The organism is Streptomyces sp. C36 (assembly GCF_040932295.1).
Taxonomy (GTDB): domain Bacteria; phylum Actinomycetota; class Actinomycetes; order Streptomycetales; family Streptomycetaceae; genus Streptomyces; species Streptomyces triculaminicus.
Genome location: NZ_JBFQGI010000014.1, coordinates 1 through 57,671 on the forward strand (window position 1 = coordinate 1; position 57,671 = coordinate 57,671).

At 72.5% G+C, this 57,671-nt stretch carries 46 protein-coding genes and 1 tRNA gene (1 of these 47 running past the window's edge); 31 read left to right on the forward strand and 16 right to left on the reverse strand.

Annotated elements, in window-relative coordinates; genetic code table 11:
* Positions 1-116: 116 nt before the first annotated feature.
* Entirely contained in the window at positions 117-830 is a 714-nt protein-coding gene (locus AB4K12_RS30330) for a DegT/DnrJ/EryC1/StrS family aminotransferase (RefSeq protein ID WP_368437927.1), read from the forward strand.
* A 47-nt stretch (positions 831-877) separates the two neighbouring features.
* Positions 878-953 (forward strand) — tRNA-Thr (locus tag AB4K12_RS30335).
* Between the two features lie 45 nt (positions 954-998).
* Here the strand turns inward: AB4K12_RS30335 and AB4K12_RS30340 are convergent.
* Positions 999-3,656: a SpoIIE family protein phosphatase gene (locus AB4K12_RS30340; protein ID WP_368437930.1), complete on the reverse strand. Its 2,658-nt coding sequence runs from the start codon at positions 3,654-3,656 to the stop codon at positions 999-1,001.
* 213 nt (positions 3,657-3,869) lie between these two features.
* Here AB4K12_RS30340 and AB4K12_RS30345 point away from each other — a divergent pair, with 213 nt between their 5' ends.
* From AB4K12_RS30345 to AB4K12_RS30395, 11 genes are all read left to right on the forward strand, one after another.
* On the forward strand, positions 3,870-9,350 hold the full coding sequence (locus AB4K12_RS30345; RefSeq protein WP_368437932.1) for a HAMP domain-containing protein: 5,481 nt from the start codon (positions 3,870-3,872) through the stop codon (positions 9,348-9,350).
* Between the two features lie 274 nt (positions 9,351-9,624).
* On the forward strand, positions 9,625-10,311 hold the full coding sequence (locus AB4K12_RS30350) for a two-component system response regulator (protein WP_086568132.1): 687 nt from the start codon (positions 9,625-9,627) through the stop codon (positions 10,309-10,311).
* Positions 10,312-10,433: 122 nt separating this feature from the next.
* Positions 10,434-13,160, forward strand: coding sequence for a DNA translocase FtsK (locus AB4K12_RS30355; protein WP_368437934.1), 2,727 nt, complete (start codon positions 10,434-10,436; stop codon positions 13,158-13,160).
* 172 nt (positions 13,161-13,332) lie between these two features.
* Positions 13,333-14,223: a helix-turn-helix domain-containing protein gene (locus tag AB4K12_RS30360; RefSeq protein WP_368437936.1), complete on the forward strand. Its 891-nt coding sequence runs from the start codon at positions 13,333-13,335 to the stop codon at positions 14,221-14,223.
* A gap of 114 nt (positions 14,224-14,337) precedes the next feature.
* Entirely contained in the window at positions 14,338-15,849 is a 1,512-nt protein-coding gene (rimO, locus tag AB4K12_RS30365; protein ID WP_086566434.1) for a 30S ribosomal protein S12 methylthiotransferase RimO, read from the forward strand.
* A complete protein-coding gene (gene pgsA, locus AB4K12_RS30370; protein WP_368437938.1) occupies positions 15,846-16,472 on the forward strand; it encodes a CDP-diacylglycerol--glycerol-3-phosphate 3-phosphatidyltransferase in 627 nt (208 codons plus the stop codon). Before rimO ends, pgsA begins: the two co-directional genes overlap by 4 nt.
* The gene (locus AB4K12_RS30375) at positions 16,469-16,993 is read left to right on the forward strand and encodes a CinA family protein (RefSeq protein WP_368437940.1); all 525 of its coding nucleotides are present in this window, start codon (positions 16,469-16,471) and stop codon (positions 16,991-16,993) included. Before pgsA ends, AB4K12_RS30375 begins: the two co-directional genes overlap by 4 nt.
* Before the next feature lie 109 nt (positions 16,994-17,102).
* Complete coding sequence (locus AB4K12_RS30380; RefSeq protein WP_086566431.1) at positions 17,103-17,486, forward strand: helix-turn-helix domain-containing protein; 384 nt, start codon at positions 17,103-17,105, stop codon at positions 17,484-17,486.
* 240 nt (positions 17,487-17,726) lie between these two features.
* Positions 17,727-18,197, forward strand: a complete 471-nt coding sequence (locus AB4K12_RS30385; protein WP_368437941.1) for a Dps family protein — start codon at positions 17,727-17,729, stop codon at positions 18,195-18,197.
* 11 nt (positions 18,198-18,208) lie between these two features.
* Positions 18,209-18,421 carry a hypothetical protein gene (locus tag AB4K12_RS30390; RefSeq protein ID WP_368437943.1) on the forward strand — a complete coding sequence of 71 codons (213 nt, stop codon included), beginning with the start codon at positions 18,209-18,211 and terminating at the stop codon, positions 18,419-18,421.
* Positions 18,422-18,443: 22 nt separating this feature from the next.
* Positions 18,444-18,689 carry a hypothetical protein gene (locus AB4K12_RS30395; RefSeq protein ID WP_368437944.1) on the forward strand — a complete coding sequence of 82 codons (246 nt, stop codon included), beginning with the start codon at positions 18,444-18,446 and terminating at the stop codon, positions 18,687-18,689.
* 78 nt (positions 18,690-18,767) lie between these two features.
* Here the strand turns inward: AB4K12_RS30395 and AB4K12_RS30400 are convergent, their stop codons facing one another.
* Genes AB4K12_RS30400 through AB4K12_RS30410 form a run of 3 tightly spaced genes read right to left on the reverse strand, consistent with a single transcriptional unit; the run spans position 18,768 to position 25,358 of the window.
* A complete protein-coding gene (locus AB4K12_RS30400; RefSeq protein WP_368437946.1) occupies positions 18,768-19,571 on the reverse strand; it encodes a DNA-formamidopyrimidine glycosylase family protein in 804 nt (267 codons plus the stop codon).
* 41 nt (positions 19,572-19,612) lie between these two features.
* A complete protein-coding gene (locus tag AB4K12_RS30405; RefSeq protein ID WP_368437947.1) occupies positions 19,613-24,370 on the reverse strand; it encodes an ATP-dependent helicase in 4,758 nt (1,585 codons plus the stop codon).
* Between the two features lie 55 nt (positions 24,371-24,425).
* The gene (locus AB4K12_RS30410; protein WP_368437948.1) at positions 24,426-25,358 is read right to left on the reverse strand and encodes a hypothetical protein; all 933 of its coding nucleotides are present in this window, start codon (positions 25,356-25,358) and stop codon (positions 24,426-24,428) included.
* Between the two features lie 81 nt (positions 25,359-25,439).
* Between AB4K12_RS30410 and AB4K12_RS30415 the strand changes: the two genes are divergently transcribed.
* From AB4K12_RS30415 to recX, 4 genes are all read left to right on the forward strand, one after another.
* Entirely contained in the window at positions 25,440-25,634 is a 195-nt protein-coding gene (locus tag AB4K12_RS30415) for a DUF3046 domain-containing protein (RefSeq protein WP_086566421.1), read from the forward strand.
* An 88-nt stretch (positions 25,635-25,722) separates the two neighbouring features.
* Complete coding sequence (locus AB4K12_RS30420; protein ID WP_368437950.1) at positions 25,723-26,913, forward strand: AI-2E family transporter; 1,191 nt, start codon at positions 25,723-25,725, stop codon at positions 26,911-26,913.
* Between the two features lie 207 nt (positions 26,914-27,120).
* Positions 27,121-28,242, forward strand: a complete 1,122-nt coding sequence (gene recA, locus AB4K12_RS30425) for a recombinase RecA (protein WP_362259825.1) — start codon at positions 27,121-27,123, stop codon at positions 28,240-28,242.
* 2 nt (positions 28,243-28,244) lie between these two features.
* On the forward strand, positions 28,245-28,853 hold the full coding sequence (gene recX / locus AB4K12_RS30430; protein WP_086566417.1) for a recombination regulator RecX: 609 nt from the start codon (positions 28,245-28,247) through the stop codon (positions 28,851-28,853).
* 64 nt (positions 28,854-28,917) lie between these two features.
* Here recX and AB4K12_RS30435 read toward each other — a convergent pair whose 3' ends face one another.
* The 8 genes from AB4K12_RS30435 to AB4K12_RS30470 all read right to left on the reverse strand — a co-directional run bounded on the left by AB4K12_RS30435 (position 28,918) and on the right by AB4K12_RS30470 (position 35,502).
* Positions 28,918-29,304 (reverse strand): rhodanese-like domain-containing protein, encoded by a 387-nt coding sequence (locus tag AB4K12_RS30435; protein WP_368437953.1) that lies wholly within the window; start codon positions 29,302-29,304, stop codon positions 28,918-28,920.
* Positions 29,301-29,840, reverse strand: coding sequence for a cysteine dioxygenase (locus AB4K12_RS30440; protein WP_368437955.1), 540 nt, complete (start codon positions 29,838-29,840; stop codon positions 29,301-29,303). The genes AB4K12_RS30435 and AB4K12_RS30440 overlap by 4 nt, the downstream gene beginning before the upstream one ends.
* 84 nt (positions 29,841-29,924) lie before the next feature.
* Complete coding sequence (locus AB4K12_RS30445) at positions 29,925-30,011, reverse strand: putative leader peptide (protein WP_362259970.1); 87 nt, start codon at positions 30,009-30,011, stop codon at positions 29,925-29,927.
* Between the two features lie 32 nt (positions 30,012-30,043).
* The gene (locus AB4K12_RS30450) at positions 30,044-31,828 is read right to left on the reverse strand and encodes an FAD-dependent oxidoreductase (protein WP_368437957.1); all 1,785 of its coding nucleotides are present in this window, start codon (positions 31,826-31,828) and stop codon (positions 30,044-30,046) included.
* Positions 31,829-32,089: 261 nt separating this feature from the next.
* Complete coding sequence (locus tag AB4K12_RS30455) at positions 32,090-32,959, reverse strand: amino acid ABC transporter permease (protein ID WP_362259835.1); 870 nt, start codon at positions 32,957-32,959, stop codon at positions 32,090-32,092.
* Positions 32,956-33,606 (reverse strand): amino acid ABC transporter permease, encoded by a 651-nt coding sequence (locus tag AB4K12_RS30460; RefSeq protein WP_086566408.1) that lies wholly within the window; start codon positions 33,604-33,606, stop codon positions 32,956-32,958. Before AB4K12_RS30460 ends, AB4K12_RS30455 begins: the two co-directional genes overlap by 4 nt.
* 49 nt (positions 33,607-33,655) lie before the next feature.
* Positions 33,656-34,576 (reverse strand): glutamate ABC transporter substrate-binding protein, encoded by a 921-nt coding sequence (locus AB4K12_RS30465; protein WP_368437959.1) that lies wholly within the window; start codon positions 34,574-34,576, stop codon positions 33,656-33,658.
* 149 nt (positions 34,577-34,725) lie between these two features.
* Positions 34,726-35,502 carry an amino acid ABC transporter ATP-binding protein gene (locus AB4K12_RS30470; RefSeq protein ID WP_368437961.1) on the reverse strand — a complete coding sequence of 259 codons (777 nt, stop codon included), beginning with the start codon at positions 35,500-35,502 and terminating at the stop codon, positions 34,726-34,728.
* A gap of 257 nt (positions 35,503-35,759) precedes the next feature.
* Between AB4K12_RS30470 and AB4K12_RS30475 the strand changes: the two genes are divergently transcribed.
* Positions 35,760-36,458, forward strand: coding sequence for a response regulator transcription factor (locus AB4K12_RS30475; protein ID WP_368437962.1), 699 nt, complete (start codon positions 35,760-35,762; stop codon positions 36,456-36,458).
* A gap of 13 nt (positions 36,459-36,471) precedes the next feature.
* A complete protein-coding gene (locus AB4K12_RS30480; RefSeq protein ID WP_368437963.1) occupies positions 36,472-37,881 on the forward strand; it encodes an ATP-binding protein in 1,410 nt (469 codons plus the stop codon).
* Positions 37,882-37,911: 30 nt separating this feature from the next.
* Here AB4K12_RS30480 and AB4K12_RS30485 read toward each other — a convergent pair whose 3' ends face one another.
* On the reverse strand, positions 37,912-38,913 hold the full coding sequence (locus AB4K12_RS30485; RefSeq protein ID WP_368437964.1) for a TAXI family TRAP transporter solute-binding subunit: 1,002 nt from the start codon (positions 38,911-38,913) through the stop codon (positions 37,912-37,914).
* Positions 38,914-38,991: 78 nt separating this feature from the next.
* On the opposite strand from AB4K12_RS30485, the gene miaB reads away from it, so the two are divergent.
* Positions 38,992-40,518, forward strand: coding sequence for a tRNA (N6-isopentenyl adenosine(37)-C2)-methylthiotransferase MiaB (miaB, locus tag AB4K12_RS30490; protein ID WP_368437965.1), 1,527 nt, complete (start codon positions 38,992-38,994; stop codon positions 40,516-40,518).
* A 62-nt stretch (positions 40,519-40,580) separates the two neighbouring features.
* Positions 40,581-41,300, forward strand: a complete 720-nt coding sequence (locus AB4K12_RS30495) for a class III extradiol dioxygenase subunit B-like domain-containing protein (protein WP_368437967.1) — start codon at positions 40,581-40,583, stop codon at positions 41,298-41,300.
* 111 nt (positions 41,301-41,411) lie between these two features.
* Here the strand turns inward: AB4K12_RS30495 and AB4K12_RS30500 are convergent, their stop codons facing one another.
* Together AB4K12_RS30500 and AB4K12_RS30505 are read right to left on the reverse strand one after the other, a co-directional pair.
* Positions 41,412-41,657 (reverse strand): antitoxin, encoded by a 246-nt coding sequence (locus AB4K12_RS30500; RefSeq protein WP_086566395.1) that lies wholly within the window; start codon positions 41,655-41,657, stop codon positions 41,412-41,414.
* A gap of 30 nt (positions 41,658-41,687) precedes the next feature.
* Positions 41,688-41,930, reverse strand: coding sequence for a hypothetical protein (locus tag AB4K12_RS30505; RefSeq protein WP_368437969.1), 243 nt, complete (start codon positions 41,928-41,930; stop codon positions 41,688-41,690).
* 183 nt (positions 41,931-42,113) lie between these two features.
* On the opposite strand from AB4K12_RS30505, the gene miaA reads away from it, so the two are divergent.
* From miaA to hflX, 6 genes are all read left to right on the forward strand, one after another.
* Entirely contained in the window at positions 42,114-43,052 is a 939-nt protein-coding gene (gene miaA, locus AB4K12_RS30510) for a tRNA (adenosine(37)-N6)-dimethylallyltransferase MiaA (protein ID WP_368437971.1), read from the forward strand.
* Positions 43,053-43,159: 107 nt separating this feature from the next.
* On the forward strand, positions 43,160-43,636 hold the full coding sequence (locus AB4K12_RS30515; protein WP_362259972.1) for a hypothetical protein: 477 nt from the start codon (positions 43,160-43,162) through the stop codon (positions 43,634-43,636).
* 55 nt (positions 43,637-43,691) lie between these two features.
* On the forward strand, positions 43,692-44,582 hold the full coding sequence (gene dapF / locus AB4K12_RS30520) for a diaminopimelate epimerase (protein ID WP_368437973.1): 891 nt from the start codon (positions 43,692-43,694) through the stop codon (positions 44,580-44,582).
* Positions 44,583-44,784: 202 nt separating this feature from the next.
* Positions 44,785-46,917 carry a bifunctional (p)ppGpp synthetase/guanosine-3',5'-bis(diphosphate) 3'-pyrophosphohydrolase gene (locus AB4K12_RS30525; RefSeq protein WP_368437975.1) on the forward strand — a complete coding sequence of 711 codons (2,133 nt, stop codon included), beginning with the start codon at positions 44,785-44,787 and terminating at the stop codon, positions 46,915-46,917.
* 151 nt (positions 46,918-47,068) lie between these two features.
* Positions 47,069-48,547 carry a M1 family metallopeptidase gene (locus AB4K12_RS30530; protein WP_368437976.1) on the forward strand — a complete coding sequence of 493 codons (1,479 nt, stop codon included), beginning with the start codon at positions 47,069-47,071 and terminating at the stop codon, positions 48,545-48,547.
* A gap of 137 nt (positions 48,548-48,684) precedes the next feature.
* Positions 48,685-50,178 carry a GTPase HflX gene (hflX, locus tag AB4K12_RS30535; RefSeq protein WP_368437977.1) on the forward strand — a complete coding sequence of 498 codons (1,494 nt, stop codon included), beginning with the start codon at positions 48,685-48,687 and terminating at the stop codon, positions 50,176-50,178.
* Positions 50,179-50,289: 111 nt separating this feature from the next.
* Here hflX and AB4K12_RS30540 read toward each other — a convergent pair whose 3' ends face one another.
* The gene (locus tag AB4K12_RS30540) at positions 50,290-51,495 is read right to left on the reverse strand and encodes a hypothetical protein (protein ID WP_362259862.1); all 1,206 of its coding nucleotides are present in this window, start codon (positions 51,493-51,495) and stop codon (positions 50,290-50,292) included.
* Positions 51,496-51,755: 260 nt separating this feature from the next.
* On the opposite strand from AB4K12_RS30540, the gene AB4K12_RS30545 reads away from it, so the two are divergent.
* The 4 genes from AB4K12_RS30545 to AB4K12_RS30560 form a co-directional block, all read left to right on the forward strand.
* Positions 51,756-53,339: a diaminobutyrate--2-oxoglutarate transaminase family protein gene (locus tag AB4K12_RS30545; protein ID WP_368437979.1), complete on the forward strand. Its 1,584-nt coding sequence runs from the start codon at positions 51,756-51,758 to the stop codon at positions 53,337-53,339.
* Positions 53,336-55,255 (forward strand): IucA/IucC family siderophore biosynthesis protein, encoded by a 1,920-nt coding sequence (locus tag AB4K12_RS30550; RefSeq protein ID WP_368437981.1) that lies wholly within the window; start codon positions 53,336-53,338, stop codon positions 55,253-55,255. The genes AB4K12_RS30545 and AB4K12_RS30550 overlap by 4 nt, the downstream gene beginning before the upstream one ends.
* 312 nt (positions 55,256-55,567) lie before the next feature.
* Positions 55,568-56,194, forward strand: a complete 627-nt coding sequence (locus AB4K12_RS30555; protein WP_368437994.1) for a GNAT family N-acetyltransferase — start codon at positions 55,568-55,570, stop codon at positions 56,192-56,194.
* Between the two features lie 133 nt (positions 56,195-56,327).
* A protein-coding gene (locus tag AB4K12_RS30560) for an ATP-dependent DNA helicase (RefSeq protein WP_368437983.1) crosses the window boundary here: on the forward strand, positions 56,328-57,671 show its 5' portion. Its footprint extends 633 nt past the window's final position; the window shows 1,344 of its 1,977 coding nt (coding positions 1-1,344); its start codon is at positions 56,328-56,330; the stop codon falls past the right edge of the window.

Here is a 57,671-nt window from a genome sequence, read left to right on the forward strand (position 1 = left end):
AATATTAAAAAAGCTCTGATGTGTGGACTTCGGTTCACACATCAGAGCTTTTTTGTTTTCACGATGAACTGTGCGGAGTCATGCGGCGTTAACGTCGCGCGGGCACCATCCGCGGCATGGGGACTGAAGAACGGCTGGCAGCCGCAGGGGTAGGGCCCGGAGATGACGTCGTCGTGCCGTCGTACGCGCCTGCCGCGGTCGCGGAGGCGGTCCGCGCACTCGGGGCGCAGCCCGTCTTCGCCGACATCGATCCGGCCAGCTACTGCCTCGACCCCGCCTCGGCGGCCGGCGCCATGACGCTTCGTACCGCCGCCGTCGTGGCCGTACACCTCTTCGGCCACCCTGCCGACCTGACGGCCCTGCGGCTCGTCGCCGCCGCCCACGACGCGCTTCTCGTCGAGCACATGGACACCCCATCTCCCACAGACCCCGCTGCTCTCACCCGTACGGAGGCGGAGACGTCCCGGCGTCGGGCCAACGCCGCGTATCTCAGCTCTCGTCTGACCGGCGTCCTCACGCCTGTCGTCGCCTCTGGGGTCGTGCATCGCTACGACTCCTACGTCGTACGCGTCCCCGGCAACGGCCGACCGGACCGGGATGCCTTCGCGCGTGCTCTTCGCGCTCGTGGCGTGCGGTGCCGGGTGCCCGTACGGACGCCCGTGTACCGCATGCCGCCGTTCCGCCGGGAGTTGTGGCTGCCGGAGGCCGAGCGGGCCGCCGGTGAATGCCTCGAGCTGCCCGTGGACGCGGAGCTGACGCGGCGGGACCTGCAGCGTCTGGTCTCGGCGTGCAACGCTCTGGGCGGTCTGGTTCCGCTTGCCGCGGCCTAGTGGTCAAAAGCCCGTGCGAGCATCGGGTATGCTTTATCTCGTTGCTGGCCCCAATAGCTCAGTCGGCAGAGCGTCTCCATGGTAAGGAGAAGGTCAACGGTTCGATTCCGTTTTGGGGCTCCATAGCAAGAAGGCCCCCGCCATTCGGCGGGGGCCTTCTTGCTGTCGTCACTCCTGCGGTTCGGGGACGCGCATCGCGAGGATGGCCATGTCGTCCGAGGCCGGTTCGGCGGCGAAACGTTCGACCGCGCGCAGGATCCGGGCGGCGACGGCGCCCGCCGTGAGACCCGTACACGTCGTCAGGACGTCGGTCAGGCCGTCGTCGCCCAGCATGCGGGTTCCCTCGCGGCGCTCGGTGACGCCGTCCGTGACGCAGAGCAGGACGTCGCCGGGGTCCAGAGTGACGGTCTGTTCGTACAGCTCGAGGTCCTCCATGACGCCCAGCAGCGGTTGCGGATCGGCGGCGGGCTCGACGGTGCCGTCCTGGCGCAGGCGCAGCGGGAGCGGGTGCCCGGCGCAGACCACCTTCAGGAGGGCGCTGCCGTCGGGCTGGGGCCACAGCTCGCCGTAGAGGAGCGTGAGGAAGCGGCTGCGGGCGCCCTCGTCGAGGATGGCCGCGTTCAGCCGCTGCAGCACCGCGGGGCCTCCGAAGCCCTCGCGGGCCAGCAGGCGCAGGGCGTGGCGGGCCAGGCCGGTGACGGCGGCGGCCTCCGGTCCGGTGCCGCAGACGTCGCCGATCGCGAAGCCGTACGCGCCGTCGCGGATGGGGAAGATGTCGTAGAAGTCGCCGCCGACCTCGTTGCCCTCGCCCGCCGCGCGGTAGATGACCTCGACCTCCACGCCGGGGACGTCCGGCAGTTCGGGCGGGAGGAGGCTGCGCTGGAGGCTCTGGCTGATGGCGGTGCGCTCGCTGTAGAGCCGGGCGTTGTCCAGCGCGAGCGCGGCCCGGCGGGAGAGGTCCTCGGCGAGTTCCAGGATCTCCTGGCGGAAGTGGTCGTCGGTGGGCTTGCCGAGGGTGAGCATGCCGATGACGCGGTTGCGGGCGACGAGCGGCAGGACGACCGTCTCGCCGCCGACGGCGGCCGCGGTGGCGAGCGAGGTGCCGGGGGCGGGCATGTTGCCCGTGGTGTCGGCGAGGCCGAGGCTGCGCAGGGAGGTGCGCAGGGCGGCGGAATGGGCGGCCTCGGTGGGGGCGGTCCAGACGCGGGCGCCGGGGGTGGGGACCGGTTCGGGCGGGGCGACCTTGACCAGCAGGGCCTTGAGGCCGTCGATGCGGTCCTCGTCCTCGTGCAGGACGTAGGAGAGCTCCGGCTCCGAGGACTGGTCGGCGATGGTGTAGACGGCGCACCAGGCGGCGAGGGTGGGGACGGTCATCTGGGCCATGAGGGCCAGCGTCTGGTCCCGGTCGAGGGTGCCGGCGAGCAGGTCGGAGGCCTCGACGAGGAAGGAGAGCGAGCCGCGGCGGAGGCGTTCCAGCTCGCCGAGGCGGGCGGATTCGACGGCCAGGGCGATGCGGTCGGCGGCGAACTGCAGGCGCAGGGCTTCTTCGTTGCCGTAGCGCCGGGGCGACTCGGCGGCGACGCCGAGCGAGCCGGTGAGGCGGCCCTCGACCTTGAGGGGAACGGTGACGACCGAGCGCATGCCGGTGTCGTTGAGGAGGGGCACGGCGCCGGGGACGGCGGCGAGGTCGTCGTGGACGGCCGGCATCCGCGCGGAGCCGTAGCGTCCGGTGCCGGCTTCGACGGGGACGCGGGCGAAGCGCTGGCGGGTGGAGGGCAGGCCGGTGGAGGCGCGGACCTCCAGCTCCGTCTCGTCGTCGGTGGCGAGCAGCAGGTAGGCGGAGTCGCCGTCGAGCATGTCGCGCGCCCGTTCGACGGTGCGCTGGAGCAGTCCGTCGAGGTCGTCGGGGGCGGGGGAGCCGATGAAGACCTCGAAGGGGTCGGCGGAGGTGCCGCGCTCGCCGGTGCCCGAATCGCCGGCGGGGGAGCGGGGCGGGCTCTGCAGGACAGCGCGCTCCTCGTCCCGGACGAGCAGGCAGACGGTCGAGGGGGCGCCGGAGGTGTCGCGGACGCGCAGGTGGGAGGCGTAGACGGGGAGGACGCGGCCGTCCGCGCCCCTTATGCCGTAGGAGCCTTCCCAGCGGGAGAGGCGCAAGGCCTCGGCGATGCCGGTGGAGGTGCCGGGGGTGTGGGGCCAGGCGGCGAGGTCGGTCAGCGGCTTGCCGAGGATCTGGTCCGGTGGGAAGCCGAAGAGTTCGTGGGCGTCCTCGTTCCAGGCGGTGATGGCGCCCGCGCGGTCGATCTGGACGACGGCGACGCGGACGCGGGTGTCGGCGAGCGGGAGCGCCTCGGCGGGGAGCGCGGGGCCGGCGGAGCGGGTGCCGGCCGGGCGGTCGGGCAGGTCGAGGCGGAACCACACGGTCTTCGCGGTGGCGGTGTACTCGACGCCCCAGCGGGAGGCGATGGCCGCGCACAGGAGCAGGCCGCGGCCGCCCTCGCGGTCCACGCTACCGAACTGGCGTCCGGGTTCCTGCAGCGGAACTTCGCGTTCGGGGTAACGGTCCGCAACCTCCACCCGCACACCGGTGTTCATACGTACGCAGAGCACGTCCGCATGAGTGCCTGCGTGGACGACGGCATTGGTGACGAGTTCGCTGGTCAGGACGACGGCGTCGTCGATGATGTCGGGGAAGCCCCAGCCCTGGAGGGTGTCCCGGACGAAGGCCCGGGCGGCGGCGACCGAGCGTCCGACCGGCTCGAAGGTGGCGGCTGCCCGCGCGGTGATCACAGGTCTCCTCGTGTACGTCTCGGCGATCTGCTCACCCATGTGCAGCGCCCCTCCATTGCCCTGGCCGGATGCCAGGTTACTTACCTCCGCCGGGTGCGCGGATGGCGGTGCACAGGGATTCCACCTTGCGGGGTGCGGGCGGACCGTGTGCGATGCTGCCGACTGTTATGGCCTGGTAGGGCCGGGGTGAAACACTGGGAAAGCTTGAAGCGGAAGCCCGGCGAGAATGATCGACCCAGCGGGAGGGACACGGTGGAGTCTGGCGCAGCGGCGCGGGGCGCAAGCACGCGCGCGAAGGGCGGACGGTCCCGGCCCAATGGAACCACGGAGGTGGACGCCGCAGCGCTGAACCGGTTGCTGTCGGCGCTCGAGGCGATGCGGGACGGGAACTTCCGCAAGCGCCTGACGGTCTCCGGCGACGGCGTGATGGCCGAGATCGCCGCCGTGTTCAACGAGGTGGCGGACCGTAATCTCCAGCTGACCGGTGAGCTGGCCCGGGTGCGGCGGGTGGTCGGTCGTGAGGGAAAGCTCACCGAGCGCCTGGAGGTCGGGGCCTGCGAGGGCGCCTGGGCGGCGGCGATCGACGCGTCCAACGCCCTGGTGGACGATCTGGTGCGGCCGGTGTCCGAGGTGGGCCGGGTGCTGTCGGCGGTGGCCGAGGGCGACCTGGAGCAGCGGATGGACCTGCGCTCCCAGGGCGCGGACGGCGCGGCGCATCCGCTGCGGGGCGAGTTCCTGAAGGTCGGGCGTACGGTCAACGGCCTGGTGGACCAGCTCTCGGCGTTCACCGACGAGGTGACCCGGGTGGCCAGCGAGGTGGGTACCGAGGGCAAGCTCGGCGGCCAGGCCAGGGTTCGCGGAATGTCCGGCTCGTGGAAGGACCTCACGGACTCCGTCAACACGATGGCGTCCCGGCTGACCGCCCAGGTGCGTGACATCGCGCTGGTGACGACCGCGGTCGCCAAGGGCGATCTCTCCCGCAAGGTCACGGTCCATGTGGCCGGAGAGATGCTGGAGCTGAAGAACACCGTCAACACGATGGTCGACCAGCTGTCCTCCTTCGCCTCCGAGGTCACGCGCGTGGCCCGGGAGGTGGGCACGGAGGGCGAGCTGGGCGGCCAGGCGCAGGTGCCGGGGGTCGCCGGGGTCTGGAAGGACCTCACCGACTCGGTCAACCTCATGGCGGGCAACCTCACCGCCCAGGTGCGCGGCATCGCGCAGGTGACGACGGCCGTCGCGAACGGCGACCTGTCGCAGAAGGTCACGGTGACGGCGCGCGGCGAGGTCGCGCAACTGGCCGAGACGATCAACCAGATGACGGAGACGCTGCGCACCTTCGCCGACGAGGTCACCCGGGTGGCCAACGAGGTGGGTGCCGAGGGCCGGCTGGGCGGTCAGGCGGCGGTGCCGGGTGCGGCGGGTACGTGGAAGGACCTCACCGATTCGGTGAACACCGCCTTCCGTAACCTCACCGGTCAGGTGCGGGACATCGCGCAGGTGACCACGGCGGTGGCCAACGGAGATCTGGGCCAGAAGGTGACCGTCGACGTCTCCGGCGAGATGCTGGAGCTGAAGAACACCGTCAACGGCATGGTGGACCAGCTCCAGTCCTTCGGCGCCGAAGTGACGCGTGTGGCGCGGGAGATCGGTGTCGAGGGCGAGCTCGGCGGTCAGGCGGCGGTGCCGGGTGCGGCGGGTACGTGGAAGGACCTCACCGATTCGGTGAACACCGCCTTCCGTAACCTCACCGGCCAGGTCCGCAACATCGCCCAGGTGACCACGGCCGTCGCGAACGGCGACCTGTCGCAGAAGGTCACCGTCGATGTCTCCGGCGAGATGCTGCAGTTGAAGAACACCGTCAACACGATGGTGGACCAGCTCTCGTCCTTCGCCGACCAGGTCACCAGGATGGCGCGGGACGTGGGCACGGAGGGCCGGCTCGGCGGCCAGGCCCGCGTGGACGGCGTCAGCGGCACCTGGAAGGAGCTGACCGACTCCGTCAACTTCATGGCGGGCAACCTCACTTCCCAGGTGCGGCAGATCGCCCAGGTGACCACGGCGGTGGCGCGCGGTGATCTGTCGCAGAAGATCGATGTGGACGCCCGGGGCGAGATCCTGGAGCTGAAGAGCACCATCAACACCATGGTCGACCAGCTCTCCGCCTTCGCCGAGCAGGTCACGCGGGTGGCCCGCGAGGTCGGCACCGACGGCCGGCTCGGCGGGCAGGCGCAGGTCCCGGGCGTGGCGGGCGTATGGCGTGACCTGACGGACTCGGTCAACGGCATGGCGGGCAACCTGACAGCCCAGGTCCGCAACATCGCCCAGGTCGCCACGGCGGTGGCGCGTGGTGATCTGTCGCAGAAGATCGATGTGGACGCCCGGGGCGAGATCCTGGAGCTGAAGAACACCATCAACACGATGGTCGACCAGCTGTCGTCCTTCGCCGACCAGGTCACGCGGGTGGCCCGGGAGGTGGGCACCGAGGGCATCCTGGGCGGCCAGGCGGAGGTCCAGGGGGTCTCCGGCACCTGGAAGGACCTCACGCAGTCGGTCAACTTCATGGCCAACAACCTGACATCGCAGGTCCGCAACATCGCCGAGGTCACCACGGCGGTCGCCAAGGGCGACCTGTCGAAGAAGATCACCGTCGACGCCAAGGGCGAGATCCTCGAGCTGGTCACCACCGTGAACACCATGGTCGACCAGCTGTCGGACTTCGCCGAGCAGGTCACCCGGGTCGCCCGCGAGGTGGGCACCGAGGGCCAGCTGGGCGGTCAGGCGCGGGTGCGCGACGTCACCGGCATCTGGAAGGACCTCAGCGACAACGTCAACCTGATGGCCAACAACCTGACCAGCCAGGTGCGCAACATCTCGCAGGTCGCCGGCGCGGTCGCCAACGGCGACCTCACCAAGAAGGTCACCGTCGAGGCGCGCGGCGAGGTCGCCCAGCTCGCCGACACCGTCAACACGATGGTCACCACCCTGTCGTCCTTCGCCGACGAGGTCACGCGCGTGGCCCGCGAGGTGGGCACCGACGGCATCCTCGGCGGCCAGGCGCGGGTGCCCGGCGTGAGCGGCACCTGGAAGGACCTCACCGAGTCGGTGAACTCGATGGCGTCCAACCTGACCGGCCAGGTCCGCAACATCGCCATGGTGACCACCGCCATCGCGCAGGGCGATCTCACCAAGAAGATCGACATCGACGCGCGGGGGGAGATCCTCCAGCTGAAGACGACCATCAACACGATGGTCGACCAGCTGTCCTCCTTCGCCGACCAGGTCACCCGCGTCGCCCGCGAGGTGGGCACCGAGGGGCAGCTCGGCGGCCAGGCCCGGGTGCGCGACGTCGACGGCACCTGGCGCGACCTGACGGAGTCGGTCAACGAGATGGCGGGCAACCTCACCCGCCAGGTGCGGGCCATCGCCGAGGTCGCCACGGCCGTGACCCGCGGCGACCTCAACCTCAAGATCGACGTCGATGCGGCCGGCGAGATCCTGGAGCTCCAGGACAACATCAACACGATGATCGCCAACCTCCGCGAGACCACGCTGGCCAACAAGGAGCAGGACTGGCTCAAGGGCAACCTCGCCCGGATCTCGGGCCTCATGCAGGGCCGCCGCGACCTGCAGGACGTGGCGGGGCTCATCATGAGCGAGCTCACCCCGGTCGTCTCCGCGCAGCACGGCGCGTTCTTCCTGGCGATGCCCACGGACCCGCAGGAGGCCGAGCGGGACGAGGACGCCTACGAGCTGCGCATGCTCGGCTCGTACGGCTACTCGATGGGCGCCATGCCCACCTCCTTCCGGCCGGGCGAGTCGCTCATCGGAACGGCGGCCAAGGAGAAGCGGACGATCCTGGTGGAGAACGTCCCGCCGGGCTATCTGAAGATCGCCTCCGGGCTGGGCGAGGCGCCGCCGGCCCATGTGATCGTGCTGCCGGTGCTGTTCGAGGGCCAGGTGCTGGGCGTGATCGAGCTGGCGTCCTTCTATCCGTTCGCCCAGATCCAGAAGGACTTCCTGAGCCAGATCGCCGAGATGATCGGCACCAGCGTCAACACCATCAGCGTGAACACCAAGACCGAGGTGCTGCTCAAGCAGTCGCAGGAGCTGACCGAGCAACTGCGCGAGCGGTCGGCCGAGCTGGAGAACCGGCAGAAGGCCCTGGAGATCTCCAACGCCGAGCTGGAGGAGAAGTCCGAGCGGCTGGCCCGGCAGAACCGCGACATCGAGGTCAAGAACACCGAGATCGAGGAGGCCCGGCAGGTGCTGGAGGAGCGCGCCGAGCAGCTCGCGGTCTCCATGCGCTACAAGTCCGAGTTCCTGGCCAATATGTCGCACGAGCTGCGCACCCCGCTCAACTCGCTGCTGATCCTGGCCAAGCTGCTCGCCGACAACGCCGAGGGCAACCTCTCCCCGAAGCAGGTCGAGTTCGCCGACACCATCCACGGCGCGGGCTCGGACCTGCTGCAGCTGATCAACGACATCCTGGACCTGTCCAAGGTCGAGGCGGGCAAGATGGACGTCAGCCCGAGCAGGATCGCGCTGGTCCAGCTCGTGGACTATGTGGAGGCGACGTTCCGGCCGCTGACGGCGGAGAAGGGCCTGGACTTCTCGGTACGGGTCTCGCCGGAGCTCCCGGCCACGCTCCACACCGACGAGCAGCGGCTGCTGCAGGTGCTGCGCAACCTGCTCTCGAACGCGGTGAAGTTCACCGACACGGGCGCCGTCGAGCTGGTCATCCGCCCGGCCGGCGCGGACGTGCCGGACAGCATCCGGGAACAGCTGCTGGAGGCCGGTTCGCTGCGCGACGCGGACGGCGAGATGATCGCCTTCTCCGTCACCGACACCGGCATCGGCATCGCGGCCAGCAAGATGCGGGTCATCTTCGAGGCGTTCAAGCAGGCGGACGGCACCACCAGCCGCAAGTACGGCGGCACGGGCCTGGGGCTGTCCATCAGCCGGGAGATCGCGCGGCTGCTGGGCGGTGAGATCGACGCGGCCAGCGAGCCGGGCCGGGGCTCGACGTTCACGCTCTACCTGCCGCTCAACCCCGGCGAGCTGCCGCCGCACGCGTACCCGCAGCCGGAGTCCGGCGGTGCCGTCGCCGGCCTGGCGGCGGCGGGCGGGGGCGAGATGGAGAGCTCGCCCGCGCGGCAGGCCGCGGGGCTCGTCCTGCGTCGCCGCCGGGCCGCGCAGGCGGCCGGGCAGGCCCAGGCGCTGTCCGGGGCCGCCCCCGGCGAGAGCCCGGTCCCGGGCGCGCGGACGTCCCGTACGGCCCCCGCGCCGCACGAGCCGTGGCTGACCGGCGCGCTCACCGGCATGGGCCAGCCCGCGGAGACCGGTTTCGGCGGCACGTTCCACGGCGAGAAGGTGCTGATCGTCGACGACGACATCCGCAACGTCTTCGCCCTCACCAGCGTGCTGGAACAGCACGGGCTGTCGGTGCTCTACGCGGAGAACGGCCGTGAGGGGATCGAGGTGCTGGAGCAGCACGACGACGTCGTGGTGGTCCTGATGGACATCATGATGCCGGAGATGGACGGCTACGCCACGACGGCCGCGATTCGCAGGATGCCGCAGTTCGCGGGGCTGCCGATCATCGCGCTGACGGCGAAGGCGATGAAGGGGGACCGGGAGAAGAGCATCGATGCCGGTGCGTCCGACTATGTCACGAAACCGGTCGATACAGATCATCTTCTGACGGTGATGGAGCAGTGGATGCGCGCAGAGTGACGGAATCTTGTTCACCGTTTGACGATCTGCTGACGGAGTGTGGCCGAGCACGTGTGGGGCGGCGGCATTCGGGGAACCTTCTGGTCTCCCGCCGCGTTTCCGCTACGTGCACAGTGACATCGCGGTGACAGGGTGTGGTGACGGCCGGGGTGCGGCTACCATGACCGGCACAAGGACGGGCGGCGCAAGGGAGTCGTCCCCTGGGGCGGCGCCCGGTACTTCCCCCGGCTCATCGAGCTGGGGAGACCCCAAGCCGGGACGAGGAGGACGGGGCATGGTGCAGAAGGCCAAGATCCTCCTGGTCGATGACCGGCCGGAAAATCTGCTGGCGCTGGAGGCCATCCTCTCGGCGCTCGATCAGACACTGGTGCGGGCATCGTCAGGGGAGGAAGCGCTCAAGGCGCTGCTGACGGACGACTTCGCGGTGATCCTGCTGGACGTTCAGATGCCCGGCATGGACGGCTTCGAGACCGCCGCGCACATCAAGCGGCGGGAGCGGACCCGGGACATCCCGATCATCTTCCTCACCGCCATCAACCACGGGCCCCACCACACCTTCCGCGGCTACGCCGCCGGCGCGGTGGACTACATCTCCAAGCCCTTCGACCCGTGGGTACTGCGCGCCAAGGTCTCGGTCTTCGTCGAGCTGTACATGAAGAACTGCCAGCTGCGCGAGCAGGCCTCCCTGCTGCGCCTGCAGCTGGAGAGCGGCCAGTCCGGCCGCGCCGGGGCGATAGAACCGCAGGAGCCGGCCGGCCTGCTCGCGGAGCTCTCCGCGCGGCTCGCCGCCGTCGAGGAGCAGGCCGAGGCGCTCTCCAAACAGCTGGACGAGTCCGCCGACGCCGCCGCGGTCGCCACCGCCGCCCATCTGGAGCGCAAGCTCACCGGGCTGCGGCGGGCCCTCGACGCCCTGGAGCCCGGCACCGGCAGCGGCGCGAGCCCGCTCCCCGCGCCGAACTGATGACGCCCCGCCACCCTGCTCCTTGACGCCGTGTCACCCTTGTCACCACAGCACCACGACACGAACGGGTGAACGCCCGGCCGCACGTGTACCGCGCGACCGACACCGGTAATCTCGGCACCATGGCCTCACGTACGTCCGGCAAGGGTTCCCAGAGCACCGCGGGCAACTCCAAGCAGCGCGCCGGACGTCCCGGGGGCGCCGCCAAGAAGGCGCCCGCCAAGGCGCCCGCGAAGAAGGCGCCCGCCAAGTCGGCGGGCCGTCCGCCGGCGCGCAAGGCGACCACCAGGAAGCCCGCCGCCAAGGCGGCGCCCAAGCCACCCGGCGGCGCCCGCCGCGTCGGGGCCGGGCTGGCGCACGGCGCCGGCGCGCTGTTCCGCGGCGTCGGCCGCGGCGCCAAGGGACTGGACCCGGCCCACCGCAAGGACGGGCTCGCCCTGCTCCTGCTCGGCGCGGCGCTCGTCGTCGCCGCCGGCACCTGGTCGACGCTCGACGGCCCCGTGGGCGACCTCATAAGACTGCTCGTCACCGGCGCGTTCGGCCGCCTCGACCTGGTCGTGCCCGTACTCCTCGGCATCATCGCCGTCCGGCTCTTCCGCCATCCCGAGCGGCCCGAGGCCAACGGACGGATCGTCATCGGCCTGTCCGCGCTGGTCGTCGGCGTCCTCGGACAGGTCCACGTGGCCTGCGGGTCGCCCGGCCGCGGCGACGGCTCACAGGCCCTGCAGGACGCCGGCGGCCTGATCGGCTGGGCCGCCTCCAAGCCCCTGCTCTACTCGGTCGGCGAGGTCCTGGCCGTACCCCTGCTGGCCCTGCTCACGATCTTCGGGCTGCTGGTGGTCACCGCGACACCCGTCAACGCCATCCCGCGACGGCTGCGGCAGCTCGGCGTGCGCCTGGGCGTCATCGAACCCGGACCGGGCGAGTACGACGCGCGCGCCGAGGAGGCCTACGCCGAGTACGACGACGAGTGGCGCGACGCCGCGCCCGCCCGCCGCCCCCGCCGCGCGCCCGCCGCCGGCCCCGAGGCCGCCGAGGCGCAGGAGCTCGGCAAGCGCCGCACTCCGCGCCGCACGCCCGTCGCGCCCCCGGCGGGCCGCGAGCCCGACGCGGTGGACCTCGCCGCTGCGGCCGCGGCGGCGCTGGACGGAGCCGTCCTGCACGGCGTCCAGCCCTCCCCACTGGTGGCCGACCTCAGCAGCGGGATCTCGCCGGACGGCGGCCGGACCGGCGCCCCCGCGCCCGCCCGCGGCGCCGGACGCGCGGGACGGGCCGCCCCCGAGCAGACCCCCGCCGCCGTACCCGACCTCACCAAGCCCGCGCCCGAACCCACCGGCGGGCTGCCCGCGCGGGCCGAGCAGCTCCAGCTCGCCGGGGACATCACCTACTCCCTGCCCTCGCTCGACCTGCTGGAGCGCGGCGGCCCGGGCAAATCCCGCAGCGCCGCCAACGACGCCATAGTGGCCGCGCTGACCAACGTCTTCGCGGAATTCAAGGTCGACGCGGCCGTCACCGGCTTCACCCGGGGCCCGACGGTCACGCGCTACGAGGTCGAGCTGGGCCCGGCCGTCAAGGTCGAGCGGATCACCGCGCTCACCAAGAACATCGCCTACGCCGTCGCCAGCCCCGACGTACGGATCATCAGCCCCATCCCCGGCAAGTCGGCCGTCGGCATCGAGATCCCCAACACCGACCGCGAAATGGTCAACCTCGGCGACGTGCTGCGCCTGGCGGCCGCGGCCGAGGACGACCACCCGATGCTCGTCGCGCTCGGCAAGAACGTCGAGGGCGGCTACGAGATGGCCAACCTGGCGAAGATGCCGCACATCCTGGTGGCCGGCGCCACCGGCTCCGGCAAGTCGTCCTGCATCAACTGCCTGATCACCTCGCTGATGGTGCGCGCCACCCCCGAGGACGTACGGATGGTGCTCGTCGACCCCAAGCGCGTCGAGCTGACCGCCTACGAGGGCATCCCGCACCTGATCACGCCGATCATCACCAACCCCAAGCGCGCCGCCGAGGCCCTGCAGTGGGTCGTACGCGAGATGGACCTGCGCTACGACGACCTGGCCGCCTACGGCTTCCGGCACATCGACGACTTCAACGCGGCCGTGCGCGCCGGAAAGGTCAAGCCGCCGGAGGGCAGCGGGCGGGAGCTGACGCCGTATCCCTATCTGCTGGTCATCGTCGACGAGCTGGCGGACCTGATGATGGTGGCCCCGCGCGACGTCGAGGACTCCATCGTCCGCATCACCCAGCTGGCGCGCGCCGCCGGCATCCACCTGGTGCTCGCCACCCAGCGGCCGTCCGTCGACGTCGTCACCGGTCTGATCAAGGCGAACGTCCCCTCCCGGCTCGCCTTCGCCACCTCCTCGCTCGCCGACAGCCGGGTCATCCTCGACCAGCCGGGCGCCGAGAAGCTGATCGGCAAGGGCGACGGGCTCTTCCTGCCCATGGGGGCCAACAAGCCGGTCCGTATGCAGGGCGCGTTCGTGACCGAGGCCGAGGTCGCCGCCGTCGTCCAGCACTGCAAGGACCAGATGACGCCCGTCTTCCGCGACGACGTCACCGTGGGCACGGCGAAGAAGAAGGAGATCGACGAGGACATCGGCGACGACCTCGATCTGCTGTGCCAGGCCGCCGAGCTGGTCGTCTCCACCCAGTTCGGCTCGACCTCGATGTTGCAGCGGAAATTGCGTGTGGGATTCGCCAAGGCGGGCAGACTGATGGATCTGATGGAGTCACGCGGCATCGTGGGGCCCAGCGAGGGCTCCAAGGCGCGTGATGTGCTCGTCAAACCGGACGACCTGGACGGGGTCCTGGCGGTCATCCGCGGGGACGTCTCCTAGCCGTCGCAAAAGATCCCTGACCAACCGTTGCTCTCGAGCATGAGCGGAGTTGAGCGAGGGGGGAGGGGCGATGTGCCACCACCGTTACGCCAGAGCATTCTGATGGCCTACAAAGTCCGGCTTCCCGCTTGCCCGACCGTTTTGTATCCCCCCTAGACTGAATCTCCAGCAGGTGGCTGCACGCTCGAAAGGCGCCCACGTGTCCCTCGGCAACTCTCCAGAAGAGGATGACCGGCCCTCCGTCGAGGACGACCGGACCCCCGTAGAGGATGACCGGCCCTCCGTCGGACGATCCCTCCAGCAAGCTCGTGTCAACGCCGGACTGACCGTGGACGAGGTCAGTTCGAACACTCGTGTACGCGTTCCGATCATTCACGCGATCGAGCAGGATGACTTCACCCGCTGTGGCGGGCGCGTCTACGCCCGAGGACACATCCGCACCCTGGCGCGGGCCGCCGGCGTCGACCCCGCCCCGCTCGTCGCGCAGTACGACGCCGAGCACGGCGGGCGCCCCGCGCCCACCCCCGCGGCGCCGCTCTTCGACGCCGAGCGCATCCGCCCCGAGCCCCGGCGGCCCAACTGGACGGCCGCCATGGTGGCCGCCATCGTCGCCGTCGTCGGTTTCGTGGGGTTCACGCTCTTCAACGGCGGAGCGGAGAGCGGCCCGGTCTCGGCCGACCCGGCCTCGAGCAAGCCGTCCGCGGCGCCCAGCCACAAGAAGAACTCCGGAAAGGTCTCCGATCCCAAGGTCGCCGACCCCAAGGCCGAGGCGTCCGCCAGCGCCATCGCCGGCGTCCCGGCCAACAAGGTCACCGTCAAGCTGACCGCCGAGAACGGCCAGACGTGGATGTCGGCCAAGGACCACAACGGCAAGCTGCTGGAGGAGGGCGTGCTCAAGCGCGGCGCGTCCAAGACCTTCACCGACAGCAAGCGGATCGACCTGGTGCTGGGCAACGCCGGGGCCGTGCAACTGTTCGTGAACGGCAAAGAGGTCAAGAACCTCGGCGACAACGGCCAGGTCCAGCGGCTGAGCTACACCCGGGGCGACCCCTCGGCGGGCTGACCGGGGCCCGGGCGGACGACGCCGGGCGCGGAGGGCCGGTGGGTGACCAGGCTCTCCGCGCCCGTCGGCCACTCGGCAGCGGATGCGGCGCCGGGACAAAGTAGGCTGAGCCCTATGCCCGAACGCCGTACCGTCGCTCTTGTCACACTTGGCTGCGCCCGTAACGAGGTGGACTCGGAGGAGCTGGCAGGCCGCTTGGCGGCGGATGGCTGGGACCTCGTCGAGGACGCCGCCGACGCCGATGTGGCCGTCGTCAACACCTGTGGCTTCGTCGAAGCCGCCAAAAAGGACTCCGTCGACGCCCTGCTCGAGGCCAACGATCTCAAGGATCATGGCCGTACCCAGGCCGTCGTGGCCGTCGGCTGCATGGCCGAGCGCTACGGCAAGGAGCTCGCCGAGGCGCTCCCCGAGGCGGACGGCGTGCTCGGCTTCGACGACTACGCCAACATCTCCGACCGCCTCCAGACCATCCTCTCCGGCGGCGTCCACGCCTCCCACACCCCGCGCGACCGGCGCAAGCTGCTGCCGATCAGCCCCTCCGAGCGGCAGGGCGCGGGCGAGGCCGGAAAGATCGCCCTGCCCGGTCACGCGCAGGCCGAGGCCCTGCCGCCGGCCGAGGAGGCCCCGGCCGACCTGCCGGAAGGCGTTGCTCCGGCCTCCGGGCCCCGGGCGCCGCTGCGCCGCAGGCTCGAGTCCAGCCCCGTCGCCTCCGTGAAGCTCGCCTCCGGCTGCGACCGGCGCTGCTCGTTCTGCGCCATCCCCTCCTTCCGCGGCTCCTTCATCTCCCGCCGCCCCTCCGACGTGCTGGGCGAGACGCGCTGGCTCGCCGAGCAGGGCGTGAAGGAGATCATGCTGGTCTCCGAGAACAACACCTCGTACGGCAAGGACCTCGGCGACATCCGCCTGCTGGAGACGCTGCTGCCGGAGCTGGCGGCGGTCGACGGCCTGGAGCGCATCCGCGTCAGCTACCTGCAGCCCGCCGAGATGCGGCCCGGCCTCATCGACGTGCTGACCTCCACGGACAAGGTCGCGCCCTACTTCGACCTGTCCTTCCAGCACTCCGCGCCCGGCGTGCTGCGCGCGATGCGGCGCTTCGGCGACACCGACCGGTTCCTGGAGCTCCTCGAGACGATCCGCGGCAAGGCGCCCCAGGCGGGCGCCCGGTCCAACTTCATCGTCGGCTTCCCCGGCGAGACCGAGGAAGACCTGGCGGAGCTGGAGCGTTTTCTGGTAGGGGCGCGCCTGGACGCCATCGGCGTCTTCGGCTACTCCGACGAGGACGGCACCGAGGCCGCCACCTACGACGGCAAGCTCGCCCCCGAGGTCGTCGCCGAGCGGCTGGCGCACATCTCGCGGCTGGCCGAGGAGCTCACCGCGCAGCGCGCGGAGGAGCGCGTCGGTGAGACGATCGAAGTACTCGTCGACCGTGTGGACGACGAGGACGGCGTCATCGGCCGCGCGGCCCACCAGGCGCCCGAGACCGACGGCCAGGTGCTGCTCACCATGGACGACGAGCCCGCGCCCGGCCGGATGGTCGTGGCCAAGGTGGTGGCGAGCGAGGGCGTCGACCTCATCGCCGAGCCGCTCGGAATCGAGGGCGGGTGTACCGAGGAGGCGGGCAGATGAGCGGACTCCCGGCCTCCGCCGCAGGAGGTCCGGCTCCGGCGACGGGCGTGAGCCCGGCCCGGTTGTGGAACATCGCCAACATCCTCACCATGGTGCGGCTGCTGCTGGTGCCGGGGTTCGTCCTGCTGATGATGCACGACGGCGGCTACGACCCGGCCTGGCGCTCCTTCGCCTGGGCGGCGTTCGCCATCGCCATGATCACCGACCTGTTCGACGGTCATCTGGCGCGGGCGTACAACCTGGTCACCGACTTCGGCAAGATCGCCGACCCGATCGCCGACAAGGCGATCATGGGCGCGGCGCTGATCTGCCTGTCCGTCCTGGACGACCTGCCCTGGTGGGTCACGGGCGTGATCCTGCTCCGCGAGATCGGCATCACGCTGATGCGGTTCTGGGTCATCCGGCATGGCGTCATTCCGGCCAGCCGGGGCGGCAAGATGAAGACGCTCTTCCAGGGTGTGGCCGTGGGCATGTACATCCTCGCGCTCACCGGGCCGCTGGCCACCCTGCGCTTCTGGGTGATGGCGGTCGCCGTCGCGTTGACCGTCGTGAGCGGTCTCGACTACGTCAAGCAGGCCCTGGCCCTGCGCCGGGCCGGGCGCTCCGGGAAGCCGGCGCGGTGAGCACGACGGGGGGCGGCGCCGCCGCGGACGTCCTGAGGGCCCTGCTGTCGCGTGGACAGACGGTGGCCGCCGCGGAGTCGCTCACGGGCGGCCTGGTCGCTGCCGAGCTGACCGCCGCACCGGGCGCCTCCCGCACGGTGCGCGGCTCGGTCACCGCGTACGCCACCGACGTCAAGCACGATGTACTGGGCGTGGACGGGGCGCTGCTGGCCGAGCGCGGAGCCGTGGACGGCGACGTGGCCCGCCGGATGGCCGAGGGCGTACGCACGTTGCTGGGCGCCGACTGGGGGGTCTCGACGACCGGGGTCGCCGGCCCGGATCCCCAGGACGGCAAGGACGTCGGCACGGTGTTCGTCGCGGTCGCCGGGCCCGGCGGAGCGGGTGCCGTACGACGGTTGTCGCTGGACGGCGGGCGCGCGGAGATCCGCGCCGAGAGCGTACGGGCGGTCCTCGCGCTGCTTATGCGCGAACTCACGGGGAACGCGAGGGCAAAGGATACGGAACACAACGGGGGGAATTGATGTTTGCAGCCCTGAGTGAACACGACATAGCTCCCCGCACGGCCGCACCCCGAGGCGGTACGGTGGGGCGTGAAGGAACCGGATTCGCGGTCCAAGGAGGGAGCCACCGATGATTCTGCTCCGTCGCCTGCTGGGTGACGTGCTGCGTCGGCAGCGCCAACGCCAGGGCCGCACTCTGCGCGAGGTCTCCTCGTCCGCCCGGGTCTCGCTCGGATATCTCTCCGAGGTCGAGCGCGGTCAGAAAGAGGCGTCCTCCGAGCTTCTCTCCGCAATCTGCGACGCTCTGGACGTACGGATGTCCGAGGTCATGCGCGAGGTGAGTGACGAGCTGTCGCTCGCCGAGCTGGCGCAGTCGGCGGCGGCGAGCGAGCCGGTACCCGCGCCGATGCGGCCGATGTTCAATTCGGTGTCCGTGACGTCCGTGACGGGCGTTCCGGGGGAGCGCGTGACCATCAAGGCCCCCGCGGAGGCCGTGGACGTGGTCGCGGCCTGATCCGGGCCGACAAAGCCTGGACGGCATCTGTTTCACGTGCGAGACCCCGGCCGGATCTTCCGGCCGGGGTCTTCGCGTACCCCGGCCCTGGTGTGTCCCGGTCTTCTTGTGTCCCGGCCTTCGTGTGCGGCGGTTTTCGTGCCCCGTGGCCGGTTCGGCTTCCTCCGGCTGATTCGGTTTGCCTGTGCCATGGTGGGAAATGCGGGCCATAGTGACGCAACGGGGCGAAGGAGGAAGCGGATGTCTGTTGTGAAGAGCCCTCTGTCCGAGCAGGACCGCAAGATCGTCGGCGATGCCCTGCAGGGCGCGCTCGTCGACCTCATCGATCTCTCACTCGTGGCCAAGCAGGTCCACTGGAACGTCGTCGGCCCGCGCTTCCGCTCGGTGCACCTGCAGCTCGACGACGTCGTCGCGAGCGCGCGGACCCATGGGGACACCGTCGCCGAGCGGGCCTCGGCGCTCGGCATCACCCCGGACGGGCGGGCCGAGACGGTCGCCAAGACCAGCGGCATCGACGGCGTCGGAGGCGGCTGGATCAAGGACGCCGATGCCGTACGGACCCTGGTGGACGCGCTCGGCGCCGTGATCACGCGCATGCGCGACCGCGTCGAGGCGACGGCCGAACCGGACCCCGTCACCCAGGACATCCTCATCGGCCTCACCGGCGATCTCGAGAAACACCACTGGATGTTCCAGGCCGAGAACGCCTGAACGGAGCGCCCATGTGCGAGCACCCGGTGATCCGCTTCACGGATGAGCTGACGCTGGTCTCGGACCTCGACCAGGAGGAGGCGGGCGTCTTCGTGCGGGCCGTCTACCAGGAGGGCGTGCGGGAGGGCGAACAACGCGTGGTCGTCGAGCTGCACCGGCGCGACCGTGAGATCGACGCGCTGGAGCGTGAGCTGGCCCGGCTGCGCGGCGAGCCGGCCGACTGAGCCCCGGCTTGAGGAGGCGCGCATGGTCCGGCGGAACGCCCGGGGCCACCGGAAGCCCCCGGGGCCCGGCCTCAGGGTGCTCGCGTTCGTGGCGGGCGGCCTGTGGTGCTGGGCCGTCCTCCGGCTGCTGCTCCAGCCGGGCCGGACCGGGCTCGCGGAGGGGCTGATCGCGACCGGCGGATGGGGGCTGAGCCTGCTGCCGGTGCACTGCGCCCCCCGCCGGGAACGCCGCCGGACGCGAGCCCCGGAAAGCCGTGGGAAACCGTGAACGGACACGGGCGTGCGGTCCGGGCGGCCCGGTCGTACGGGCCGGGATCACCCGGCCGGACCAGCGGAGCCGGACCGGTCAGCCGGCGGGCGGCGCGGGGCCCGTCTGGCAGTGGGGGCACCAGTAGGTGGAGCGCTCCTGGCCGGCCGGGCCCTGCCCGGCGGCGAGGACCGGAGTGCCGCAGCGGCGGCAGGGACGCTCGGCCCGGCCGTACACCCACAGCCGGCGGTCGGGGCGGACGTCGGCCGTGGTGATCCGGGCGGTGCGCTCCTTGTTGGCCTCGAGCAGCTTCCTGGCGAGCGCGACCAGGCGGGCAGGGTCGGGGAGGGTGCCCACCGGCAGCCAGGGGGTGACGCGCAGCAGGAAGCACAGCTCGGACTTGTAGACATTGCCGATGCCGGCGAGGTTGCGCTGGTCGAGGACGGCCTCGCCGACGGTCCGGCCGGGATCGGCGAGCAGGCGGCGGACGGCCTCCTCGGCGTCCCAGTCCGGGCCCAGCGGATCGGGGCCCAGATGGCCCACGACGGTGGACTCGTCGGTGGTGCGCAGCAGGTCCAGGGCCAGCAGGCGATAGCCGACGGCGGTGTGGCCGGAGTTGGCGAGGACGGCCCGGATCTGGTGGTACGGGCCGCCGCGCGGGCGCTCACCGGAGGCGTGGATCCGCCAGGAGCCGTCCATGCCCAGGTGGGAGTGGAGGGTGAGACCCCCCTCGACGCGGGTGAGCAGGTGCTTGCCGCGCGGGACGACCTCGGTCACGGCCCGGCCGGTGAGGTCGGCGGTGGCGAGCCTGGGCACACGCAGGTCGCAGCGGAGCAGCGGCTCACCGGCCAGGGCGTGGTGCAGGTCCCGCGCGGTGCGCCAGACGGTGTCTCCTTCGGGCATGGGACGTCTCCTTCGGGCCTGAGCCCATGATGTCGCCTCGCTCAGCCGGCGCGCAGTCGCAGCCCCCGCGGTGTGGCGTGGAAGCCGGCCGACTCCAGCAGGGCGCCCAGCGGGGACGTCAGGGCGGCCGTGCCGTTGACGCGTTCGACCGTGACGGTGCCCAGGGCGCCCGCGCGGGCCGCCTCGGCCAGCGCGGCGGCCGCCTCCCGCAGGCCCGGGTCCTCCGCGCTCGCCGCGCCGTCGCCCTCCTGCTGGGGCCAGGCCAGGAGGGTCTTGCCGCCGCGCTCCACGTAGAGCGCCAGCGCGCCGTCGAGGAGGACGACCAGCGAACCCGCCTTGCGCCCCGGTTTGTGGCTCGCGCCGGAGGGCGGCTCGGGCCAGGACAGCGCCGCGCCGTAGGCGTTGGCCGGGTCGGCCGCGGCCAGCACGACCGCCCGGCTGCGGGCGGGCCGGTCGGAGGGCGGCCGGACGTCCCAAGGAGCCTCGAGGGCGCCGCCGGAGCGCTCGCGGGCCGTGCCGGCGGCCCGCAGCCGGTCGATGGCGCCGTCCATCGCGAACTGGGCGGCGCCCAGGCCCTCGACGACGTACCCGCGGCGGGCCTGGCCGCTCTCCTCGAAGGCCGCCAGGACGCGGTAGGCGGCGGAGAAGCCGCCCTCCACGCCCTCGGCGGCCACCGCGCCCCGGGTCACCACGCCGTGCCGGTCCAGGAGCGTACGGGCCAGGGCGTGCGCCCGGTGCGTGGCGTCCGGCTCGCGCTCGGGGAGCAGCGACCACCGTCCCGCGACCGTCGGGGGGCCGCCGCGGGATGCGGTGGGCCTGCCGGTCGGGGCGGGGGCGCCCGTACGGCCGAGGAGGGCGCCGTAGCGGCCGCGCGGGACCGCGCGCTTGGCGCGGTGGGCCGTGGAGCCGGCCGTACGGCCGGAGCCCAGGAGGGAACGCAGCGGCGCGAGGGTGTCATTGGTGAGGCGGCCGGTCCAGGCCAGATCCCAGACGGCCTCGGCGATCCGGGCGTCCGTGCCGGCGGCGTCGCCGAAGTCCGGGGCCGCCGCGCGGACCCGGTCGGCGATCTGACGGAAGAACAGGCCGTAGCCGCCGGACAGCGCCTCCAGGACCGCCTGGTGCACCGGCGAGAGCTCCAGCGGGTGCGGTGCGGGAAGCAGCAGAGGAGCCGCGTCGGCGAGCAGCAGGGAGACCCAGCCGTCCTTGCCGGCGAGCGCGCCCGCACCGGCCCAGACGATCTCGCCGGCCGCCGTGAGCTCGTCGAGCATGGCCGGGGAGTAGTCCCTCACCCGGGCGGGCAGGACGAGCTTCTCCAGAGCGGAGGCCGGCACCGGCGCGCCCTGCAACTGCTCGACGGCGCGCACCAGTCCGTCGACCCCGCGCAGACCGTGCGAACCGATGTGCTGCCACTGGGGGAGGAACGCGGCGAGCGTGGTGGGCGGCACGGGCTCGAGCTCATGCCGCAGGGCGGCCAGCGAGCGGCGGCGCAGCCTGCGCAGGACGGCCGCGTCGCACCACTCCTGGCCGATGCCGGAGGGATGGAACTCGCCCTGGACGATCCGGCCGGCCGCCGCCAGGCGGTGCAGAGCCCCGTCGGTGACGGCCGTGCCGAGGCCGAAGCGGCCGGCCGCCCGGGCCGAGGTGAACGGGCCGTGGGTGCGGGCGAAGCGGGCCAGGAGGTCGCCGAGGGGGTCCTTGACGGGCTCGGTGAAGGCCTCGGGCACGCCCACGGGGAGCGCCGTGCCCAGGGCGTCGCGGAGCCGGCCGGCGTCCTCGATCGCGGCCCAGTGCTCCCGGCCTGCGATCCGCACGCGCAGGGCGCGGCGGGCGTCCGACAACTCCTCGGCCCACCGCGGCTCGGCGCCGCGCTCGGTCAGCTCGGCGTCGGTGAGGGGCCCGAGGAGGCGCAGCAGGTCGGCCACGCTCTCGCGGTCCTTGGCACGGCGGTCCTCGGTCAGCCACTGCAGCTCCCGCTCGAGCTCGGCGAGCACCTCGGGGTCGAGCAGCTCGCGCAGCTCGGCCTGGCCGAGCAGCTCGGACAGCAGCCGGGAGTCCAGGGAGAGGGCGGCCGCCCGGCGCTCGGCGAGGGGGGAGTCGCCCTCGTAGAGGAACTGGGCGACGTAGCCGAAGAGCAGCGACCGGGCGAACGGCGAGGGCTCGGTGGTGGTCACCTCGACCAGCCGGACCCGGCGGGACTCGATGTCGCCCATCAGCTCGGTCAGGCCGGGGACGTCGAAGACGTCCTGAAGGCATTCGCGGACGGCTTCCAGGATGATCGGGAACGAGCCGAACTCACTCGCCACCTGCAGCAGCTGGGAGGCGCGCTGGCGCTGCTGCCACAGCGGAGTGCGCTTGCCGGGGTTGCGGCGCGGCAGCAGCAGGGCGCGGGCGGCGCACTCGCGGAAGCGGGAGGCGAACAGGGCGGAGGAGCCGACCTGGTCGGTGACGATCCGCTCGACCTCGCCCTTGTCGAACGTGACGTCCGCGGCACCCACGGGGGACTGCTCGCCGTCGTACTCGGCGCCCTGCCGGGCGGGGTCGGCGTCCAGCAGGTCCAGGCCCATCACATCGGCGTCGGGCAGCCGCAGCACGATGCCGTCGTCGGCGTGCATCACCTGGGCGTCCATGCCGTAGCGCTCGGCGAGCCGGGCGCCGAGGGCCAGCGCCCAGGGGGCGTGGACCTGGGCGCCGAAGGGGGAGTGGACGACCACCCGCCAGTCGCCCAGCTCGTCACGGAACCGTTCGACGACGATCGTCCGGTCGTCGGGCACATGCCCGCACGCGCCGCGCTGCTCGTCCAGATAGGACAGGACGTTGTCCGCCGCCCACCGGTCGAGGCCGGCGGCGGTGAGCCGCTCGCGGGCAGCGTCGGGCGCGAGACCCCCGATCTCCCGCAGGAAGGCGCCCAGCGCGCGGCCCAGCTCGAGCGGGCGGCCCAGCTGGTCGCCCTTCCAGAACGGCAGCCGGCCGGGCGTGCCGGGGGCGGGCGTGACCAGAACGCGGTCGCGGGTGATGTCCTCGATCCGCCAGGACGTGGTGCCGAGGGTGAACACGTCGCCCACGCGCGACTCGTAGACCATCTCCTCGTCCAGCTCACCGACCCGGCCGCCGCCCTTCTTGGGGTCCGCGCCCGCCAGAAAGACCCCGAAGAGCCCGCGGTCGGGAATGGTGCCGCCGGAGGTGACGGCCAGGCGCTGCGCCCCCGGGCGGCCCGTGACCGTGCCGGCCACGCGGTCCCAGACCAGGCGGGGCCGCAACTCCGCGAAGGCGTCGGAGGGATAGCGCCCGGCGAGCATGTCGAGCACCCCGGAGTAGGCGGACTCCGGCAGCGAGGCGAAGGGGGCCGCGCGCCGCACCAGGGCCAGCAGCTCCTCCACGTCCCAGGTGTCCATGGAGGTCATGGCGACGATCTGCTGGGCGAGCACGTCCAGAGGGTTGGAGGGCACGCGCAGCGATTCGATGGCCCCCTGCCGCATCCGCTCCGTCACCACGGCCGCCTGTACCAGGTCGCCGCGGTACTTCGGGAAGACCACGCCCGTGGAGACCGCGCCGACCTGATGCCCGGCGCGGCCGACGCGCTGCAGCCCGGAGGCGACCGAGGGCGGCGACTCCACCTGCACGACGAGGTCGACCGCGCCCATGTCGATGCCCAGCTCCAGGCTGGAGGTGGCCACGACGGCGGGCAGCCGGCCCGCCTTGAGGTCCTCCTCGACCAGGGCGCGCTGCTCCTTGGAGACCGAGCCGTGGTGCGCGCGGGCGAGGAGGGCGGGGGCGCCCTTGGCCGCCCCGGACTCGGCCATCAGCTCGGCGGGGGAGTGGTGCTCGGGCAGGGGCTCGCCGGTGGCGCGCTCGTAGGCGATCTCGTTGAGCCTGTTGCACAGGCGCTCCGCCAGGCGGCGGGAGTTGGCGAAGACGATCGTGGAGCGGTGGGCCTGCACGAGATCGGCGATGCGCTCCTCCACATGCGGCCAGATCGACGGCTTCTCCTTGCCGTCGCCGCCCTCCTGCACGGGGGAGCCGCCCAGCTCGGCGAGATCCTCCACCGGCACGACCACGGACAGGTCGAACTCCTTGCCGGACGGCGGCTGCACGATCTCCACCTTGCGGCGTGGCGAGAGATAGCGCGCCACCTCGTCCACCGGCCGTACGGTCGCGGACAGGCCGATGCGCCGGGCGGGGCGGGCGAGCAGCCGGTCCAGGCGCTCCAGGGACAGCGCCAGATGGGCGCCGCGCTTGGTCCCGGCGACGGCGTGCACCTCGTCGAGGATGACCGTCTCCACGCCCGTGAGCGCTTCCCGGGCGGCGGAGGTGAGCATCAGGAACAGCGACTCGGGCGTGGTGATCAGGATGTCCGGCGGTCGCGTGACCAGCGCGCGGCGCTCCGGGGCGGGGGTGTCGCCCGAGCGGATACCGACCCGGATGTCGGGCTCGGTCAGCCCCAGCCGTACCGACTCCTGGCGGATGCCGGTGAGCGGGCTGCGCAGGTTGCGCTCGACGTCCACGGCGAGGGCTTTGAGCGGGGAGACGTACAGCACCCGGCAGCGCTTCTCGCGCTCGGCGGGCGGCGGAGTGCTCGCCAGCCGGTCGAGGGAGGCGAGGAAGGCCGCCAGGGTCTTGCCCGAACCCGTCGGCGCGACGACCAGGACGTCCGAACCCTCCCCGATCGCCCGCCAGGCCCCCGCCTGGGCGGCCGTGGGCGCGGTGAAGGCCCCCGCGAACCAGGCGCGGGTCGCGGGAGAGAACCCGTCGAGGGCCGCGGCCGGGTCGTCCGCCGGAACGCGCGCCGTGTCGTCTGCCATGCCCCCCATCGTGCACCGCACCACTGACAATGCCCGTCGGCGCAGGTCACGGGCGCTAGGACACCCCCTGGAGCGGGCGTCCGTACGCCCGTAGCGTCAGCAGCGCGTCGATGGTCACCATCGGCCGGCACTCCAGGAGCGTGCCCGGCGCCCAGGCCCGCCACAGCACCGGCCAGCCGCCGTCCGGCTCCTGGGCGGCGGCGAGGAAGTCCAGCGACCGTGCCAGCTCGGCGTCGGTGAACCAGGGGCGGGCCAGTGAGGCCGGCGTCCGCGCGAAGTCGTGCGGGAAGTGATGCTCGCCCGGCGCGTACCCCTCCGGCACGGGGTGGTCGTCCGCGTGCTCGGGGTCCAGGACCGCCAGCCGTTGCTCCCGTACGGCCCGGCCGAGCCGTACGGCCGCCGCCTCCGCCCGGGCCCGGTCGGGCACCCCGTCGAGGAAGGCGAGCGCCGCCTTGACCTCGTACGGATGGGTCCGTGCCCCCTTGCCCAGGGCGTCGACGGCGGCCCAGCAGAAGTCGGTGGCCCGGAACAGCCACGCGTGCCAGACCTCGTTGCCGTGCAGCAGCCCCACGACGGGGCCGGTGGCGAGCAGGTCGCTCGGCGGGTCGTCCACCACCGGGATCCAGGGGGCCGCCGGATAGCCGCGCAGCGAGGGGTGCAGGGCCGGCAGCGCGCCGTCCTGGGTGGAGACCGCCGTCAGGTAGCGGCACACCCGCTCCACCCGCCGGTCCCTGCAGTGCCCGATCTCGTCCAGCACCCGCAGGGCGTGCGCGGTGTGCAGGGGCTGGCTCACCGGCCCGCGCAGATCGGGCTCCAGAGCGAACCCGAAGCCCCCGTCGTCGCCCTCGTACGCGGCCAGGGCCGCCTCGACGGCGTCGGGGCCGCCGCCCAGGAAGTGGAACGCGAATCTGCGCTGCTCCAGGACGCGGGCGGTGAGCCAGATGAAGTGTTCGGCACGGGCTACGGCGGATGCTCCGGATGGGGCCATGCACAAGACCGTAGGGCGGCCCGGTGCCCCCGGTCACCGGCTCGTGCACGGCTGCACTCTCAGGGGCGGGATACTTGGCCCATGCGGTTGACGGTCTTCTGGCAGCGAATGGCTGACTACTTCGGCGCGGCGTACGCCGACTCCTTCGCGCGCGATCACGTGATGTCCGAGCTCGGCGGCAGGACGGTGCACCAGGCGCTGGACGCCGGATGGAACGCCAAGGACGTCTGGCGCGCCGTGTGCAGGGCACTGGAGATCCCCGAGGACAGGCGCTGACCCCTGCCCTGGTCCGCCCGGATGCCTCGAGGGTGCGTCCGGGGCGTGAAGCCGCAGTTCATTTCGTCCGATAGTCCACACTTGCCGCGTGGCAGCGACAGACGACAACGCCCCGGACGACCCCCGACCGCCCCGGACCGCCGCCGACGACGCGCACATGCCGCGCTGGCTGCCCCGAGCGGTCGTGGTGACCCTCGCGCTGTTCGCCTGCTTCCAGCTCGCGAGCTGGGCCTTCCACCAGCTCATCGGCCTCTTCGCGAACATCCTGATCGCGTTCTTCCTGGCGCTGGCCATAGAGCCGGCCGTCGACCGGATGTCCGCGCGCGGCGTGCGCCGCGGACTGGCCACGGGCCTGGTCTTCCTCGGGGTGACCGTCTTCGTCGTGGGCTTCTTCACGCTCCTGGGCTCGATGCTCGCCGGGCAGATCCAGACCATGGTGGAGAACTTCCCCTCCTACCTGGACTCGGTCATCCGGTGGATCAACCGGACCTTCCACACCCGTCTGTCGCGGCCGGAGATCCAGCAGAGCGTGCTGCACTCGGACTGGCTGCAGAAGTACGTGCGCAACAGCGCCGGCGGGGTGCTGGAGGTCTCCGCCACCGTCCTGGGCGGGCTCTTCCAGCTGCTGACCGTCCTGCTCTTCTCGTTCTACTTCGCGGCCGACGGTCCCCGGCTGCGCCGCGCGCTGTGCTCGGTGCTGCCGCCGCAGCGGCAGGCCGAGGTCCTGCGCGCCTGGGAGCTCGCGCTCGCCAAGACCGGCGGCTACATCTACTCGCGCGCCCTGATGGCCCTGATCTCCGGCATCGCGCACTACGTCCTGCTGGAAGTGCTGGGCGTGCCCTACGCCCCGGCGCTCGCCGTGTGGGTGGGGCTGGTGTCGCAGTTCATCCCGACCATCGGCACCTATCTGGCCGGGGCGCTGCCGGTGCTGCTGGCCTTCACGGTCGACCCCTGGTACGCGGTGTGGGTGCTGTGCTTCGTCGTGGTCTATCAGCAGTTCGAGAACTACGTGCTGCAGCCGCGCATCACCGCCAGGACCGTGGACATCCACCCGGCCGTGGCCTTCGGCTCGGTGGTCGCGGGCGCCGCTCTGCTCGGCGCGGTGGGCGCGCTGATCGCCATTCCGGCGACGGCAACGCTGCAGGCGTTTCTCGGAACGTACGTCAAACGTTATGAGGTCACGGCGACGGCGGACACGGACCGCGGGCGCCGGCGGGGGCGGCGGGGGGAGCGCCCCGCATGGCTGGAGCGGTTGCGCAGGGCGCTGCGCCGGCGCTGATCCGGGGCGTCAGCGGGCCGGAGTGGCGCGCTTGACAGCAAAATCGAACATCCATTCTCATGGGGTTCCCGGCCCGGTCCGGCCCCGCGGAGGCGCGAAATCCGCCGGGTTATCCACAGGCCGGGGCGACGCCCGGGCGCATTGTCAGTGGCAGGCGTTAGCGTCGTGGACGTGAAGCGATCGACTCAAGCAAACCGGGTGGAACCCATGGCAGGCACCGACCGCGAGAAGGCGCTGGACGCCGCGCTCGCACAGATTGAACGGCAATTCGGCAAGGGCGCCGTGATGCGCCTGGGCGACCGGGCGAACGAGCCGATCGAGGTCATCCCGACCGGCTCGACCGCTCTCGACGTCGCCCTCGGCGTCGGCGGGCTGCCTCGCGGCCGTGTGGTGGAGATCTACGGACCGGAGTCCTCCGGTAAGACCACCCTCACCCTGCACGCCGTGGCCAACGCCCAGAAGGCGGGCGGCACGGTCGCCTTCGTCGACGCCGAGCACGCCCTGGACCCCGAGTACGCCCGGGCCCTGGGCGTCGACACGGACAACCTCATCCTCTCCCAGCCGGACACCGGCGAGCAGGCGCTGGAGATCGTGGACATGCTGGTCCGCTCCGGTGCCCTCGACCTGATCGTCATCGACTCCGTCGCCGCCCTGGTGCCGCGCGCGGAGATCGAGGGCGAGATGGGCGACTCGCACGTGGGTCTGCAGGCCCGTCTGATGAGCCAGGCGCTGCGCAAGATCACCAGCGCGCTCAACCAGTCCAAGACCACCGCGATCTTCATCAACCAGCTCCGTGAGAAGATCGGCGTCATGTTCGGCTCCCCGGAGACGACGACCGGTGGCCGGGCCCTGAAGTTCTACGCCTCGGTGCGTCTGGACATCCGCCGCATCGAGACCCTCAAGGACGGCACGGAGGCGGTCGGCAACCGCACCCGCGTCAAGGTCGTCAAGAACAAGGTCGCGCCGCCCTTCAAGCAGGCGGAGTTCGACATCCTCTACGGCCAGGGCATCAGCCGCGAGGGCGGCCTGATCGACATGGGCGTCGAGCACGGCTTCATCCGCAAGGCCGGCGCCTGGTACACGTACGAGGGCGACCAGCTCGGCCAGGGCAAGGAGAACGCCCGCAACTTCCTCAAGGACAACCCCGACCTCGCCAACGAGATCGAGAAGAAGATCAAGGAGAAGCTGGGCGTGGGCGTCAGGCCCGAGACCCCGGCGGCCGAGCCCGGCGCGGACGCCGCGGCCTCCGCGGGTGAGCCGGCCAAGTCCGTGCCCGCCCCGGCCGCCAAGTCCACCGGGAAGGCCGCCAAGGCCGCGACCAAGAGCTAGCGGTGACACAGCGAAGCGAGTGGCCCGAGCCACGCGAGCCTCGCGCGGACGCCCGTACGGGCGGTGGTGCCCCTTCTCCGTCGAGGGCCGGGGGCGGAGCGCCACCGTCGCCGGAGGAGCAGGCGCGGGCGATCTGCCTGCGCCTGCTCACCGGATCGCCGCGCACCCGTAAGCAGCTCGCGGACGCGCTGGCCAAGCGCGGCATACCTCCCGAGACGGCGGAGGAGGTGCTGTCCCGGTTCGCGGACGTGGGCCTGATCGACGACGCCGCCTTCGCCGACGCCTGGGTGGAGTCCCGGCACCGCGGCCGGGGCCTGGCCCGCCGAGCCCTGGCGCGCGAGCTGCGCACCAAGGGCGTGGACTCCGCACTGATCGACGAGGCCGTCGGCCAGTTGGACGCCGAGCAGGAGGAGCGCACGGCCCGCGAGCTGGTCGAGCGCAAGCTGCGCTCGACCCGCGGCCTGGACCGGGAGAAGCGGCTGCGCCGCCTCGCCGGGATGCTGGCCCGCAAGGGCTATTCCGAAGGCCTCGCCCTGCGCGTCGTGCGCCGGGCCCTGGAGGAAGAGGGCGACGACTCCGAGCTGCTCGACGCCTACCTGCCTTCGGACTGACGCCCGTCCCCGGTCCGGTCCGGGGGCCGGGCAGGGCGGGTCCGTCCGGGGCCCGGGAAGCGGCTCACGGCGCGGGGCGGTGCGCGACGGGCAGCCCCGCCGCCCGCCAGGCCTGGAAGCCGCCGGCCAGATCCGTGGCCCGGTGCAGCCCCAGCCTGCGCAGCGAGACGGCCGCCAGCGACGACGCGTAGCCCTCGTCGCAGACCACGACCACCCGCAGATCGTGCCCGGTGGCCCGGTCCGAGCGGTGGTCGCAGAGCGGGTCGAGCCGCCACTCCAGTTCGTTGCGCTCCACCACGAGCGCGCCCGGGATCGTCCCGTCCCGCTCCCGCAGCGCCGCGTAGCGGATGTCGACCAGCAGGCCCCCGTCGGCCTGGACGGCGGCGGCCTCGGCGGGGCCGAGGCGGTCCAGCTCCTCGCGCGCGGCGGCCAGCAGTTCCTCGACCCTCATCGCCACTCCTCCGCCCACTCCACCTGCTCGAGCCTGAGCACCTGACCGGTGCGGCTGTACCGCCGCATCATCGGCAGCGGCGGGTAATAGGCGTGCACCGACACCGCGTGGGCGTCCGCGGAGGCATTGAACACCTGATGCACGTGGTGCGGGCCGAAGGCCCGGCCCTTCCCGTCCTCGAGCTGCCGTTCGCGGTCGACGCCGTCCGCCAGCTCCAGCAGCGTCCAGCCCTCGGTGGGCAGCTGGGCGGCCAGCGACTGCTCGGTCAGCCGCCCGGCCGCCGTCGCGAAGGCTCCGTGCGAGCCGCCGTGGTCGTGCCAGCCGGTTCCGGTACCCGGCGGCCAGCCGATGAGCCAGGCCTCGCAGCCGCCCGGCCCCTCCAACCGGATCCAGGTACGCCCCTCGGGGTCGAGGGGCAGCGAGGCCACGAGCGGGGCGTCGGCCGCCGTCCGGCGGGCGAAGTCGAGGAGTTCGGCCTCGGTGGGCCGGCCCGGCCGGGCGGAAACGGGCAAGGAGGCGCTGACAGGGGAAGACACAGGGAACCGTCCTGAGCGATCGCGAAGGAACGCGCATCGCCGACGCCTCTGGGAGGGCGCGGCAGCGCGAGGTGAGAAGGCGGATCAACAGGACGGACGACAGACACAGCCCGCGTAGCGGACCAGGTCCAGATGGACCCTCCGCCAGAAACGCGCGCCGTCTTCAGTCACGCTCCGGAGTCAACCATGGCGGTCCGGGCCGGTCAACGATTGGCCGTAGCCTCACTGGTGGCTTCGTCGGGCGACCCCTCGCCCTCGCCCGGAGGCCGCCCGGCCTCCCTCGCGCCGCCGCGCGCCGCGTCGGCGCACGCGTACAGCTCCGCGGGCCGGACCCCCTCCAGCGCGGCCACCAGATGACCGTCCGGCCGCACCACCAGGACCGTGTGCGCGGCCGCCCCCGGATAGCCCTCGGTGACCAGCAGCTCCGCCCGCATCGGCAGCGCCGAGACGGCGGCCGCCAGGACGGGCATCAGGCCGGCGCCCAGCCAGTGCCGCCGCTCCCACACTCCGGTGCCCGGCGCCACGAGCACCACCAGCAGATCCCCGCCCAGCCGGTCCCGCAGCCACACGTCAGAGCCGTCCGGCGCGGTCACCGGCACATCGTCGACCGGCGCCCCCACGTCCGTACCCACCAGCACCGAGCCGGCCGGCGGGGCGGCGGGAAGCAGGGGCGTACGGGCGTACACCGGAGGCGCGGCCTGCGTTCCGCGCCCCAAGTGGCCATCGGTCAGCAGCGTGTCATGACCGCGCACGGCGCCCGGCATGACCGTGCGCCGTACCGCGCGCCATCCGCCCTCGTCGCGCACCGCGGGCAGCGCGCGGTCGGCGGCGCGCAGCCGCTCCGCCACCGCTCCCCGGCGCTCGGCCTGGTAGCTGTCGAGCAGCGCCTCCGAGGCGCCGTGGTGCCAGGCCAGCGCCAGCTTCCAGGCGAGGTTCTCGGCGTCCCGCAGCCCCTCGTCGAGCCCCTGGGCGCCCAGCGCCCCCAGCAGGTGCGCGGCGTCCCCGGCCAGGAAGGCGCGCCCGCTGCGCCAGCGGCGCGCCAGGCGGTGGTGCACGGCGTGCACACCGGTGTCCAGCAGGTCGTACGCCGGTACCTCCCCGCACCACACCGACAGCGCGTCACGGACATGCTCGAGCAGCGCGTCGGGGGTGACCAGGGCGCCGTCCGGCGGCAGCAGCCAGTCCAGCCGCCATACGCCGTCCGGCAGCGGACGGGCCGTCACCTCGCGGCCGCGTGGCGGGGAGCGGTGCAGCACGGCCTCGCCCGGCCACGGCAGCTCGGCCCGGAGCGCGGCGACCGCGTGCCGCTCGACGGCCGTACGACCCGGGAAGCGCGCGCCCAGCAGCTTGCGCACGACGGAGCGGGCGCCGTCGCAGCCGATCACATAGCTGGCCCGCCAGACGGTGCCGTTGTCGCCCCGGGTGTGCACGGTGACACCGGAGGAGTCCTGCTTCAGGATGGTCAGCCGACTGTCGTGCACGATCCGCACGTCGGCCTCCTTGGCCAGCGCGGCGCACAGCTCCCTCGTCAGCGCGTGCTGGGGCAGATGCAGCGGAGACGGTTCTGCTGCGCCTCCCGTGGCGGCCTCGTCCTCCGGCGCCCCTGCGGTCCCGTCCCCGCCCGGAACCTCGAGCATCTCGAGTTCCCCAGGGTCCTCGGAGTTCGCGGGCTCCTCAGGACCACCGAGCCCACCGGGGTTCACCGCGTCACCAGGGGCCGCGAACGGCACCCGCGTCACCACCGACCGCCGGCGCATCGTGCGCCACGCCGACCAGCGGGCGCCCTCCGCCGTGGCGCACCCCAGCCGGTCCAGCAGCGCGGCGGTCTCCGGCCGCAGCACGGCGGTCCGGGCCAGGCGCCGGTCCTCCTGGCCCAGGGCCTCGGCGGGCGACTCGTCCAGCACCGTGACGGGCACCTCGTAGCGGGCCAGGGACAGGGCCAGCGTGAGCCCGACGGGCCCGGCCCCGACGACGATCACCGGGTCCACGGCACAGCTCCCCGAGCCCTGGTACGGACGGTGACCTGACCGTGTGTGTGGTGCGTACGGGACGTACGGGGACTGGCAGGGGGAAATCGGTGCGCGATCACAGAACGTATGCAACCCATTGCCGCTGCCTGCGTCAAGCGATCAGAGGCCTCGCCACGGCGCGCCGGACGCGTGCGCCCCGCCGGCCCGGGTGGGCCGACGGGGCATCAGCCGCGCGTTCCGCTCCGGGAGTCGGCTCCGGCGCGCCGGAGCCGACCGGGGTCACCCGTGGACGCCGTCGCCCGTGAGCGCCGGGTCGTCGGCGGGCATCGCCGGCGGCGCGCCCTTGCGGGAGCGCTGTGTGCGCCGTTCGACCCAGGTGGCGAGGGACGACAGCGCCAGGCACAGCAGGATGTAGATCGAGCCGAAGACGATCACCATCGGGATGAAGGCGTAGACGCCGTTCACGGGCGGGGTCTGCTGCGCGAAGGCGCGGCCGACGAACAGCAGCTCCTCGTACAGGATGATGAAGCCGAGCGAGGTGTCCTTGAGGGTCACCACCAGCTGGCTGATGATCGACGGCAGCATCGAGCGGACGGCCTGCGGGACGAGGACGCTCGCCATCACCTGCGTCTTGCGCAGCCCGATCGCGTAGGCGGCCTCGCTCTGGCCCTTGGGCACGGCGTTGATGCCGGACCGGAAGATCTCCGCCTGCACCGAGCCGTTGTAGAGCACCAGCCCGATGACCAGGGCCCACATCGGGTCCGCCGTGAACACCGCCGCGTACAGCAGGAAGATCATGATGAGCAGGGGCATCGCCCGGAAGAACTCCACGACCACCGTGGCCGCCCAGCGGACGGGCTTGTGGTCGGACAGCCGCGCGGTGGCCAGCAGCGCGCCCAGCGCCAGCGAGAGCGCCGCGGCGATCGCGAAGACCTTGAGCGTGGTCAGCAGGCCGTCGACGATGCGCTGCTGGGTCTCGGCGTACTCGTAGTCGTCCCACAGCCCGGCCTGGAACTGCCCCGTGTCGTCCAGCCGGTAGAGGATGAAGCCGATCAGGGCGACGAGGGCGACCGTGGCCAGAGCGCCGTAGAGGCGGTTGCGGGCCCGGGCCCTGGGGCCCGGGACGTCGTACAGGACGCTGCCGCTCATCGGGCCACCGCCAGCCGGTTCTCCAGCAGCCGGAAGATGCCGCTGATCGTGAATGTGATGATGATGTAGCAGATCGCGATCCACAGGAAGATCACGTAAATGTTGTAGCCCGACGCCGCGTTGAGCGTCTTCTGCACCGAGCCGAGCTCGGTGACGTTGAAGCCCGAGGCGATCGCCGTGTTCTTGGCGAGGGCGATCAGCAGGCTGCCGATGGGCGGGATCGCCGTCCGGGCGGCCTGCGGCAGCACGATCTGGCCGAGCGTCTGGCTGAAGGTCATCCCGATCGAACGGGCGGCCTCCGCCTGGCCCACCGGCACCGTGTTGATGCCGGACCTGATGGCCTCGCATATGAACGCCGAGGTGTAGCACCCCAGGGCCATCACCGCGAGCCAGAAGGAGTCCCAGCCCTTCAGGCCGAGCGCGGGCAGCCCCAGGGTGACCGCGAGGAAGAGCAGCACCAGCGGGGTGTTGCGCAGCAGCGTCACCCACGCGGTGCCGAATATGCGCAGCGCGGGCACCGGAGAGACGCGGAACGCCGCGACCAGGGTGCCCAGCACCAGGGCGAGCAGTGCGCTGAGCGCCGTCAGCTCGACGGTGCCGACGAAACCTTCGCGGAACATCGCGAAGTTGTCCGACAGAACGTTCACGTCACTTCTCCGGGTATCGCGTGGCGGTCATCCGGCACCGATCGCCGGGTCAGTAGCGCTCGACGGCGGGCGGGTTGGGAGCGGCCGCTCCGGACTTGCCCAGGGTGGCGTCGTACGCCTTCTTCCAGTCGCCGTTCTTCACATGGGCCTCGAGCGCCTTGTTGACCGCCTCGCGCAGCGCCGTGTCGTCCTTCTTCAGGCCGACGCCGTACGGCTCCTTGGAGAAGGTGTTGCCGACGACCTTCAGAGCGCCCTTGTTCTCGGCCGCGTAGCCCTTGAGGATCGAGTCGTCCGTGGTGACCGCGTCGATGGAGCCGTTGACCAGGTCCTGCACACAGAGCTGGTAGCCCTGCTGCGCCTTGGCCTCGGCGACGCCGTACTTCTCCTCCTTGATCCGCTTGAGCGGGGTGGAGCCGGTCGCCGAGCAGACCTTCTTGCCCTTGAGGTCGTCGGGGCCCTTGATGGAGCTGTCGGCCTTGACCAGCAGGTCCTGGCCGGCGATGTAGTAGGGGCCGGCGAAGCCGACCTGCTTCTTGCGCTCGTCGTTGATGGTGTACGTGCCGACGTACAGGTCCACGCCGCCGCTGGCGATCTGCGTCTCGCGCGCCTCGGTGGGGACCGTCACGAACTTGATGTGGCCCTCGTCGAAGCCGAGGTCCGCCGCGATCATGCGGGCGATCTCGATGTCGAAGCCGGCACGCTTCTTGGTGCCGGGGTTCTCGTAGCCGAGGCCGGGCTGGTCCGCCTTGGTACCGATCGTGATCGTCTTGCCCTTGACCTTCGCGAAGACGGAGGAGTCCTTGACGTCGGCCGAGGTGTTGATCTTGTACGTCAGCCCCGACGGAGCGGAGGCGCCGTCGGAGGACTTGTCGCCGTTGTCGTCGGGGCTGCCCGACTTGCCGCAGGCGGTCGCGGTCGCGGCGAGCGCCAGCACCACGGCGGCCGCTGCGGCGGTGTTGCGGAGCTTCATGAAGAACATCCTTTGCGTCTGCGGGGCGTTGGCGTCGGTTGCCGGTACGAAAACGGCGGGGGAGAGGTGTGAAGGGAACCCGCCCGTGAACGGTGCGCGGTTCGCGGCGACGGCCGGACGCGGCGGTGCGCCGGTGGGGGAGCGACGGTTCAGTGATGCAGGATCTTCGACAGGAAGTCCTTGGCCCGGTCGCTGCGGGGGTTGCTGAAGAACTGGTCCGGCCGCGCCTCCTCGACGATGCGGCCGTCCGCCATGAAGACCACGCGGTTGGCGGCGGAGCGGGCGAAGCCCATCTCATGGGTGACGACGATCATCGTCATGCCGTCCCGGGCGAGCTGCTGCATGACCTCCAGCACCTCGTTGATCATCTCCGGGTCCAGTGCCGAGGTCGGCTCGTCGAAGAGCATCACCTTCGGGTCCATCGCCAGCGCCCGGGCGATCGCCACCCGCTGCTGCTGACCACCGGACAACTGCGCCGGGTACTTGTCCGCCTGAGCGCCCACCCCGACCCGGTCGAGCAGCGTACGGGCCTTCTCCTCGGCCTCCTTGCGGCCGGTCCTACGGACCTTGATCTGTCCCAGCGTCACGTTCTCCAGCACGGTCTTGTGCGCGAAGAGGTTGAACGACTGGAAGACCATGCCGACGTCCGAACGCAGCCGCGCCAGCTCCTTGCCCTCCTGGGGCAGCGGCTTGCCGTCGATGGTGATCGAGCCGGAGTCCGTGGTCTCCAGCCGGTTGATCGTGCGGCACAGCGTGGATTTGCCGGACCCCGACGGTCCGATGACGACCACGACCTCGCCACGCGCGATGGTCAGGTCGATGTCCTGGAGCACATGCAGCGCGCCGAAGTGCTTGTTGACCTTGCTCAGGACGACCAGTGCGTCCGCGGCGGGCGCCGCGTCCTTGGTCACCGATATCTCGCTCATCGGCGTTCCTCGCTCCGTCCTCCTCGGTTGGGGTGGACCCTAATGAGCGGTGACGACCAGCGTCATTACATCTGAGCTGAAATTGAGCATAACGATCCGGCCTCAAACGGACACCGAGCGTCAACAGGACACCGGGGGCGTACGGGCGTACCGGCTGCATAACAGAAGCCCCCGTGGGGGCAGGAACCCCTTGACGCGGCGGCCGCCCATCGGCGTGGATGCGGTGTTGCCTCACCACAGCCGCCCGGAGGAGGCCCATGAGACTGCTGCTCGTGGAGGACGACGACCACGTCGCCGCCGCCCTGTCCGCCGTACTGGCCCGGCACGGCTTCGAGGTGACCCACGTACGCAGCGGTGAGGAGGCCCTGCAGGCGCTCCTGCCGAGCGGCGCCGTGCCCTTCGGCGTCGTCCTGCTCGACCTCGGACTGCCCGACCAGGACGGGTTCGAGGTCTGCGGCAAGATCCGCAAGCGCACCGCCACGCCCGTGATCATGGTGACCGCCCGCTCCGACACCCGCTCGAAGATCCACGGGCTGAACCTCGGCGCCGACGACTACGTGGTCAAGCCGTACGACACCGGCGAGCTGCTCGCCCGCATCCACGCCGTCGCCCGGCGCACCCCGGCCGCCGAAGCCGGCCGACCGGCCGAGCCCGGCGCCCCGGAGGCCCTGAGACTGGGCCCCCTGATCATCGAACTCCCCAACCGCCGCGTCTTCGTCGACGGCGCCGCCGTCCCGCTGACCCGCAAGGAGTTCGACCTGCTGGCACTGCTCGCCCAGCGTCCCGGGGTCGTCTTCCGCCGTGAGCAGATCATCAGCGAGGTCTGGCGCACCAGCTGGGAGGGGACCGGGCGCACCCTCGAGGTGCACGTCGCCTCGCTCCGCTCGAAGCTGCGGATGCCCGCCCTCATCGAGACGGTCCGGGGCGTCGGCTACAAGATCGTCGTTCCGGCGTAGGGCGCGGCGAGCCGTGCGCACCCGACTTCTGCCGCTGCTCATCGTCCTCATGGCGGGCGTGCTGCTGGCCCTCGGTTTCCCGCTCGCCGCCGGCCTGGCCGCCGTGCAGCAGCAGAGGGTGGTCATGGACCGCATCGACGACACCGCCCGCTTCGCCTCGCTCGCCCAGTACGTCCTGGCCACCCCCTCGCCCGGGCCGGCCGAGGCCCTGGACGAACGACTCATCGCGCTCGACTCGGAACTGGGCCGCTACGAGGAGCTGTACGGCATCCAGGCCGGGGTCTTCCACCGCACCGGAGCGCCCCTGGCCATCGCGCCCTCGGAGTGGGCCCTGCCGCTCGCGGGCGAGGTCCGCCAGGCCTTCCAGGAGGCGCTCGCGGGCCGGCGCAGCAGCGACCCCGGGCAGATCTGGCCCTGGCGGCACAACAAGCTCACCGTCGCCTCGCCCGTCATCCGCGACGGAGACGTCGTCGCGGTGGTCGTCACCCACTCGCCCACCGGGGAGCTGCGCTCGAGGATCCTGCACGACTGGCTGCTGCTCGGGGCCGGGGAGACGGCGGCGATGCTGGTGGCCGTGGCGGCCGCGTTCCGGCTCACCGGATGGGTGCTCAAGCCCGTACGCACCCTCGACGCCGCCGCCCACGGCATCGCCACCGGACGCATGAACTCCCGGGTGGCGGCCGACAACGGCCCGCCGGAACTGCGCCGCCTGGCCCGCTCGTTCAACGAGATGGCCGACAACGTCGAGGAGGTCCTGGAGCAGCAGCGCGCCTTCGTCGCCGACGCCTCGCACCAGCTGCGCAACCCTCTCTCGGCCCTGTTGCTGCGCATCGACCTGATGGCCCTGGACCTCCCCGACGGGCACGAGGAGATCCTCTCCGTGCGCGCGGAGGGCAAGCGGCTGGCCCGCGTCCTGGACGACCTGCTGGACCTGGCGCTGGCCGAGCACGCCGCGAACGACACCCAGCTCACCGACATCGCCGAGATCGTCACCGACCGGGTGGGCGCCTGGTCCCCGGTCGCGAGCCGTGAACGGGTCGCCCTGGCCTACAGCGGCCCCTCCGCCGTGACCGGCTGGGCGGACCCGATCGCCCTCTCCAGCGCCCTCGACGCCGTCGTGGACAACGCCCTGAAGTTCACGCCCGCCGGAGCCCGGGTCGACGTCGGCGTCGCCGTGGCCGGCGACCGCGTCCAGATCACGGTCGCGGACCGCGGGCCAGGCCTCACCGAGGAGGAGCTCACCCGCATCGGCGACCGCTTCTGGCGCAGCGGCCGCCACCAGAACGTCTCCGGGTCCGGCCTCGGCCTGTCCATATCCCGTGCCCTCCTGGCCGCGGGCGGCGCCACGCTCTCCTACGCGCCGAACGAGCCGAACGGACTGCGTGCGACGATCGCGGTGCCCCGCCACGGCCAGGGCCATTGAAACCCTCCGGCCCGTGACGGGGAACACGTTTCACGGCTTGACCGAGACGTAATAGCGACGGGCCCCCTCGTGCAGCGCCAGCGGGTCCGTGAAGATCGCCGTGCGGAGGTCCACCTTCTGCGCGGCGTGCACCTTGGTGCCGATGCGGTCCCGGCTCCTTATGACCGTGCGCGTGATGTTCTCGGTGAGCTCGGGGTCGGTGTCGGCCGTCGTGACGAGCAGATTGGCCACCGCGATCGTCTTCACGGCGTCCGTCACGGCGCCGAACTCCGGATAGGCGTCCGCGGGCATCATCGCCGCCCGGTAGAAGCGCGTCTGCCGCCCCTGCGCGAGCAGCGGCCCGATGAGGTCGCCGAGCTGGACCAGCCGCAGCGGCACCCGCTCGCCGAGGGCCTGGATCGCGTTGGTCGGTAGCCCGCCCGACCAGAAGAACGCGTCCAGCTCGCCCTTCTCCAGCAGCCCCGGCATCCGGTCGATGCCGACCCGTACCGGGGTGATGTCCCGGTCGAAGTCGAGACCGGCCGCCTTCAGCAGCCGCCGGGTGATCAGCTGGACCCCCGACGCGTCCGCGCCCACCCCCACCCGCATGCCCCTGAGGTTCCGCGTGGAGCGCACCGGCGAGTCCTTGCGCACCACGAGCTGCATGTAGTCGTCGTACAGCCGGGCGCAGGCCCGCAGCCGCTCCGCGCCCGGCTGCCGCTCGTCCATGTAGGTGCCCACCGCGTCGGCGGTGGCCAGGGTGAAATCGGCCTTGCCGCTCGTCAGCTGCCGCAGGTTGTCCACCGAGCCCTCGCTGGGCCTCAGCCGCACCTCCAGGGCCGGCAGGTCCCGCGCCAGGTCCTCCTTCAGCAGATCGCCGTACTTGGCGTAGACGCCGGTGGGCACGCCGGTCGCCACCGAGATCCGGCCGCTCGGCGTGGGGGTCGTGTCCGGCGGCAGCAGCCACCACATGAGCAGCGCGAGCACGGCGGCGGCCACCACGCCCGTCTGGACGGCGCGGCGCCTTCCCGGCAGTGCGAGTCGTGGGGCCATGCGCGGATACTGCCAGGCCGTCCCCCCGCGATCCAGGCTTCGGGAGGAGCTCCGCCGGGCACCGCCTACCCTTGTTCCATGACCAGCAGCGACCGGAGCCAGGTAGTGGACGTTAAGGGAACATACGAGGTACGCACTTACGGGTGCCAGATGAACGTCCACGACTCCGAGAGGCTCTCCGGCCTGCTGGAGGACGCGGGCTACGTCCGCGCCCCCGAGGGCACCGCCGAGGGCGACGCGGACGTCGTCGTCTTCAACACCTGCGCGGTGCGCGAGAACGCCGACAACAAGCTCTACGGCAACCTCGGCCGGCTCGCCCCGATGAAGACCAAGCGGCCCGGCATGCAGATCGCCGTCGGCGGCTGTCTCGCCCAGAAGGACCGCGAGACCATCGTCAAGCGCGCCCCCTGGGTCGACGTCGTCTTCGGCACGCACAACATCGGCAAGCTGCCCGTGCTGCTCGAGCGCGCCCGCGTCCAGGAGGAGGCGCAGGTCGAGATCGCCGAGTCGCTCGAGGCGTTCCCCTCGACGCTGCCCACGCGCCGCGAGAGCGCGTACGCCGCCTGGGTCTCCATCTCCGTCGGCTGCAACAACACCTGTACGTTCTGCATCGTCCCCGCCCTGCGCGGCAAGGAGGAGGACCGCCGTCCCGGCGACATCCTCGCCGAGGTCGAGGCGCTCGTCGCCGAGGGCGTCAGCGAGATCACCCTGCTCGGCCAGAACGTCAACGCGTACGGTTCGGACCTCGGCGACCGCGAGGCGTTCTCCAAGCTGCTGCGCGCCTGCGGCGAGATCGAGGGCCTGGAGCGGGTCCGCTTCACCTCCCCGCACCCGCGCGACTTCACCGACGACGTCATCGCCGCCATGGCCGAGACGCCGAACGTGATGCACCAGCTGCACATGCCGCTGCAGTCCGGCTCGGACACCGTGCTGAAGGCGATGCGCCGCTCGTACCGCCAGGAGCGCTTCCTCGGCATCATCGAGAAGGTCCGCGCCGCCATGCCGGACGCCGCCATCTCCACCGACATCATCGTGGGCTTCCCCGGCGAGACCGAGGAGGACTTCGAGCAGACCATGCACGTCGTGCGCGAGGCCCGCTTCGCGAACGCCTTCACGTTCCAGTACTCCAAGCGCCCCGGCACCCCCGCGGCCACCATGGAGGGCCAGATCCCCAAGGAGGTCGTGCAGGCGCGCTACGAGCGCCTCGTCGCCCTCCAGGAGGAGATCTCCTGGGACGAGAACAAGAAGCAGGTCGGCCGCACCCTGGAGGTCATGGTCGCCGAAGGCGAGGGCCGCAAGGACGACGCCACGCACCGCCTCTCCGGCCGCGCGCCCGACAACCGCCTCGTGCACTTCACCAAGCCCGACGAGCCGGTCCGCCCGGGCGACGTGGTGACCGTCGAGATCACCTACGCCGCCCCGCACCACCTGCTCGCCGAGGGCCCCTCCAAGGCCGTGCGCCGCACGCGCGCGGGCGACGCGTGGGAGAAGCGCACCGCCGCTGCCGCCGCCAAGCCGGCCGGCGTGATGCTGGGCATCCCGACCATCGGCGCGCCCGCGCCGACGCCGGCCCCCGCCACCTCGGGCTGCGGCTTCACCGGCTGATTCCGCGCGCCGCCCCGGGTCCGCGCCGACGGCGGGCCCGGGGTGGGGCGTATCGTTCCGGCATGCTCGTCGCCGCTGCCGTATGCCCCTGCCCGCCGCTGCTCGTCCCGGAAGTGGCCGCCGGTGCCGCCTCCGAACTGGACGCCCTGCGGGCCGCCTGCCTCGACGCCGTGGCCGTGCTGGCGGCCGCCCGCCCGGACCGCCTGGTCGTCGTCGGACCCGACGACGACCAGGGGCGCGGAACGTACTCCGAGGGCGCCACCGGCTCCTTCCAGGGCCTGGGCGTGGACCTCGGCGTGCGGCTGGGGCGGGACGACGCCGAGGACGGGCCGCAGGAGGGCAGGGAGCTGCCGCAGTCCCTGGCCGTGGCCGCCTGGCTGCTGGAGCGCACCCGCTGGGCGACGCCCGTCGCGGGACTGGGCGTCGGCGAACGGCTGGAGACCGGGCGCTGTCTGGAGGCGGGCCGGGAGCTGGCGGACGGGGCCGGGCGCGTCGCGCTGCTGGTGATGGGCGACGGCAGCGCCTGCCGGACCGTGAAGGCGCCCGGCTATCTGGACGAGCGGGCCGAACCCTTCGACGCGGAGGTGGCGCGGGCGCTGGGCGCCGCCGACACCGCCGCGCTGGCCGCGCTGGAGGCGGAGCGGGCCCACGAGCTCAAGGCCGCGGGACGGGCTCCCTGGCAGGTCCTGGCGGGCGCCGCGGAGGGCGCCGGGCTGAGCGGCCAGCTGCTCTACGACGAGGCGCCGTACGGCGTCGGGTACTTCGTGGCGAGCTGGTCCTAGGGCCGGCGCCGACTCATCGGCCACGCCCTGGGCGGCCGAGCCCGGGCCCGGGGCACGGCGACGGCCGCGGAGCGCGCTCCACGGCCGGCCGCCGACGAGGTGTGCGGAAGGTCAGGAGGGCCGGGAGCCCGTACCGCCGCCCTTGCCGTCCTTCTCGGCGAGGTGACCGAGGGCATCCTTGGCCTTGCTCGTGCCGGTCCGGATCTGGCTGCTGTACTTGCCCTTGGTCTTCTCGTCGACCACCTGAGCGGCCTTCTCCAGCCCGCGTTCGATCTTGGCCTCGTGCTGCTGCGCGAGATCTCCGACCTTGCCCTTCAGCGGACCGAGCCTGGCCTTGAGATCGTTCAACAGCCCCATGGTGATCGCCCCTCGTCTTTCTTCGCCGACCTACTTGCGGGCGCCCTCACCGGCCTCGCTGTCGGCCGCCTTCTCCGCGGACTGCTGCTTGGGGATCTCCACTCCCTCGGCCGCCTCGTCCGCGGCGTCCTCGGCCTTGGCCTCGGCCGCCTCCTCGGGCTTCTCCTCCGCCGTCTCGGCGACGTCGGTGGATTCCGCCGTCCGAGTGACAGTCGCGGCCTCTTCCGTTGACGCCGGCGACTTCTTGCGGAGAAGCCTTGCAAACACGCCCATATCTACTCCATTACCTTACTGGTGTGAGCGAAATCCCGTGTCGCCCGGGGCGTCCCATGGCGCCGCCGGCGAACACCGGTCCGCGAACCGGCTCTCGGAACCTCGCAACAGGCAACGAACCCGTCGGCGTCGCGTCACGTCGCTCGTTCGTGGGGCGGTCGCGAGGTTTGGGACACTGATCAGGTGAGAAACGCACCCCCCGCACCCCGGGTCATCGCCGTCGTCGGTCCCACGGCGGCCGGCAAGTCCGATCTCGGCGTCGCCCTCGCCCAGCACCTGGGCGGAGAGGTCGTCAACGCCGACTCCATGCAGCTCTACCGCGGCATGGACATCGGCACCGCCAAGCTGACCCTGGAGGAGCGGCAGGGCGTAGCGCACCACCTGCTCGACGTCTGGGACGTCACCGAGGCCGCCAGCGTGGCCGAGTACCAGCGGCTGGCCCGGGCGGAGATCGACCGCCTGCTCGCCGAGGGCCGCACCCCGGTGCTCGTCGGGGGCTCGGGTCTCTACATCAAGGGCGCCATCGACGCCATGGAGTTCCCCGGCACCGACCCGGCCGTCCGGGCCCGGCTGGAGGCCGAGCTGGAGGAGGCCGGCCCGGGCGCCCTGCACGCCCGGCTCGCCGCGGCCGACCCCGAGGCCGCCCGCGCCATCCTGCCGGGCAACGGCCGGCGCATCGTGCGGGCCCTGGAGGTCATCGAGCTCACCGGACGCCCCTTCACGGCGAACCTGCCCGGCGAGACCCCCGTCTACGACGCCCTGCAGATCGGCGTCGACGTCGAGCGGCCCGAGCTGGACGAGCGGATCACCGTGCGGGTGGACCGCATGTGGGAGGCGGGGCTCGTGGACGAGGTCCGCGCGCTGGAGCGCCAGGGCCTGCGCGAGGGGCGCACGGCATCGCGCGCCCTCGGCTACCAGCAGGTGCTCGACTTCCTCGCGGGGGAGTGCACGGAGGAGGCCGCGCGGGCCGAGACCGTACGCGCCACCAAGCGCTTCGCGCGCCGTCAGGACTCGTGGTTCCGGCGGGATTCGCGGGTGAACTGGCTGAGCGGCGCGGCCGACCGGCGCGCGGAACTCCCCGGGGAAGCGCTGGCGTTGGTCGAACGGGCGATTACAGCCTGATCACGTGATGGCATCGGGACGCTCCGTACGCCGTGCTGGCCTCGTCCGACGTGCCATCATCAAGGCTCGATCGAGCCGTGAAGTGCGAGTTGGGAGGGCGCGTGGCGATGGAGGCCGGCCCTCGTGACAGACCGCAGCAGCCGCCGCGTGGGGGACACCTCCCGGCGGTGGCCGGAGGAGAGCCGGAAACGCTCACTCCGGACGGCCCGGACGACACCCTCGAGCCCTCGCCGGACGTGACCGCGCCCGCGTCGTTCCGCGAGCTGCGGCCGCCGCGCAGGCTGCGCGTCTGGCAGCTCGCACCCATCGTCGTCCTCGCCGCCGTCGGCTCGCTGATGTTCGCCTTCCCGCTCGCCTTCGAGTTCGGCGACGGCGGCCCCGTGGTGGCCATGCTCGGCCTGCTCATCAGCTGCTGCGCCGCCGGCTGGGGCGTGATGGCGGCCCGCCGCGTCGGCTACACCTGGCCCGGCCTGCCGCCCCGCGGCTCCGGCCGCCGCCCGGACTGGCGCTACGTGGCCTCGTACGCCGCCGTGGTCGTCGTGGTGGTGGTGCTCGCCGTGTGGCGGGTGGCCCGGCTGCGCTGAGCCGCCCGAAGGGCCCCGGGAGGCGTTGTCGCAGGCCCCCCGTACCATCGAAGGCGTGAGCACCGCGCAGATCGCCTTCCTCAAGGGTCACGGCACCGAGAACGACTTCGTGATCATCCCCGACTACGACGGCCGCCTCGAACTGTCGCCCGCCGCCGTCGCCCGGCTGTGCGACCGGCGGGCCGGGATCGGCGCCGACGGCGTGCTGAGGGTGGTGCGCTCCGCCGCCCACCCCGAGGCGCTGGGCATGGCCGACGAGGCCGAGTGGTTCATGGACTACCGCAACAGCGACGGCAGCATCGCCGAGATGTGCGGCAACGGCGTCCGCGTCTTCGCGCACTACCTCCAGCGGGCGGGCCTCGTCGAGGAGGGCGACGTCGCGATCGCCACCCGCGCCGGCGTCCGCGGCGCCCACATCGCCAAGGCGGCCCCCGACGGCACCCCCGGTGACATCACCGTCGCCATGGGCCGCGCCGTCCTGCCCGACGGCGACGTCACCGTGACCGTCGGCGAGCGCAGCTGGCCCGCCCGCAACGTCAACATGGGCAACCCGCACGCCGTCTCCTTCATCGACGACCTCGCCGACGCCGGCCGGCTGCTCGACGCCCCCGCCGTCGCCCCGGCCGCCGCCTACCCCGACGGCACGAACGTCGAGTTCGTCGTCGACCGGGGCCCGCGCCACGTGGCCCTGCGCGTCCACGAGCGCGGCTCCGGCGAGACCCGCTCCTGCGGCACGGGCGCCTGCGCCGTCATGGTCGCGGCCGCCCGCCGCGACGGCGCCGACCCGGCCGTCCTCGGCCACCCCGTCACGTACACCGTCGACCTGCCCGGCGGCCGGCTCGTGATCAGCGAGAGCCCGGACGGCACGGTCGAGATGACCGGCCCCGCGGTGATCGTCGCGGAAGGCGTGCTGGACCCCTCCTGGCTCGTCCGGGCGACCGCCTGACGCCCCGTTCGCGGCACGATCCATGCCCCCTTCCGGCACGTTCCGGAAGGGGCGCCGCCCTTTCCGGGGGCGGGCTCCCTCGAATGGGTGATCCGGTTCACTCTGGGCGAGAGCGGGTGAGCGGTGCGTGATGGGCTCGGTAGCATCAAGCACCGGTCTGGAGGCGTGAGCCGACCGCCGGTCGACGCTGCCGGAGGTGCCCATGAGCGCAGAGGCCACGAACGAAGGTGCTCCCGGCCGCAAGCGCGGCCGCCGCATGGATCTGAGACGGCTCGGGCGGGCGGCGCTCAGCGGATCGGGCGCCCGCGGCCGGCTCCCTGATGCCATCGACCACGTCGCCAAGGTCCACCGGGGTCATCATCCCGGCGCGGACCTCGGCACCCTGGGCCGCGCCTACGCCCTCGCCGAGACCTCCCACCGGGGCCAGACGCGCAAGAGCGGCGAGCCGTACATCACCCACCCGCTGGCCGTGACCCTCATCCTCGCCGAACTGGGCGCCGAGACCACCACCTTGACCGCCTCCCTGCTCCACGACACCGTCGAGGACACCGAGGTGACGCTCGATCAGGTGGGCGAGCAGTTCGGCGCTGAGGTGCGCTTCCTGGTCGACGGCGTCACCAAGCTGGAGAAGGTCGACTACGGGGCCGCCGCCGAGCCCGAGACCTTCCGCAAGATGCTCGTGGCCACCGGCAACGACGTCCGTGTGATGTCCATCAAGCTCGCCGACCGGCTGCACAACATGCGCACCCTCGGCGTGATGCGCCCCGAGAAACAGGCCCGCATCGCCAAGGTCACCCGCGACGTCCTGATCCCGCTCGCCGAACGGCTGGGCGTGCAGGCGCTGAAGACCGAGCTGGAGGACCTGGTCTTCGCCGTCCTCCACCCCGACGAGTACGCCCGTACCCGCGACCTCGTCCTCGCCCACGCCGGCCGCCCCGACCCCCTGCGCGCCACGGCCGCACGCGTACGTGCCGTGCTGCGCGAGGCCGGTATCGCCGCCGAAGTCCTCGTCCGGCGCCGCCACTTCGTCTCGGTGCACCGGGTGCTCCTCAAACGCGGCGAGCCGACCGGGTCCGACCTCGGCCGACTGCTCGTGCTCGTCGCGGAGGACGCCGACTGCTACGCCGTCCTGGGCGAGCTGCACACCTGCTTCACGCCGTTCATCTCGGAGTTCAAGGACTTCATCGCGGTCCCCAAGTTCAACCTCTACCAGTCGCTGCACACCGCCGTCGCCGGCGAGGACGGGCACGCGGCCGAAGTGCTCATCCGCACCCACCAGATGCACCGGGTCGCCGAGGCGGGCGTCATCGCCCTGGGCAACCCCTACGCCGCACCCGAGGCCCCCGACGCCGCCGACGGCGAGCGCGCCGACCCCACCCGCCCCGGCTGGCTCTCCCGGCTGCTGGAGTGGCAGCGGGCCGCTCCCGACCCCGACACCTTCTGGACCTCCCTGCGCGACGACCTCGCCCAGGACCGGGAGGTCACCGTCTTCCGGGCCGACGGCGGGACGATCGGCCTCCCGGCGGGCTCCAGCTGCGTCGACGCCGCGTACGCGCAGTACGGCGACGGAGCCCACCACTGCATCGGCGCCCGCGTCAACGGCCGGCTGGCCACGCTCAGCACCGTGCTGCGCGACGGCGACACGCTGCACCTGCTGATGTCCCCCGACACCGCCTCGGGGCCCTCCCCCGACTGGCTCGAGCACGCCCGTACGCCCGCGGCCCGCATCGCCATCGACCGCTGGCTGGCCGCCCATCCCGCCCCCGAGCCCGTCGCCCCGTCGCCCGCCGCGCCCCCGGCACCCGGGCCGCCCCGGCCCGCCCAGCGTTCCGGCGCGCCCGTCGCCCGCGGGCCGGTCGCCGTCGTCGCCGAGGGCGAGGCGCCGCCGGGCGGGAGCGTGCGCCTGGCGGGCTGCTGCACGCCCGTACCGCCGGACGAGATCACCGGCTTCACGGTGCGCGGCGGAGCGGTCACCGTGCACCGGGCGCAGTGTCCCGTGGTCGGCCGGATGGTCGGCTCCGGCCGACAGCCCGTGCGGGTGCGCTGGAGCAGCCCGGACGTCGCCGGAACGGGCGACTACAGGGTCACCCTGCGCGCCGAATCGTTCAGCAGACCGCATCTCCTCGCCGACCTGACCGAGGTGATCGCCGCGGAGGGCGCCGCCGTCATCTCCGCCGCCGTCGAGCCGCCGCACGAACAGCGCGTCCGGCACACCTACACCCTCCAGCTGCCGGACGCGGCGCTCCTGCCGGAGCTGATCCGGGCCATGCGGCGCGTCCCGGGCGTCTACGACGTCGAGCGGGCCGGCCGGGCGGTGGCCGCGACCCCCCTGTAGACGCGGGCGGAGCGGCCTCGCGCGGGTGGGGTACACCTCCTGCCCGCAGGGAGCTGATACGACACTCGTACCACCATCCGAGACGCTCGTACGGGTGGGACCGCGCCGCGCCGCCGCCGGTGGACCGCCGGGCGCTGGTAGCGGTGGACGCATGCCGTACTCACCCGGGGGCCGCTCCCCTCAGCGCCGTCAGTCCCTGCGCCGCCGTGCCGTCCTGGTCGCGGCCGCGGCCGCCCTGGTCCTCGGAGCCGCCGCGCCGCCGGGGCCGCTCGCCGTGGGAATCGGCGACCGGCTCTTCCCGCACCTGGGCAATCCCGGCTTCGACGTCGCCGCCTACGACATCTCCTTCACCTACCGCGCCAACAACCAGCCGCTCGACGCGGTGACCAGGATCGTCGCCCGCGCCACCTCCCGGCTGGAGCGCTTCAACCTGGACTTCACCCACGGCACGGTCGGCAAGGTCGAGGTCAACGGCGTCCCCGCCCAGTACGCGGCCGCCGGGGAGGACCTGGTCGTCACCCCCGCGCAGGCGCTGCCCTCCGGCGGATCGTTCACGGTCACCGTCCAGCACACCAGCGACCCGCGCGGCGAGGGCGAGGGCGGCTGGGTGCCCACCGCGGACGGCCTGGTCATGGCCAACCAGGCCGACGCCGGCCACCGGGTCTTCCCCGGCAACGACCACCCCTCCGACAAGGCGCTGTTCACCTTCCGCGTCACCGCCCCCAAGGACCTGACGGTCGTCGCCAACGGCCGGCCCGCCGGCCGCAGCACCGAGGGGGCGAACACCACCTGGGTCTACCGCACGCTCCACCCCATGGCCACCGAGCTCGCCCAGGTCGCCATCGGCCGCTCCGCCGTGCCCCAGCGCTCCGGCCCGCACGGCCTGCAGCTGCGCGACGTGGTCCCCGCGGACGAACAGAAGGAGCTCGACACCTGGACGGCGAAGACCCCCTCCCACATCTCCTGGATGGAGGGAAAGGTCGGGCAGTACCCCTTCGAGAACTACGGCGTGCTCATCGCCGGCGCCTCCACCGGCTTCGAGCTGGAGACCCAGACCCTCTCCCTCTTCGAGCGCGACCTGTTCGTCAAACCGGGCTTCCCCGCGTGGTACATCGAGTCGGTCATGGTCCACGAACTCGCCCACCAGTGGTTCGGCGACAGCGTCAGCCCCCGCGTGTGGTCCGACCTCTGGCTCAACGAAGGCCATGCCACCTGGTACGAGGCGCTGTACGCGAACGAGAAGGCGGGCCGCAGGCTGGAGGACCGCATGCGCGCCGCCTACGGCCTGTCCGACCAGTGGCGCGCCGACGGCGGACCGCCCGCCGCGCCCAAGGAGGCGGTCCCCGGCAAGAAGATCAGCATCTTCCGCCCGATCGTCTACGACGGCAGCGCGCTCGTGCTCTACGCACTGCGCCAGCGGATCGGGGCGGCCGCCTTCGACCGCCTGGAGCGCACATGGGTCGCCCGCCACCGCGACTCCGTCGCCAGCACGGCCGACTTCGTCGCGCTGGCCTCCGAGGTGTCCGGCCGTGACCAGTCGGGCTTCCTGCGCCCCTGGCTGTACGGGCAGAAGACCCCGCCCATGCCCGGCCACCCCGACTGGAAGGCGGCCGCCCGGAAACCCGCGTGACGGCCCGGCGGGGGCATGGGACCATCGACGGGTCGGCGAGGCCGCCGGCCCCGGGAATCTCCGGGGCGTTCCGGGCGTTGCCGACCATGAGAGCCCTCGGCACGAGGGCTGCAGGCACCGACGACGTAAAGGATCAAATGACCTCCTCTTCTTCCCTTCCCCAGGACCGGCAGAGCCTTCCGGAGAGCCTTCGGGCCGACGCCCTGATGGAAGAGGACGTCGCCTGGAGCCACGAGATCGACGGAGCGCGCGACGGCGAACAGTACGACCGCTCCGAGCGCGCGGCGCTGCGGCGTGTGGCCGGTCTGTCCACCGAGCTCGAGGACGTCACCGAGGTCGAGTACCGGCAGCTGCGCCTGGAGCGCGTGGTGCTGGTCGGCGTCTGGACGTCCGGCACGGTCCGGGACGCCGAGAACTCCCTCGCGGAGCTGGCCGCGCTCGCCGAGACCGCGGGTGCCCTCGTCCTCGACGGCGTCGTCCAGCGGCGCGACAAGCCGGACCCGGCGACGTACATCGGCTCGGGCAAGGCCCAGGAGCTGCGGGACATCGTCCTGGAGACCGGCGCCGACACCGTCGTGTGCGACGGTGAGCTCAGCCCCGGCCAGCTGATCCACCTCGAGGACGTCGTCAAGGTCAAGGTGGTCGACCGGACCGCCCTGATCCTCGACATCTTCGCCCAGCACGCCAAGTCCCGCGAGGGCAAGGCGCAGGTCTCGCTGGCCCAGATGCAGTACATGCTGCCGAGGCTGCGCGGCTGGGGTCAGTCCCTGTCCCGGCAGATGGGTGGTGGTGGCTCCGGTTCGTCCGGCGGCGGCATGGCCACCCGTGGCCCCGGTGAGACCAAGATCGAGACGGACCGGCGGCGGATCCGCGAGAAGATGGCGAAGATGCGCCGGGAGATCGCGGAGATGAAGACCGGCCGCGACATCAAGCGCCAGGAGCGCCGACGGAACAAGATCCCGTCCGTCGCCATCGCCGGTTACACCAACGCCGGCAAGTCGTCGCTGCTCAACCGCCTCACCGGCGCGGGCGTGCTGGTGGAGAACGCCCTGTTCGCCACCCTCGACCCGACCGTGCGCCGGGCCGAGACGCCGTCGGGTCGGCTCTACACCCTCGCCGACACCGTCGGGTTCGTCCGGCACCTGCCGCACCACCTGGTCGAGGCGTTCCGCTCCACCATGGAGGAGGTCGGCGACTCCGACCTGATCCTCCACGTGGTCGACGGCTCGCACCCGGCTCCGGAGGAGCAGCTGGCCGCCGTCCGTGAGGTGATCCGCGACGTGGGCGCGCTGGACGTGCCCGAGATCGTCGTGATCAACAAGGCGGACGCCGCCGACCCGCTCGTCCTGCAGCGACTGCTGCGGATCGAGAAGCACTCGATCGCGGTCTCGGCGCGCTCCGGGCAGGGCATCGAGGAGCTGCTCACGCTGATCGACGCCGAGCTGCCGCGGCCCGCCGTGGAGCTCGAGGCCCTCGTGCCGTACACCCACGGCTCCCTGGTCGCGCGGGCCTACGCCGACGGCGAGGTGATCTCCGAGGAGCACACCCCGGAGGGCACGCTGATCAAGGTCCGTGTGCACGAGGAGCTCGCCGCCGAGCTCCAGCAGTACGTACCCGCCGCGCGCTCCTGACCGGCGTACGCCGCGGCCGCACGCCCCTGGGCGTCGCGGTCGCGGCGAAGCGGAAGGCCCGCCCCGACAGCTGTCGGGGCGGGCCTTCGCCGTGGTGCGCCTATCGGTCGGTCAGCGCTTGTTCGCGAACTTCTGGCTGAGCGCGTCGTAGACGCCCTTCGCCTCCGGGCCCAGACGCGGGCCGGCCAGCCAGGTGCTGTTGGCCGGGCCGATCGAGGTGTTGGAGACCAGCACCGCCTTGCCGTCGGGGCCGGGGGCGAACCAGCCGCCGCCGGAGGAACCACCGGTCATCGTGCAGCCGATGCGGTACATGGTCGGCTGCGACGGCTCGATCGTCAGACGGCCCGGCTTGTCGATGCAGTCGTACATCTTCTGGCCGTCGAAGGGCCGCGCGGCCGGGTAGCCCCAGGCACCCATGCTGCGGATGGACTTCACCTGCGGGGTGCTGAAGTCGACGGTCAGGGCGTTGCCCACCGTCTCCTCCAGGGACTTGCCGTTGCCGTTCTCGGACTTCACGTGCAGGACGGAGAAGTCGTACGGGGCACCCGCGCCACCGGTCTCGGCGCCCTGGGTGATCCACTGGCTGGACGTCTGCGCCCAGTCCGCCCACCACACGCCGTACGGCGCGACGTCCGTCACCGGCGCGCTGTTGACCTGCGCGGCCGGCAGGCCCTTGTCGTTGTACGACGGCACGAAGGCGATGTTGCGGTACCAGCCGCCCTTCTTGCCGGCGTGCACGCAGTGGCCCGCGGTCCAGACCATGTTGGACTTACCGGGGTGTGCCGGGTCCTTGACGACCGTCGCCGAGCAGACCATGTGGCCCTCGGGGCTGTCGAAGAACACCTTGCCCACCGGCGCGGCGTTGTCGTGGTACGGCAGGTTGACGGCCTTGGCCTGCACCGGGCGCGGCTCGGGGTCGGTGACGCCCTGGTCGCTCGAGCCGCTGCCCGGCACCGATCCGGGGGCGCCCTGGGTGGCGAGCGTCTTGTCGCTGGAGCGCGCGTCCTTCATCGTGTCGGGCTTCCAGTGGCCCTCGATGATGGGGTTGATGAAGTCGCGGGCCTCACGGACCCACTGGTCCTTGTCCCAGTTCTTCCAGGCCCCGTCCTGCCACTTCTTCTTCCACTTCTCCAGGTCCTTGCTCGGGATTCCCTTCGGCAGGCTGGGGAGGTCGTCGCCCTTCTGGCCCGCGGCGGCGCTGGGCTTGGTGTCGCCGCCCGAGGCCTTGTCGTCGGACGGACCGCACGCGGTGGCGGTCAGCGCCAACGAGGCGATGAGTGCGGCGGCGGCCAGGGCCGGCCGGCGTGTCGATGGCATGGAGTGGACTCCCCCTGTGATCTGTACCTGTTGCGGACGAATGCCCGCTCTGTGCGCGGACTGTTGTGAACTTGTCATGCACCGCCCCGGCGAGGGGCAGGGCCACACTATGCCGGTGCCGGGGGAGACGGGCGCGGGTGGGTCCATGGTTCCGCTGTGAAGGATCTTGAGTTCCGGCCGTGATCCGCAGCTCCCGGCGTCGTTGGTACGTACGGGGGACACACGACCGTCGTTCAGCGGCAGGAGGAGGCAACCGAGCCGTGGCCCTGACCCAACTACCGCCGCCCGTACCGTCCGCGGGCGCCCAGGCCGGCCACGAGGGCATCCTCCGGCGACAGTCGGCGCGTGAATCGGCGGCGCGCACGTATGCCCGCTCGCTGCCCATCGTGCCCGTCCGCGCGCGCGGCATGACGATCGAAGGGGCCGACGGCCGCCGCTACCTGGACTGCCTCTCCGGCGCCGGAACGCTCGCCCTCGGCCACAACCACCCCGTGGTGCTCGAGGCCATCCGCTCCGTCCTGGACTCCGGCGCCCCGCTGCACGTCCTGGACCTCGCCACCCCGGTGAAGGACGACTTCACCAGCGAGCTGTTCGCCACCCTGCCGCCCGGACTGGCCGAGTCCGCCCGCATCCAGTTCTGCGGACCGGCCGGCACCGACGCCGTGGAGGCCGCGCTCAAGCTCGTACGCACCGCCACCGGCCGCGAGGGTCTGCTGGCCTTCACCGGCGCCTACCACGGCATGACGTCCGGCGCCCTGGCCGTCTCCGGCGGAGCGCCCAACGTACGGGTGACCAGACTGCCGTTTCCACAGGACTACCGCTGCCCCCACGCGACCGGTGGCGAGGCCGGCGAGCGCCTGGCGGCCCGCTGGACCGAGAGCCTGCTGGACGATCCCGGCAGCGGAGTCCCGGCACCGGCCGGGATGATCGTCGAACCCGTGCAGGGCGAGGGCGGGGTGCTCCCCGCGCCCGGCGGCTGGCTGCGCCGCATGCGCGAGATCACCGCCGCCCGCGGCATCCCGCTGATCGCCGACGAGGTGCAGACCGGCGTCGGCCGGACCGGCGCCTTCTGGGGCGTCGAACACAGCGGGATCGTCCCCGACGTGATGGTCCTGTCCAAGGCCATCGGCGGCAGCCTCCCCCTCGCCGTCATCGTCTACCGCGACGAGCTCGACGTGTGGCGGCCCGGCGACCACGCCGGCACCTTCCGGGGCAACCAGCTGGCCATGGCGGCCGGCACGGCCACCCTGCGGTACGTCCGGGAGAACGCCCTCGCCGAGCGGGCCGCCGCACTCGGCGAGCGCATGCTGGACCGGCTGCGCCCGCTGGCCGCCGACCACGCGTGCGTGGCCGAGGTACGCGGCCGGGGGCTGATGCTCGGCGTCGAGATCGTCGACCCCGAGGCCGCGGTGCCGGACCCGGCCGGAGCCGTCGCCCCGTGCGCATCCGGATCCGTCGCTTCCGACACGTCCCGGGCCTCCGGCTCCGCACCGACCGGCTCCGCGCCGACCGTCCCCGGCCCGCCCGGCGCCGGCCCGACCGTCCCCGGCCCGTGGACCGAGCCGCTGCCCGCCGCGCCCGCGCTGGCCGCCGCCGTGCAGCAGGAGTGCCTGCGCCGCGGACTGATCGTCGAACTGGGCGGACGGCACGCGTCCGTGGTCCGCCTGCTGCCTCCGCTGACCATCACCGACGAACAGGCGGAGGCCGTCCTCGACCGCCTCGCCGACGCCATCGCCGCGGCCTCGCGCACCGGCCGCCGGATCCCCACCCCCCGAACGCCGAAGGAGGCAGGCGCCGCGACCCCGGCCGGAACGCCGTCCACCCGCGCGCCGCACACCGCATGAACGCGCCCCGACCCACCGACGCGTCCCCGGCCGGCCAGGGAACGTCCCCCACGGTGCCCCGCCCGGGCGGCCACCACGGCGAGCCACCGGCGCCGGGCCCGTACCCGTCCGCCGACCCGCTGGACCACCCCGACCCGCGCACGGCCGCCGACGCGGCGGCCGTGGAGAACCTGCTGCGCTGCTGGGTGCGCGAGAACGACATCCCCCGCCCCCACGGCGACATCCTCTACCTCCCGCTCAACGCGTCCGGGATCCCGCTGAGCGTGCCGGTGCGCTACTGGTCCCGCACCGGCTGGCACCGCTTCGGCCAGGTCACCCTCACAGGCGGCCCCGACGACGCCCCGGCCTTCGACGCCGTCACCCTGGCCGCCCTGCTCGGCCGCGAGGCCGCCCACCGCGCCGCGCAGGCCGGGCACGCCCCCGCCGACGGCGGCGCCGAACTCGTCGCCCGGGTCGCCGACTCGGCCCGCCGCACGGCCGCCTTCCTCGCCGACCGGCGCGCGAGGCCCGCCGACCCGGACGACGGGAACCTCTTCCTCCACGGCGAGCAGTCCCTGCTCCTCGGCCACCCCCTGCACCCCACGCCCAAGAGCCGCGAAGGCCTCTCCGACGCCGAAGCGACCGGCTACTCGCCCGAGACGCGAGGCGCCTTCCCCCTGCACTGGCTGGCCGTCCACCGCTCCGTACTGGCCGCCGACTCCGCCTGGACCGAACGCGGCCGCGCCGTCGACGCGCCCACCCTCGCCGCCCGCATCGCCGGGCCCGGGCTGGAACTCACACTTCCGGACGACACCGTCGCCCTGCCCATGCACCCCTGGCAGGCCCGCGACATCCGGCACCGCCCCGACGCGGCCCGCCTGTTCGACGCCGGACTGCTGCACGACCTCGGCGCCCACGGCGAACCCTGGTACCCCACCTCCTCCCTGCGCACCGCGCACCGGCCCGGCGCGCCCGCCATGCTGAAGTTCTCCCTCGGACTGCGCATCACCAACTCGCGCAGGGAGAACCTCCGCAAGGAACTGCGGCGCGGCGTCGAGGTGCACCGGCTGCTGCGCAGCGGCCTCGCCGAGCGCTGGCGGGCGGCCTGCCCCGGCGGCCTCGGCTTCGACATCGTCCGCGACCCCGCCTGGCTCGCCGTCGACACCCCCGACGGCACCCCGCTTCCCGGCGTCGACGTCGTCATCCGGCACAACCCCTTCGGGCCCGGCGACGACGCCGTGTGCGTCGCCGGACTCACCTCGCCCCGGCCCTGGCCCGGCACCGCGACCACCGCCGGTCACCCCGCCGTGAGCTCCCGCCTCTCCCGGACGATCGCCCGGCTCGCCCACCGCACGGGCCGGCCCGGGGGAGCCGTCGCCGCCGAGTGGTTCCTGCGCTACCTGGACGCGGTCGTGCGTCCCCTGCTGTGGCTCGACGGAGCAGCGGGCATCGCCCTGGAGGCTCACCAGCAGAACACCCTCGTCCTGCTCGATGCCGACGGCTGGCCGGTCGGCGGACGCTTCCGCGACAACCAGGGCTACTACTTCCGGGACTCCCACCGCGGCGCGCTCGCCCAGCTGCTGCCCACGATCGGCGAGGAGAGCGACACCTTCGTCCCCGACGCCGTCGCCGACGAAAGGTTCTTCTACTACCTCGGCATCAACAACGTCCTCGGGCTGATCGGCGCCTTCGGCGCCCAGCGGCTGGCCGACGAGGAGGTCCTGCTGGCCGCCCTGCGCCGCTTCCTCAAGGACTCCCTCGCCGGCCCTTCCCCCACGAGCTCGTCGCTTCCCCTGCACTTCCTCGAGGCGCCCGCCCTGCGGTGCAAGGCCAACCTGCTGACCAGGCTGCGCGGCCTCGACGAGCTCGTGGGGCCGGTGGACACGCAGTCCGTGTACGTGACCGTCGCCAACCCGCTCGCGGCGTCGGCGAGGTGAGGGCCGATGAGCACCGAGAGAGACGACGGCCGCATCGCCCCCGCTCCTGCCTTCGACCCGTTGACCGACCCCCTCCCGGACGTGCCGACCGGCCCGCTCCTCGATCCCCTCACCGCCCCGCTGTCGGACCTGCTGGCCGGTCCGCTGTCCGATCCCTTGTCCGGCCCGTTGACCGGTCCGTTGTCCGGCCCCTTGTCCGATCCGTTGACCGGTCCGCCGCGTGATCCGCTCTGTGATCCGCCGCGCTATCCGTTCGCCGGGCCGGCCGGAGCGGACATCGCCGACACGATCGAACTGCCCCTGACCGACGGACTGATCGACTTCTTCGCCCACGAACATCAGGTCGCCGCCGGGCCACCACCGGGGCCCGATCTCCTCGACGGCGTCGCCGGCTGGGGGGCCGTCGGCACGGAAGCGGGCCCCTTCCAGCTCGTACCGGTCGGCATCGAGCGCGACCTCCGGCTGATCGGCCAGTGGATGAACGATCCGGCAGTCGCCGCCTTCTGGGGACTGTCCGGCCCGGACGGCGTGATCGCCGGCCACTTGCGGGCACAGCTGGACGGGGACGGCCGGAGCGTTCCCTGCCTGGGAGTGCTCGGCGGCGTCCCCATGAGCTACTGGGAGGTCTACCGCGCGGACCTGGACCCCATCGCCCGCCACTACCCCTCCCGGCCGCACGACACCGGGATCCACTTCCTCCTGGGCAACGTGGCCGACCGGGGGCGCGGCCTGGGCACACTGCTGCTGCGGACCGTCGCCGACCTCGTACTGGATCACCGGCCCTCCTCCGGCCGGGTCGTCGGCGAGCCCGACCTGCGCAACACCCCGTCCCTCGCCGCCTTCCTCGGCGCGGGGTTCCGGCTGTCCGGCGAGGTGCAGCTGCCCGACAAGCGCGCCGCCGTGATGATCCGCGACCGTGCCCTGCGCGCGGTCCTCTGACGCGGAGCGTGTCGCTGTCGCTGTGGCGGGACGGCGGTGGGCGGCGATTCCGCCGGGTTGCAGGGCTCTCCCGGGTGCCGGGAGGGCCGTCTCGGCCCCCGATGTCAGTGCCGCCCCGTAGGCTGACAGAGCTATGACTGCCACCTCGCCTACTCTCACCGAACTGCTGCACGCGGCCGTCTCCGCCGTCGGGGGCACCGAACGGCCCGGCCAGGTCGCGATGGCCGAAGCCGTATCCGCGGCCATCGACGGCAATTCCCATCTGCTCGTGCAGGCGGGCACCGGCACCGGTAAGTCCCTCGGCTATCTGGTCCCGGCCCTCGCGCACGGTGAGCGCGTGGTGGTCGCCACCGCGACGCTCGCGCTGCAGCGGCAGCTCGTCGAGCGCGATCTGCCACGGACGGTCGACGCCCTGCACCCCCTGCTGCGGCGCCGCCCGGAGTTCGCCATGCTCAAGGGCCGCTCGAACTACCTCTGCCTCCACCGGCTGCACGAGGGCGTGCCGCAGGACGAGGAGGAGGGGCTGTTCGACCCCTTCGAGGCGGCGGCCCCGTCCAGCAAGCTCGGCAAGGACCTGCTGCGGCTGCGCGACTGGGCGGACGAGACCGAGACCGGCGACCGCGACGATCTCACCCCCGGCGTCTCCGACCGGGCCTGGTCGCAGGTCTCCGTGACCTCCCGGGAGTGCCTGGGCGCCTCCAAGTGCGCGTACGGCGCCGAGTGCTTCGCCGAGGCGGCCCGCGAGCGGGCCAAGCTGGCGGAGGTCGTGGTCACCAACCACGCCCTGCTCGCGATCGACGCGATCGAGGGCGCGCCGGTGCTGCCGGGCCACGAGGTGCTGATTGTCGACGAGGCCCATGAGCTGGTGTCCCGCGTCACCGGCGTCGCCACCGGCGAGGTCACCCCCGGCCAGGTCAACCGCGCGGTGCGGCGGGCCGCCAAGCTGGTGGACGAGAAGGCGGCCGACGCCCTGCAGACCGCGGCCGAGAGCTTCGAACGGCTGATGGAGCTCGCGCTGCCGGGCCGGCTCGAGGAGATCCCCGAGGACCTGGGCTACTGCCTGATGTCCCTGCGTGACGCCGCGCGCACGGTCATCTCGGCGCTGGGCAACACCCGCGACAAGTCGGTCCAGGACGAGGACGCGGTCCGCAAGCAGGCCCTCGCGTCCGTGGAGAACATCCACGCGGTCGCCGAGCGGATCGTGGAGGGCTCCGAGTACGACGTCGTCTGGTACGAACGGCACGACCGCTTCGGCGCCTCCCTGCGCGTCGCGCCGCTGTCGGTCTCCGGGCTGCTGCGGGAGAAGCTCTTCAACGAGCGCTCTGTGGTGCTCACCTCCGCCACGCTCAAGCTGGGCGGCGACTTCAACGGCGTCGGCGCCTCCCTGGGGCTGGCTCCCGAGGGCGTCGAGGGCGATGACCTCCCGGAGTGGAAGGGCGTCGACGTCGGCTCGCCCTTCGACTACCCCAAGCAGGGC

Excerpts from the sequence above, each read along its gene's own strand:
- AB4K12_RS30355 (WP_368437934.1), top strand. The coding sequence starts at position 10,434 with ATGGCCTCACGTACGTCCGGCAAGGGTTCCCAGAGCACCGCGGGCAAC.
- AB4K12_RS30550 (WP_368437981.1), top strand. The coding sequence starts at position 53,336 with ATGAACGCGCCCCGACCCACCGACGCGTCCCCGGCCGGCCAGGGAACG.
- rimO (WP_086566434.1), top strand. The coding sequence starts at position 14,338 with ATGCCCGAACGCCGTACCGTCGCTCTTGTCACACTTGGCTGCGCCCGT.
- AB4K12_RS30330 (WP_368437927.1), top strand. The coding sequence starts at position 117 with ATGGGGACTGAAGAACGGCTGGCAGCCGCAGGGGTAGGGCCCGGAGAT.
- AB4K12_RS30475 (WP_368437962.1), top strand. The coding sequence starts at position 35,760 with ATGAGACTGCTGCTCGTGGAGGACGACGACCACGTCGCCGCCGCCCTG.
- AB4K12_RS30495 (WP_368437967.1), top strand. The coding sequence starts at position 40,581 with ATGCTCGTCGCCGCTGCCGTATGCCCCTGCCCGCCGCTGCTCGTCCCG.
- AB4K12_RS30395 (WP_368437944.1), top strand. The coding sequence starts at position 18,444 with ATGGTCCGGCGGAACGCCCGGGGCCACCGGAAGCCCCCGGGGCCCGGC.
- AB4K12_RS30465 (WP_368437959.1), bottom strand. The coding sequence starts at position 34,576 with ATGAAGCTCCGCAACACCGCCGCAGCGGCCGCCGTGGTGCTGGCGCTC.
- AB4K12_RS30485 (WP_368437964.1), bottom strand. The coding sequence starts at position 38,913 with ATGGCCCCACGACTCGCACTGCCGGGAAGGCGCCGCGCCGTCCAGACG.
- AB4K12_RS30410 (WP_368437948.1), bottom strand. The coding sequence starts at position 25,358 with ATGGCCCCATCCGGAGCATCCGCCGTAGCCCGTGCCGAACACTTCATC.
- AB4K12_RS30540 (WP_362259862.1), bottom strand. The coding sequence starts at position 51,495 with ATGCCATCGACACGCCGGCCGGCCCTGGCCGCCGCCGCACTCATCGCC.
- AB4K12_RS30350 (WP_086568132.1), top strand. The coding sequence starts at position 9,625 with ATGGTGCAGAAGGCCAAGATCCTCCTGGTCGATGACCGGCCGGAAAAT.
- AB4K12_RS30435 (WP_368437953.1), bottom strand. The coding sequence starts at position 29,304 with ATGAGGGTCGAGGAACTGCTGGCCGCCGCGCGCGAGGAGCTGGACCGC.
- hflX (WP_368437977.1), top strand. The coding sequence starts at position 48,685 with ATGACCTCCTCTTCTTCCCTTCCCCAGGACCGGCAGAGCCTTCCGGAG.
- AB4K12_RS30400 (WP_368437946.1), bottom strand. The coding sequence starts at position 19,571 with ATGCCCGAAGGAGACACCGTCTGGCGCACCGCGCGGGACCTGCACCAC.
- recA (WP_362259825.1), top strand. The coding sequence starts at position 27,121 with ATGGCAGGCACCGACCGCGAGAAGGCGCTGGACGCCGCGCTCGCACAG.
- AB4K12_RS30515 (WP_362259972.1), top strand. The coding sequence starts at position 43,160 with ATGGAGGCCGGCCCTCGTGACAGACCGCAGCAGCCGCCGCGTGGGGGA.
- pgsA (WP_368437938.1), top strand. The coding sequence starts at position 15,846 with ATGAGCGGACTCCCGGCCTCCGCCGCAGGAGGTCCGGCTCCGGCGACG.
- AB4K12_RS30470 (WP_368437961.1), bottom strand. The coding sequence starts at position 35,502 with ATGAGCGAGATATCGGTGACCAAGGACGCGGCGCCCGCCGCGGACGCA.
- AB4K12_RS30380 (WP_086566431.1), top strand. The coding sequence starts at position 17,103 with ATGATTCTGCTCCGTCGCCTGCTGGGTGACGTGCTGCGTCGGCAGCGC.
- AB4K12_RS30505 (WP_368437969.1), bottom strand. The coding sequence starts at position 41,930 with ATGGGCGTGTTTGCAAGGCTTCTCCGCAAGAAGTCGCCGGCGTCAACG.
- AB4K12_RS30390 (WP_368437943.1), top strand. The coding sequence starts at position 18,209 with ATGTGCGAGCACCCGGTGATCCGCTTCACGGATGAGCTGACGCTGGTC.
- miaB (WP_368437965.1), top strand. The coding sequence starts at position 38,992 with ATGACCAGCAGCGACCGGAGCCAGGTAGTGGACGTTAAGGGAACATAC.
- AB4K12_RS30500 (WP_086566395.1), bottom strand. The coding sequence starts at position 41,657 with ATGGGGCTGTTGAACGATCTCAAGGCCAGGCTCGGTCCGCTGAAGGGC.
- AB4K12_RS30525 (WP_368437975.1), top strand. The coding sequence starts at position 44,785 with ATGAGCGCAGAGGCCACGAACGAAGGTGCTCCCGGCCGCAAGCGCGGC.
- AB4K12_RS30340 (WP_368437930.1), bottom strand. The coding sequence starts at position 3,656 with ATGGGTGAGCAGATCGCCGAGACGTACACGAGGAGACCTGTGATCACC.
- AB4K12_RS30415 (WP_086566421.1), top strand. The coding sequence starts at position 25,440 with ATGCGGTTGACGGTCTTCTGGCAGCGAATGGCTGACTACTTCGGCGCG.
- AB4K12_RS30385 (WP_368437941.1), top strand. The coding sequence starts at position 17,727 with ATGTCTGTTGTGAAGAGCCCTCTGTCCGAGCAGGACCGCAAGATCGTC.
- AB4K12_RS30530 (WP_368437976.1), top strand. The coding sequence starts at position 47,069 with ATGCCGTACTCACCCGGGGGCCGCTCCCCTCAGCGCCGTCAGTCCCTG.
- AB4K12_RS30455 (WP_362259835.1), bottom strand. The coding sequence starts at position 32,959 with ATGAGCGGCAGCGTCCTGTACGACGTCCCGGGCCCCAGGGCCCGGGCC.
- AB4K12_RS30405 (WP_368437947.1), bottom strand. The coding sequence starts at position 24,370 with ATGGCAGACGACACGGCGCGCGTTCCGGCGGACGACCCGGCCGCGGCC.